This window comes from Heliomicrobium undosum (assembly GCF_009877425.1).
GTDB lineage: Bacteria > Bacillota > Desulfitobacteriia > Heliobacteriales > Heliobacteriaceae > Heliomicrobium > Heliomicrobium undosum.
Window position 1 is genome coordinate 173015 of sequence record NZ_WXEY01000002.1, and the last position, 57120, is coordinate 230134.

The following is a 57120-nucleotide window of genomic DNA, read 5'->3' on the forward strand; positions in this document are numbered from 1 at the left end:
ATACGGGTGACTATCTGCGGGGGTTACGGATGAAAAAAGGGTTCACCTTGGCCGCGTTAAGCGATAAGGTTGGCGTGTCCATAAACTTCCTGTCAGAACTGGAACGTGGCTTGAAGGCTCCTGGCGATCAATTAGTCGAAGACCTGGCGAAACTCTATGGAATCGACAGTAGTGAAATCTACAGACGACTCGGCAGGATTCCTGAAACAGCGACGACTGAACTTGAGAAAAGCCCGCAATTTCAAAAGCTGCTCATCGAACTCAATCAAAACAAAAAGTTAACCAAAAAAGAAAAAAAGGGAATTTATGACGAGGTATACAACTCATTTCGTTCACTAATTAAAGAAATGGAAGCAGAAAAAAGGCGTTAAGGGAGGGCAAACCGTGGAATCTTCTTGTAACAGACTCACGCTATCCAGGCTCTTATCGGGATTATTGTCCATGTTTGTCTCCGGTGCGATTACGAGCTTGTTGTTCGGGGCTTGGTTCTTTCTGCAAGTACGCGTTTCACGGGATTTGAAGAAACTTGTCGCCATGGCGAAGGTGGAATACGAAGGAAGAGAATATTTATTGGTGAATCCATCCAGCATCGGTGAAGTATTTGACGTCATCGCAGAATACTACATGAGAAAACTCCATCCAACCGAACAAATCATGAAGAACGAATCACGTGTACAACTCATCATGGGTTTCGTATCGGCAATACTCCTCCTTTCCACTATCTACGGCCTGTGGACTGCGATAAAAGGGGCTAAGACGCTGTCACGGGGACGCCCAAGTTCAACGTCTCTGAGTGATTGACAAGCGTGAAGCAATACGTCCCGAGGCAGTTCGTTCACGTCTTTGGCGTATTCCGGAATTTCCATCACTCGCAGAGATAGATAACCCCCGAGTTGTCGGATGATACTGTCCGCCAGCCGTCTTCCCGGCAGGTCGTTGTCTGTGGCGATTACCACCTCCTTCACGGGGGATTGAATGATAAGATCCCTTTGCCGCGCTGAAAGATGGGCTCCCCCGAGAGCCACTGCGCCATATCCGGCCTCCCAGAGGGTAATGGCGTCAATCTCGCTTTCGACGATGAACATCAGTTCTTTCTGAAGACGGATGACATGGTTCAATCCATAGATGTGATTGCGGATCGGCTGGCCGCCGGTTTGATACCAAAAGATTTTGTCCCGGACACTTCGATACTTGATGTTGACCAGGTGGCCGGATCGGTCTTGCCAGGGAAAGGTGATCGCTTTACGCTTCCGGTCGTAGCCGATATTGAAGAACCGCTGAATCTGTTCAGATAGACCTCGCTGTTTTTCCAGATAGGGATGCCGATAGCGATAAGGAACCAATATATCGGGATGCAAGGGCGTCCAGCTTTCCGTCTCCATCGAAAGCGGGCGCATTTTTAGTTGAAGGGAATCCACGTCGGTTGTGTGAACGCCGTATTGGGTCAGCAGATAATCAACGGTTTCCTCATAGGTCTCATTTCGCAGCCACGATAACAGCCGAGGAAGATTTCCCTTCTTCCACTCTGGATCGTCCCCGCCGGAATCGATCCAGACACCAGTGTCCAGTCGGATCGCGAAAGATGGATGTCGTTCGGGCCGAAAGGGCGAGCAAGCCAACAACTTGGTATCTGTCCACCGGGGCCGGTTCCAGTCGTACCGTCGAAGTTCTGAGGCGATATCAACCTCGATCTCCTGCCCGTGCAGCGTAATCATGCCGCGTTCTGAATGACCGTTTCCATAATCGCCACCGCTTCCGGCAGCAAGCCGGCCTCTTGGACCAGCGTGATTTTATTGACCTTCCTCCCATGCTGCTGCTTGAACGCTTCGAGAGCATCAAAGCCTGTCGCTTTTGCCAACATCGCGTACATACGACCATAATGAACGGCCGGTTTTGCACTCCACGAGGCCATCTGGTGAACATAGCTTCTGAGTTTATGGTTGGGCGTTGTCTCACGAAGTTCTTTGATGCGGGCAGCCAGGTTGTGGTCATCAATGGAGGGTGATGTTTGAGCCGGTTTGATCGCGTTGGTTAGAACGGGCTCTAACGTTTTGATCAATTGATGGATGGCGTTCATCGCGGTATTGGTGGTGTCCATGGTTGCCGTCATCATATCGGCAGAGTTTTTAATGGAGAGCGATACAATTTCCGTAATGCTACCCATTGCTTGCGTTATCGTTTCCGCCAGCTTATCGATTTTCTCATTTGAAGGAGTACCCTCACTAATGGCGTACTGCCCCGTCTTTCGGATACTCGGAATTACCTCGTGAGTCACCCATCTTCTAAATAATCTCGCTTGGGGTTTGCGGCTACCAATAATCAGTGAGTACAAACCGGGTTCATTTACCAGAGTTAACTGGGTTATCATTGGCTCCTTACTTATCGTAAGGAGGGTTTCCCTCTCCATCAGAGTCATTTTTTCATCTTCATCGAGTCTATAAAGTGCCTTTGTTGGATTACCTATCTCAAGTACATCACACACATCTTTTGCAACCCACCAGATTGTTTCTTCTATGAGTGCGGTTCGTACAGAATGGCCTTCAAAGTCGAAAACATGAACGTTTTGAGATTGCACAGATAGCATCCTTTCATTATTTGATGTTTCAGTCTCACTATTATCGAGATTCGATTGGTGCAGATGAGAAGCTACTTGTCGGATAATCCTCTTTTTGATTTGCTTTGCATTTGGCTTGCGGCACGTTAAAAAAAGTTGATATAGTCCGGATTCGTTAATCATCAACATATTCTGTGTGCCCCCAGAAGTCTCTACGGGATGGAGCTTCCTGTCATTCCTTTCGAGTCTCATCAGATTAGCCGAAGGATTGCCGATACCAATGGCGGCACAGATATCTTTCGCGACAAACCATAATGTGTTATCTATGACTGCAGTGCGGATCTCGGTGCCTTCAAAGTCAATGATTTGAGGAAGACGCGTTGGGTTAGCAACAGTTCCTTTCTCCGGATTAATGTTAGCTATTGTGTTGAGTACCGGACGTTCGTACTTTTCGATAACCTGCGATGTTTTCAATGGTGTAGCCTCCTCAGTTTTTTTGTCGGACTGTTTTGTCCATACATCTTCTTAATGCGAAAATTGACTCTCGATTGTGACACGAAACAAACTGGAATTTTCTCTCATTCAAAAAAGGTCGGTCACATCGCTCTCCCGAATCACGCCCAGATTGAAGTCGCAGACCAATTCGATCACTGTTCCCACATTGGGTTCCCGGGCTTTCTCAATGCTGATTTTGCCGATACCGTCACCCGCGTCAAAGGTGAGCGCCGTTGCCGCGTCCTGGATGACGGCCACTGTTTCCGAGTAATCGGTCAGCTTCGGTGGCTTTACGACATGGACGCCCTCATCATCTGTTTTTCGCTTCTCCTTTTCAGCCGCCCCTGGCGTTTGGTGTACGACCAGCCCGGCTACTGCGTACCGCCCAAACAATTGTCTTAACCGGCGCGAAGTGTAGGACATGGAATCCCTCATCTTGCCCCGGCCATGGTTCATGAGGTTAAAGCCGTCGATGATGACCATTTTTACGTTGGGGTTCATCTGCAGGTCCGCTTCAATCGCTTCTAATGACAGACCATCCGGTAAGTCTTCCATGGTTTTGATCAAATATGGAGCCGTTGCCGTCTCCGCCGAAAAAGCTTTCAGGTAGGAAAAATACTGCGATTCGTTCTCCAACAGCCCCCGGCGGAGTTTCACGTTGTCAAACTTCCCCATCAAGGTATCCAACCGAAGCGCCTGTTGGCGTTTGGACAATTCGGGCGAGTAATGAAGCACCCCAAAGCGGTTCTCCCACGCCGTCAATCCGATATGCGACGCCAACCAGGACTTTCCCCGGTTGGTGAAGGCCATGAGCAGGATATAGTCGCCCACTTCAAATCCGCTGCCTAGGGCTTGGGTAAGGCCGGGGTATGGCGTGGGGATATAGTTGCGGGTGCGCTGCTCCTTAGCCTGGTCATACCACGACAGTCGTTCTTCCCCATTGGTGGCAAAGTTAGTGCCAAGGTCGAAACGGATCTGCGTGGTCGATTCAATGCGAAGGGTTTCTTCCTTTAACCACTGGATAAACCGATCACCGGGCAGTTCGCTAAACTTCTTGGCCGCCTGGTGCTGCAACAGTTCAAATGCCCGTCGCTTGGCCGTTTGGGCCTTGAGCCGGGAGCAGAGATATTTGAAGGAATCCTGCACGTCAGGGATATACTCAAAGTTCTCAAACTGGGCGACGACCGTCCGATAATCCGGTGAACGACCGTTCTCCCGCACATATTCACGTATAAACAGATACACCTCGCCCAAGGTAGGAAAGTCGCCGAGATCCACGTTGAAGCGGTTCAATACAGGCAAGGCGTTTTCGTCGATCACTTTGGACAGCAACTGCGATTCCTGCATCCGCTTCCTCCCCCTGTGTTCAAATCAAGATAATCTGAAACTGACTCACGCCGCCCTTTTACTAGCGGAAAGGACTCTGCGAACCAATTCCACGCCTTTCGGGGATACCAAGGTCCGGCTGCGGCTCATCAACTGTCCATAGGGATTTTTGAAGGTGATCTCCTTGACGGCAAAGTGGCCGCTGTCGACGTACTTTTGAATCGGCAGGTTTTTGTCCATGCCGTTCTTAATCAAAATGCCGTTCTCCCGAAGCGTCGCATAAGTGTTGTTGCGGCCGTCATCCATCGCCTTGGCCACTTCCGACATGGTTTGCCACCCGTGAGAATCAATGAAGGTATCAAAGGCCGCCACTTTCGGCGCGTCAGCCTCGACCTTGGCGACAAGCACCAGTCGCATTTTCTCTGTCTGGACGAGCGCATCCAAAGCCTCCATATAGTTCGTGGGAAGGATCCTCCCCTCGAAGTCGGGCCGCTTCTCTTTATGGATGGTGTAGGAACCGGTCTGGCGGATGCTGGGCAACACCTCATGCACGACCCAGCGTTTGAACGCTTTGGCCTCGGGCTTGCGGCTAGCAAGGATTAAACTATATAACCCGGGTTCATTGACAACGTTCGTATCTCCCTGACGACCTAAGTTGAACTTAGCCCGTTCATCATCATCTAGTCGTTGAATAACAGCACTTGGGTTTTTGAGTTCCAGAACAATACACACGTCTTTTGCCACAAACCAAGGTTGACCGTCGATTACAACTGTCCGTACCTGCGCGCCCTCATAGTGGAATACCTTTTGCATGTTCATCATTAATTTTGTCCTCCTAAGTTTTTTTGAGATTTTGTTTTGTTGAGCGGTAACATCATCATCCAAGCATCGCCCGGTTTCGCTGGTCTTCCCCTTCAAAGGAAACGGGAATGGTCATACCCCCTATGCGACTGGCGATACGGGGGTCCAGTAACCGAGCGATCGGTTCCAACGGTTCATTCGAGGTAAGGATGGTGGCTTTCTGATTGGCGCACCGATGGTCGATGACCTCGTAGAACTCATTTCGATATGCCTCTGTCGCCTCTCGTACGCCCACGTCATCGAGAACGAGCAGTTCTGCTTGCGCCATATCGATCTTGCACTCGTAAAAGGCGACAGCGGCCTTTTCTTGCATCTCACGGGGTCCGCGGAACTGGGCGTTGAACCGGTTCTGGAACGTTGATGCGTTGACGAATAACGCGGGTAGCTGGAAAATCGGTTTCGTCCGCTTCACGTGTTGAATCGTTCGGGCCACCAAATACGCATGAAGGATCGCGACGGCAGCCGTGGTTTTGCCGGTTCCGGTTCCTTTTGGATTGACGCTGTTGGGGACGGAGTACAGATACAGCCCCACCCCTTCCGTTACCCGTTGCAGTACGTTCTGGCAGTAGGCAAAAACCAGTTGGTGCGCCTCTGGGTTGTCGGATTTGAAGGGCAGGCGGTTCGCCGTTACCTTTGCATAGGCCACAGGAATGCCTGTGTGCCCCAACAAGCCGCCCTTGCCGCTTGCCCCGTGTAGTTTTAGGTAGGCGTAGCAATGGGCATGGCACAGGGCAACGTCGCCAGCCTTCTTGCATTGTGATGAGAGCAGACAATGGATGACGATCACTCCTCCTCGCTTCCCCGTTGCAGCCTTGCCAGGATTTCATCGACGTTTCGACCGCCGTGTTTTTTCACATTACAGCGCGGTTGCCTTTCCTGTGCGACAGCCAGCACCTGCGGGGCCAGCCAGCAGAGCGAGCCAATGGCCGGGCGCGGGTAGGCTTTGGATCGCCAACGCTGGTCGTATTCTTCAAAGTAGGTGTCGACGAGTTGCTGTATCTGATCGGTGGAATAGGTCGCCAGCAGATCGGTCTTCACCCGCTTTACGTCCCGGCCCCATACAGGGTTGAAATCGACATGATACTTGTCCCGATAACGGTCACAGAAAGATTGGATGACGTCTCTGGGCTTGGTCAGGTCGTATATAAGAGTTCCTACGGTTCCTTGGCCTGACTCTGCATGGTTTATTGTCTTGTTATAGTGGTTCTGGTTTAACTGGTTCTTGTTAGTGGGTAAACAGTTACCCATAGATCCGTCCTCGTTTTTACCCATAGGTGGCTCAGTTTTACCCATGGCTTTCCCCGTATTACCCGTAGAGGGGGTATGGGCACTACCACCTAGAGGTACATAATTACCCATAGCTGTATTGTTGCTGTCAAAGATCGCAACCTGGGACATTGGCAGCACCGTGTAGACGGAGTAGACGTTAGGAGACACTTTGGGATTTCTTCGTTTATCCCGTAGCACCAACGGGCGATCCTCGTAGCGAAACTTCAGCAGAGACTGAATGTGTTTGGCAACTGTTTTTCGCGTCATGCCCAACCGCTCTGCCAATTGCTCTTGCGTGGGATAGCACTCGCCCTTTTCGTTCATAAACGATGCTATCGCCAGCAGCGTAATGGTGCGTTCCGGCCCTAACTCTGCCACGAGGCCGCTGGCAAACATACTGACGTAGAGTTTCAAATAGATGTGATTGTCCCACGTCTGCTCCAGCACATTGAACGATTGGTTGACCTCGACGCGAAACATCTGATTCTCCACTGTAGTCCCCCCCTTTCTGGCCCATAAACGAGAAACAGTCCCACTGACCGCAATGAGCAGCCAGTGGGTTGAAGCGATTATTCTGTTTTGATGTGCAGTGTTTTGCTTACATCGAAAAGCCCGTTTGCCGACAGCCCGACGATAACGCCGTTGAGGATGCCCGCTTGCAGCGTGTCTGCTGGGATGTAGATGACCCCGGCGCAAACACCCAAGACCAGCGTCACCAGCGGAATATACTTGCTGTCAATGTACAGCTTGGCAAACTGGCCGATCGCGATGAGGACCGCAACGACAACAGCCGGTTCGAACATGACCCATCACCTCCCTTCCCCCGCAACGCCTACACTGACTAATGCGAGAAATGGGGGTCGATTGTGACACGATAGGGGCTGGCAATCATTTCTGGTTACGATGCGATCAATTTCAGTCGGTCCAGAATGACAACCAAACGATAGAACGTAGCGTCTCCGGCGGGCTCCGTCAGGACATCTTTATCCATCAGCTTTTTTACGCTCTCCCGCGCCCAGTCCGGTACAACCGCCAGCTTCTCTGCCTGGATACGTTCCTGTTGCCGCTTAGCAATGGAGGCGATAAAGGCGTCCCACCGGGGCAGGATGAGGTGCGGACAGAGCTTGCCGGTCCAATGCTTGTGGGGAACCACGTTACTGAGCGGGATGGCGTGTTCTTTCATCAAATCAATAATCAGGTCGATTGCATTGGTCTCCGCCTGCGCCAAATTGCCGTCGCTGTTCTCGCAAATCTCCACGCCGATGCTGGTCCGGTTGCCGGGGCCGTTCAACCCGTCGCCAGCGTGCCAGGCGTTCTCGTTGGTGGGGATGTGTTGAATGATCTGCAGATCGTCGACGGTAAAATGCCAACTGGTCGAACCGGCTCCGGGCGATTTGATGAAGGCTGCGTGACCGGCAGCGTTGGCCCCCTTGGTGCTGTTGCCGGTGTTGTGGACGGTGATGAACTTGGGCGTCAGTGCGTTGCCGGGCCGGTTTTTCGCGCCCACCGGGACCAGGTCCTGAATGATGTTTGCCATTACGCTTTTCCCCTTTCTCGAATATCGATTTTGATCTCTTGCACGTCGCAGGATAGCTTCTCGTACTGCTTTGCCAGGACCTCAAACTGCCGGGAAACGTCCTTGAGAAAATCGGTCAGCTTGTCCTCCCGGACCTTGGCCTCGGATTGCAGTCGGCGGCTGTCGTTCAGTTGGTACAGGTACAAAGACACGAACAAGGCAGCCCATAGACCCTGTTCCAATGCGACGGAAATCAGCTTATCCATCCCTTCCCCCCTCTGGAAAATCAAAAAACCCCTGCTGTGGGGTTTCGGTTATCGCCGGATTTCTTTTATTAGCTCCAAAATCAGGTTGAGTTTATCGTCCATATCCTCCAGGGTAAGTTTTGTGCCCTTCGCTCGCTTTTCCGAAAGAACGGCCAACCGTTGTTCACGCAATTCCTTTGTTTGTTGGCTCTGCGGTTTGGGGATCCGAATCGTAGGTCTTGCCATTACGACACCTCCACCTCAAAGGACATCGGCTCCGAAACGGTGTTTTGGGCCTGTACGAATACCCGATACTTCCCCGCTGCCTCCGCCACAAAGTCAAATTCGGCCTTGCCGTTGACCATATCGAGGTTTAAGACGACGGGGTTCTCCCCTTCCAGATCGACTTGAACGGTTAGAACCGCAGCATCTGACAATGGGGTGTTCTTCCAACTCCGGAGTTCAACCGTTACGGGCATAGCCTCCCCTGCACGGACGCCTGATTTTAGGCTGGTCACATGGAGCTGGATTTCCGGGCAAAAAAAGGACTTGCTTAGGAGACAGCCCCCTTCCCGTTCGACTTTGTAGACGGAGCCATTTTCAACGACGTATTCCGTAATCATCGGCGTCCCCCTTAGACTCGGGTATAGAAGATGCCCCATTTTAGGGAGGGGCTTTGGTAACTGCTTGACGTATTGGAGAAGGTCAGGCGGATGCGCGATTCCGAGTAAAAGAGCGGTGGAAATGTAAAGATGGCAGTGCCTGAAAATGAAGTGTAGGTGTACGTAGAGTTAGGCGAGTAGAATGATTGCGTGTACGTATCCGGCAGGAAAAAGGCGAGAGATTTGTGGCTTGTGCCAAAATAATCGCCCGTGGAAGGCCGCCAAATCCATACCCCGGTAGAAGGGTGGTTTAGCGTGCTCCCGTAAACACCGTTCATAATAAAAGAACCATCCACTTCCAGCTTGTAGGATAAGTTGGAGGCTCCCGACATGAACTCGATGTACCCGCCGAGAACATGCAGAGGCCCAGTGATATTAAAAACCTCTACGTCGTTTTGGCTAGGATATGTTGTGGCGTTGAAGCCGCTCGCAATATAAACCTTTTTTCCGGCAGCCCAGGGCGTTCGGGCCAAGGCCGATGCAATAGCCGTGTGCTCACTGGTGTTATTGGCTTTCAGGTCCCCAACCTTGGCGTGTAAACTCCCGGCGGCATTGTTGGCGTCCGTTCGTAATCCAATCTGCCGTCGGAAGAATGACAGCATAGCCTCGCTTAGTCCAAACATCAGCCAGTTCCCCCTCGTTTCAGATACTCGCCGACCCATGCATAGGACACTGTGTCGCGAATCCCTCCGGCATGGCCGTCAATTGGTGGAAGATACCGATAGACCCTGCTGACCATTTCCCCTGCGTATTCCAGCGTGGTATAACCGGTCCCGTACACGCCGTGCTTCAATTCGCCCGACTCACCAGCAAACATTTTGAAGTGAACGGCGCTCTCTTCCTCCCAAGCACCTGGGTTGAGCCGACGATAGCTGGGGTAGGCCGCATCTAACCCTGTTTCTCCATGCAGGTGAAAGTGATCCACAGCGTTGCCTCCGCGAAGGATCACCAACCAGTAGATGGCGCCTGCTGTAAGCCCAGTCAGGTCAACAGGGATGCTGAAATACCCTCGGGCTTCCGGCAAGAATTCCTTTGGCAGAATGCTTCGCTTGAGCGTTGTCCCGTCGGAGTTGCCGTTCGCGGCCAGGCCCGAGCGAATCTCAATGATGACATCGGCCCCACTACCATGCCGGGCCAGTTCCAGTTCAACCCGAGCAACCTCCGTGGTATTAGCCGCCGTAAACCGGATGGCGTGGTCGTAGCTGGCACAGTCAAATTCCGCGATGCCGGAGCCGGTTTTTCCATCTTTCTGTACCCCGTCGTAAATCAGCGAGAACGGCTGCAATGTGAGCAGGCTGTTCATCGTGGCCTCGTCGAGAACGCTCACTCCGGCCTTAAACGCGTTGATCGGTATATTCGTCCCTCCTTACTCGCCTTTTACCGTAATCCTCGCCTCAACAGTTAAGACCGTGTTGGCGCTTTTCGACCAGGGTTGCACCAGCAGGTTCAGCATCGTGCCCGTTCCTGCAACATCAGTGGCTCCCACGAAGATGGATACTTTGCGGTGATCCCCGTTCGCCTCCCCCGGCAGAAGCTGTGTGCGAAACCTCACCTGATTGCCCGATTGGCTTACCGATGATACGGGCTTTCGCAGCAGTTCTGCGATGGTCTCGCCGGGCGCTGTGTCGTCGCCGATGACCAGGTAAGGGCTGGGCAGTAGGCCGATGTTCTGGGCGATCAACCCGAAACCGGCCTGGGTGATGAAGTTGTTCAGCGGGCCTTTTATCGTGCCATCGGAATACTCGAAGAACCACTCGCCTTTTACGTTAACTTTCAAATAGCCACCCCGTTGCAAATGGTCATGGTCTCATCAAAGGGGCGTTTCCAGACGCGCCCCTGTACTCGTCCTGATAGAGCCCGAAAGCGAACATAACCGGGGTTCTGCAGGTCAATCGTTTGATGTAGCGGAACAGATCGCCAAGGAGAAAAAGCGATTCCGTCCAAACTGGTCGCCATCTCAACCTGGGGCCACGTGTTGGAATCAACGGTCCACAATGACAAAAACCCGGCCTCCGCAAACAGCGTCTGGACCGGGTTTAAGGGGGTTGCTTCGAACTCGAGACTTTGCTCAACCACAAAGGGCAGCTGGGCCGCTTTGGTTACAAGACTGTCGCCAACCTGTAAGCCTTCGGTGCCATAGATGAACTTGTTCAGCCGGGCCGTTTCGTTCAAGCCTGCGTTTTTTTGGCTGCTGACCAGCGCCTGTAAGACATCCGGGATGCCGAGCAGCCGGCCGCCGTACTCCACATGATAGGTCCATTGATCCGGCGTCAGCGGCGAAAGGGTTACAGACTGGACGAGGTACGTTCCAGAGACGCCGATGTCTGGTAAGTCCACGGCGATCAATTGTCCCGGTGTCCACTCGCCTGTTTCGGTATCGAAGCTGCCTTTCACCCGGGGATTGGCGTGGCTCCGTAAATCCGCCTGCCCTGCCGCCTCCGCCGCCTCAATGGAGGTTAGCTTGGGATCGACGATGACATGTTCGTACACCCCGTCGCCGCCCTGCACCGCCGCAACAGCCTGCTGGGAGCGGATATCGTCGATCATGGTGATTACGTCGATGTCGTAGCGGTATGTGAAAGAGAGCGTTGATCCGCCAGGTGTCGTTGCGGTCTGAGGGCTGGCTTTGACGTACTTTTCCTGGTAGTTCAGGAGGTAAGCGTACTCGGCCTCGTCATGGACGTTTTCAATCCCCACCGACACCGGCACCCCAGCAATCTGAAAGCTCAACTCATGGGGTTTATGGGGAAGCATCCAAATCCGGGCCAACCCGTCTGCCTTGGTTTCGTAATAAAAGGGATCCGACAGCATCACACCGCCCCGGACGTACACCCGGTTGCGGAGCCCTTGGATTTGGATGTCGTGCTTGATGTTGCGGAGGGGAAACGTCTGGTCGATGGGTACGGGCGAGGACCGGGTCGTATCAGCAGGATCGAAGAACCAAACGTCCCGGAAATAGTCCACATACCAGTCCCACCCGCAATACTCGGCCAGCTTCTTGAAACACTCAGAGGGCTGCTGGTAGTCGAAGATGATAAAGGCCACATTCGGCGCACCGGTCTGGACGTGGTTTGCCGCAAAGTCGGGGGCGTACTTAAGACAGATGTCCCGCACAATCCAATCGGCTGTGCGGTTTTCGTACGTCTCCACCACCAACCGCCGATCCAACTGGTAGGTATAGTCCTGGCACTCCACCTGCCAGATCCGCAAGGCCCCCACCCGGCGGGACAGTTTGACTGTATCGACGATCCCCGCAAATAGCCGCTTGCCGTTGACTTCCACGATCACTTCGTCACCTTCGGTGGGCTTTACGTTCTTGATGCAAAAAGAACAGGTGTCCACCATTTGGGTGAGCACCTGTTCAATCGAAATATCCTCCAGCAGGATTGCAGAAATCCGTTCGATACCGGCGATGCGAAAGGACTCGGCCATTACCACTTCACCCCTCGCCGGGCCAGTTGCCGTTCTAGCTGCTCCCAAATCTCCGAGGCGTTGCTGCCTTGGATCGTAATGTGAAAGGTGTTGCCGCCGCCTGCCGGTGAGAGTTCCGGCGTAGAGAAGGGTCGCGGGGCGTAGGCCGTTGAAGCGACTTCATGAGTGGCCCTGTTCGCCATCGTCCGACCGGCGTCGCCCACCGCGTCCCCCTGGCGATCCATACCCGCGATGAAGCCGAGGGCCGTGAATTCCCCGATTTCGCGCATAACCCGGGAGGGTGAGTGGATTTTCAGGGCGCTTTTGGCCGAATCGATAGCTCCCTGAAACAGGCCGGCTGCGGCGTTACGGAGCCAGCCGCCGAGGTTCATCATGCCGTCCACAAAACCGCGGACCACGTTCATGCCCATGGTAAACGCTTCTTGCTTGATTTCCTCCCATTTCTGCCGGAGGACCGTCTTGATGACCGTCATGGCCGCCATCAGCTTCCCCGGAGCCTCGGCAAAGCAGGCCAGCACCAATCGCCACATCTCTTCGGTTAGCCGCCGGAAGGTTTTTGTGGCTTCATCCCAAGTGGATTTGAGCGACAGGGCGGCGGCGATTACAGTCTCCAGAACAGAGGCGAGAATGGTCCGGGTGCTCCCGTCCACGGCGGTTAAGGTATTATTCCAAACCCGGCCAATAAACTCCCAGGCCGAACCGATCTTCTGGCTTACCGCATTCATCGCTCGGGCGATCTCATCTTTTACCGAATTCATGCTGTCGGTGGTGGCTCGACGGATCGTATCAAAGGCGCTGGTCCAGATTCGTTTGAGGCTTTCCCAAAGCGTGGCGACGATATCACCCAGCCGGGCTTTCGCCGCCTCGAAGGTTTCGACGATGCGATCCCAGTTGCCAGCGACGAGGTCGATCAAAATCAGGAAGCCTGCGGCAAAGACGATTTTCAGACCGTTCCAAATGGCCTGGGCAATTGCCGCTAAGGTTTGGGTATGGGCCGAAAACAGGGCTGAAATTGCCGTCCATGCGTTCGCCACGATCGCCACGACCGTGTTGCCGGCTCCTTGAAAGATAGCGGCAATGCCGTTCCAGGCTCCCGCAGCTATACTTTGAATCGACGTAAACGCCGCACTGGCCGCCGTGCCGATTGCGGACCATACGCTACTCAGATAAGCGGAGTAGGCATCCCAAACTGCTGCAGCCGTTTCAAGGAGCCCGTCCCAGATAACCTGGAAGAAAACGCCGATACCGGTCCAAATCGAGACTGCAGTTTGCTCGATAGTTGACCAGCAAGTAGCCAGTTTTTTCGTGATTTCGTCCCAGTGGGTGTACAAATAAATCCCGGCGATTGCCAGCGTCCCGATTACGGCTGCGGCAATCCCGACCGGCGTGGCCAACGCTGCCGCCGCTGCGCCGTAGGCTGCCATGACGCTGATGGCTGCGGAAAGGATCCCATTGATGGCTGCAAACGCTGTAAATCCAGAGGCAATGCCGAGCAGGATGGGGCTGATGATACCCCAGTTGTCTTGCAGAATTGAGAACAGCGTTGATACGCCAGTGATGATGCCGTTTAATACCGTTGCTACTCCTGGCGAGAAGGCGCCTTCTATGGCCCCCTTTAATCCGTCGGCCTTAAACCCGGACGATAGCTTGTCCACAAAAGCGATGGCCAGCGGCATGAAAGCTTTTAACCGCTCCGATACCGGCTGCAACACCTGGCCGATCAGCATGTTCGTGTTGTCTTTCAAGGTACTAAGCATCCCGGTAAAGGTCTGGCTCTGCTTCTGCATGGCCCCGGAGAACTTGGTGCCCATTGCTTCAATCAGCGCCGGGACGGCCTCGTCAGCCATGACCTTCCCCTGGGCAGATAGCGCCATGAGTTGTTGCTTGCTCATGCCCAGTTTGTCGGCCATCAGGTCCCAGGCAGGGATGCCCCGTTCGGCCAACTGGTTCATTTCCTCCGCCGACACCTTGCCCTTGGTGGCCATCTGGCCGAGAGCCATGGTGATGCCATTGAGGACTTCCTCTCCCCCGCCGATCGCGGATACAGCATCGCCGATGGACCGGAGGTTGGGCATGACGCTCTCGGCGCTAAAACCCATCGCCAGCATCAACTTGGCCGACTTTTGCAGGCCGGGGAACTCGAAGGGCGTCTCGGCTCCGAATCGCTGCAGTTGGCCGATCATGTCCCGCGCCTTTTCAGCGGATCCAAGCAGGGTTTCAAAAGAGATGGCCGCCTGCTCCATGTCGGCGTTAAACGACAATCCTTTGCCGATGCTCAGGCCGCCGAGGGCCGTGGTGATTGCGCCGATGGCAGGCAGGGCGACGCTCTTTAAACTAGAAAAGGCCCCACCCATTGTGGAGCCCGTCTGTTGCATCTGTCCACCGGCGTATTTCACCTGTCCCATAGCCGTCTGGATTTTCGATTGCAGGCCGGAGATATCGGCGGTGAAGCTGACAAGAACGCTGGAGAGTGAGGCCAACCGCTTCCCTCCTTATCGGCCCTACGATTTGAACTTCTGTTTTAACTCCGACAGAGCTTGAAGCTGCTCGTTACGTTGAACCCGCTTCACATCAGCCGTTTTGCCGAGCAGTTTATCGGGCGTTACCGGCCGCTTCAGGTTCCCGCTGGCGTTCATGATGTGGCAGGCCAGCCAGGCTGTCCGGTAATCCTCGGCTTCCTGGCGCTGACGCTCGGCCTCAAACCGGCTGTCGATGAGGTCCAGCAGTTCGGCCAGCGTGATCGCCCAAAACTGATCCGGGGAAAAACCAAGCGAGCCGAAGGCGACCTTTTTGAGTTGGTCCCAGTCGGCTCGCGTTAATCGTTTTTTCGGGTCGCCGTTTCAAAGGCTTCCGCAATCTTGGTCTGGACGTAGGCCATGTTCTCAAAATCCACCCAATCGCCCACGGCTTTCTCCGTCAGTTCCGGGGCTTCATGGATGAGCCCGGCCCACAGGAACGTGCGGATCGCCTTGAGGCCAAGGTTTGCCTCGCCCAGTTCTGTTACCGTCAGCCCCAGCTTATCTTCAATTTCGGCCAGGGCGTTGAGGGTGTAGCGGAGCCGCCGAGGCTTGTCCAGGTCAATATCCACGAATCCACGCTGTTTGTTTGCCATCCGTTACCTCCTTTAGCTTCCTGTCGATACCGCCAACGCCCCGGTGCCGGTCAAAGTCAGTTTGTAGGTCGCCGCGTCATCCTGGGGGAACTCGTAGGGAAAGTCAGTGATGATGCAGGTTCCGGTGTATCGCTTGCCGGAAGGCAGCCGGATTTCCGCTTTCAATGTGGATCGGCTGTTAAACACTTCGTCCAGGTGGTCCAAGGCGGTGTCGCTCTCCAACATGAATCCGTCGCAATCGATGCTCCAGGAGAGCACCCCGGCCACATTCTCAGCCCAGCCGTAGGCGTCCTTGGAAGTGGTTTCGATCAGGTTGGCCGAACGGTTCAGGGTGGCTCCACTCTGGCCGCCAACCACCGTGTATACGGGCTGGCTGGTGACGGAATCCGAACCCGTTTGGACGTACAGCAGCACGTCTACGCCTGCGATTTTTGCCAAATAATCAAGCCTCCTCAGTGATCAAGGTGAAATTCAGCGAGTAGACAGAACGATTGTTTTCATCGAGGCCCAGAAACAGAGGTCCAGACTGTGCGGCTGCACAAAAAATGACGTGGGTTGTTCCCACGTCGAAGTTGCGTTTGCCGTGAAGGGCCTGATGAAGGTCAGTGGCTTTTTTCTCTGCCACAGCCGGATCGCTGGCCCGGATCAATATCTGTAAGGCGGGGCGGCTGATGTTTGCTTTCAGACTTGCTTCTCCCCCGCCTGTCAGCTGGACAGCCGCACAATCACCAGCCAGCGGTGGGAACGTATTGGCGAAGTACGTGAAGGGGGCGGTTTGCTTGAGGACCGCGATGAGTTCGGTGATACTCACCTCATTAAGCCCCCTTAATCACGGATTGCAGTTCCCGTTCGATGTGCTGTTTGTACGCCGGAGTTTCGCCTTCCAGCGGTCGGGTCAAAAACTTAGTTCCAACGGGGTAGTGCTTGCCGCTCATGCCCACGCCGCCGGGTTTCGCAAGGGAGCCAGAGCCGAGCCGATATCGGCATTCATGCATCCACAGGGCGTAGTTGAACGGGCCTTCCTTGACGCAGTAATCCACCTTGGCAGCTACTTTGCTTCTGACAGCGGTCACTTCCTTGGCATAGGACTTTTCCAACACGCCCTTATCGTGAGGGGCCGTTTCCGAGGACGTGCGGACCAAATCGTCGGCACAGTCGTGGACGGCGCGGGACAACTGTTTCTGAATTTCCTTCTGTACCCGCCGGAGAATACGGTCATCGATCTTGAAGCGAGCTTTCATCAGACCACCACTTTCGTGAACAGGGGTTTGCCGCTGAAATCCCGCAGAACATCAATGCGAACAGGGTTTTTTCGGGTGGTGCGGCCCAATTCATCGGTCCATTCCAGTTGATCGCCGTATTCCACCGGAGCCAACCCTTTGAGCAGGATTTCAGCCGTCAGGACGATTTCCTGCCCATTGGCGTTGGTCATCCGCTTCGAACTTGAATCCAGCCGACATAGGTAGGCAACGGGCTCGCTGAGGGCCGGGTTTCCCCAAATGTCCAGTTCCCCGGAGCGCCGAATGAGGACGGTCTGCTTCATCGGAATCAGTCAGCATACCTCCCCACCCGGCGGCCCAGAATGGCGATCACTTCAGGGGAAATGCGGGGGACCGTGTTCATAGAGATGCCAAGGCCGCTGACAGAAACGGAGGTCACGCCCTGCTGGGACTTGCGAACCGTTTCGTCCATTCGCAAGAGCCACAGGGCTTGCTCGAACACCGCTTCATCGGGAAGAGGCCGGGTGTCCCGTCGATAACTTCGGAACACCCGGTAAAGCTGAGTTTCAGCCGTGTTCAAGGCGCGATGGCGAGTGACGTCGTCGGCTGCCGTCCATTCCTCGTTATGAAGAACTTGCGTGACAAAGTAGGTGTTGGCTAGATTTAGATCCGCCATCTCGCCTCACCTACTTCGCAACGGTCTTCGGCTTCTTTTCTTCCGCCGGTTCCTCGCCGATAACTTCAGCGGTATATCCGTAATCGTTTGTCAGAAGGTTTTTCAGTCGTTCATCTTCCACGATGGCCTCACCGTTTTGAAAAAGTACGCCCTCCGTTACACCGTTATAGATCGCGTTGGGCGTCTTAATCCGATACTTCGCCAATCTTTTCCCTCCCTACGAAAAATGAAGGCGTGGCAGATCGCTCCACCACGCCGTTCATCGATTAGGATTTTTTGATGTACCGCAGCCGTGCGGCTGCCCGAGGATGGAACACCGCCATCCCGCAGTAGAACTCAATCCGGGTGCGGAATACGGGCTTGCTGTCGATCTCGCCAAGGTCTCGAACAGATACGCCGCCGTTACGCAGGCCCGAGACATACTGCTCGGTCCCGAATTTAATAGCGTAGATGGAGCCTGTGTTGGACTCCGTACCGGCCTTGTTCAGTTCGTTAAAACCAAGGATTTCTTGTCCGGCTCCGTCGGTTTCGATGATGCGGATGGGGATCCCAGCGTAGGTGCTGACTTGTCGACCAAAGGAATCCTCGCCACTCTCGATATAGTGGGTGGAGGTCTTCAACGACTTCTTGATTTCACGACGCATCGCTTTGGAGCAAAGAAGGATGTCCGGTTCACCTTCTACCGCGTCAATCAGTTCGTCCAGCTTGTCCGAATCGAAGAATCCATCGTTATTATCAATAATTTGAGAACCAGTGAGCCGTTTTTGCAGCCCGTCGAACTGCCCCGGCAAAGCAGCGTCGCCCTTGAAAAAAGCTCGGGTAAACTCCAAAGCGAGGGCCTTGGCTTTCAGGTCCGTGTGGATGGACCGGATGTCGTTGACATTCCCACGGGTCTGGACGAGGAACTTGTCAATGTCAACGTCCCCGCCGAGGATATACAGTCCCTCGGAGAGTTGATTGACGACGCCTGCGGATTCGACGTAACCTTCATTGACGGAACGGAACGCGATGCCGGGCAAAGTTTGCTCCTGATTGTACTTGTACGAGTTGCCCGAAATCTCCATGAACGGCAAGAGTTCCAGGATGGGAGACGAACGGGCAAAGGTTTGGATGACGCCTTTCTGCAGAATATCAGTCGATAGCTTCGCGGCTTCCGTCATCGTTAATGCCAAAGAATGTATTCCTCCCTAATCGTTTTTGGGCATAAAAAAAGCGCAATCCGCGAGGATTACGCTCGTTGGGCATAGCCCATTTTAAGAAGCTGGATGGAACTGAGTTGGTTGAGGTCCGTGGTCTGCGCTTGCGCCGGGTTGGTCGCCTGGCCGACTGGCTGTTCCTGTTTGCCGGTGCCGAACAGCCCTTTCTGCTCCGCCATCGCCAGCCATTCCAGCTTGGCTTCCGGGGTGAGGTTTCCGGGGACCAGGTCATGAAAGTCCTTCGGGATGCCCTCCAACTTGGCTTCCAAGAGGCCGTTGATGACCGATTCTAACTGCTCAACCCGAGAACTTGCGGTCTTGTAGCCGTCCTTCGTCTTGGTCAGTTCGTCGGCTGCGGTCTTGTACAGTTCCTCGAACTTGCCTTGCTGTTCTTTGGTCTTCTTGGCCTGGGTATCTCGTTCGGCCAGCAATTGGTCTAACTTTCCTTGGACGTCCTTGTACTTGGTGTTGACCTCGTCAAACCGGGATTTGGGAATCAGGTGTTCCTGAGGTTTTCCTTCCGGCTCTTTGGTAGCGGGAGCTTCGGGAGCCGTTGTCTGCTGCTCTTGAACCTGCGTTTCCTCTGCCAAAAAACATCCTCCTTGCCCTTCGCTTGTTGTCGCGGTCGCGTCCGCGTGGGGGTTAATTGGAATATGAAAAAAGGCACCCGCGTTAGTTGCGAAGTGCCTTCTGCGCTTCTATTGCTTTTTCACGGTGCTTTTCCCGTAACCGCTCCGGCAGTAAGCCCATATCCCGCACCGGGCTGACGTGGTGCTGGCAGTTGGGGTGAAAGATTTTGCCGGTGGATCGAAGTTGGTCATAGGTGAGATAGCCCGGCGTCAAGCCATGTAGGGAGATCACCAGCCCTTCAAAGGTCCGACATGCGTCTTTTGCTCCATGCGACGAAACCACCGCCAGGTCGACGCCCCGTTCTAACGTCTCTACACGTGTTCCCTCGATGTGGGCCTGGGTCAGCTTTGTTCGAACCACCATCTCCGCATAGGTGGAGAGGTTCCATCGGCGACCAGCCCGGTCAACGATGCCCACCCAGGCTTCGCTATTTAGCTTGGCCGACAGCCCTTTTTGCGTGAGGTCATCGACGATTGTCTTCTTCATGCTCTGACGGCCCATCTGTTCCAAGGCTTTTTGGCGTAATGTCTCGCTGACGGCGGTTCGCACAAGCTGCTTTACTTTTCGCTCGGTGTTTTGCGTGGCCATCAAGAGGTCCGTATAGGTGTCGCTGATAAGGGCGTCAACCCGTTCTCTCGCCAGCATGGAAAAAGAAATGGACGATGCCGCCTCCGATATCGAGGTTGCATCGCCCAATGTGAGGATGGTCTGCGCCTGGGCCTCTGTGAAGGATTCTTTGATTACCGCTTCGCACCAGGATTTCGTGGCGCCATCTAGGTCTCGTAGGATCACCATGATTTGACTGAGCAACGATTCGGCGTAGGCTTTTTCCAACCCGCCCGATGCTGAAATGACCTTTAGCCGTTCGACGATCTCTGCGAACGCCTTCTTGTAATAGCTCATCAGCCGTTTGACGTCCCGTTCATATACGGGTTTTGGAATCATCCGTCATCACCGGGCTGCTGAAAGATGGCCGGATCGGCCACCGCTTCCTCGTCATTCATCCGCTTCAGTTCCGCTTCGGCCTGTTCTTCCGTCAAATCGTCAAGCCACATGAGGGCTGATTTTTGAGAGATCGTCGCCTTGCCGCCAGTACGGATGGACATGATGTTCGCCATTTCCGTCTCATCGTCGGGCAGGCCGTCCTTGAATTTAACCTTGGGGATGGTCACTTCGTAATCCTGCGGCCCTTTGCAGGCGACTTCGAGAAGCTGGGCGATCAAAAGGACTCGCTTCAAGGTCTTGTTGTAATACTGGCGCTTACGGTTGATCTTCGCCAGGATGGAGTTTAACCGCCATTTGATCGCCAGGCCCGAGGCACCGCTGGTTCCTGCATCGCCGGAGCCCAAAGCGATTTCGGGGATTTCAGCGTTGATGAGCAGCAGCTTCACCAGCTTGTCCAGTTCGGTAAAGGCCGCCTGGAGTTGGCCGTCCCAGGTGATGTACTGCGGGACCACTTCGTCTTTGCTCATGACCTCAAAGACTTTATCTACACCCACCCGAAAGATGGGATTGCCCAGTTCGTCCTCGCCGAGGGTACCCGCCGGAACCGCCATGGCCGGATCTGCATGTTTATCTAGGATAGAGGCGATCTGCGAGAGCCGGTGGTTGATTTCATCGAATAGCGGTTTGTTCTCGCTGAGGTCGTCGATACCTTCCCAGCAATCGTCCGTGGCGTAGTTGGGCACGTGAACGACCAACGGATAGGGGACGCCCGTAAGCACTTCCCGCCGTTCGCCAGGAAGCTCCGCGTAAATCTTCCATTCGTTGATTTCATTATCGACCGTGACAACAATCGGCTCCATCTTGTACTTGGCGTAGACGATCCGTCCAGGATAATGGCTTTCGACATTCAGGACCCAATCCTCGCTGTCGCCGCATTTCACCAGCACCGGGTAGGCGATGTGAACGGCGATCATCCGGTTGGCGTCTCCCGGTGCCGTTTCGGGGAAGACAAACTCCGGATTCTGGGCTTCAATGATCACCCGGAAGGGATCCACATCCTTGCCCACCGCCCCGCCGTACTCTTGGCCGTAGCGAATTTTGTAAAAGGAATCTCCCCGATAGGCGTTGGACAGCGCGCTCTCATAGTTGAGGATGTGGAGGTCATTGGTGTCGAGAAGCCGTTCGATTGCCGTCTGCTCTGCGGAGTTGTCGCTCTTTCCGGCGGAGAAGGTCGGTTGCTCGCCAAATAAAAAATCGGCTGATTTCTTGCAAATCACACCGGGGAGGTTCGTGGAAATATAGAGCAGTTCGTTTTGCCTGCGCGAAAGTTTGTTTTGAACCCGCTGGAATACGTCGAAGTGCTTGCCGAGAAACAGCTTTTTGTTCTCCCGATATCGCCGAATCCGCTCCCGATGCTCTGGTGCCGGGTAGTAAGCGCCAATGGAGAAGATGGACAATTGCTGACCTCCCTTCCACTTTTTTCACCCACCATGTAGGGCCGTGGCGGGATTTTACAATCCAACTGGTTTTTGATGGAACGTCCGCCGCCGTCCACCGCCGCAGAGTTCAACGGCCATCTGCAAGGCGTCGGGCAGATCGTCGTGGTCATGGTTCGGGAACTGCTCCAACTGCTCCAGCAGGATACGCTGGTGCTTCATGAACCGGAGAATCCCCTGTTCGATAATGGGCTCCAGCGACTCGATCCGTTCTTCCTTCTTGGTCTTGCTGGTGACCGCTTTGAGCTTAGTCGAGTAAATGCCTTCCTTAGCCATTCGCTCTCGGGCCTGACGGAACAGGTCGAACTGGGCTTGGACGGTCTCGATGGCGAAAATCCGGGGCCGATACTTACCGATTTTGTTGATGACCTCAAGAAGCGCCTCATGGGCCGGGCACTTCCTCGCCCAGGTCTCCACGACATACAGGATGCCGGTCCGCCGGTCCCGCCCGATGACAACGATGGCGTTGTAATCTGAACGGTTATTCTTGCCCATCGCGATGTCCCAGGCTCCGAAGTAGTCCAGGGGAACAGGCCGGCCCATTTTGTCACGCAGTTCCGGGTAGTCGAAGAAGGTAAACATGGACGGTTTGAAGATTTGGGTCTCTTCGTCGATGGGGTTGTTGAGGTACTCGGAACCGAAGGCCCGGGAGCCGATATTGACCTTCTCGATCATCAGCCGCGAATAAGAAAAGCGTCCCGGCCATAAGACCTCGACGCCCTGATCCATTTCTTCTTGATTTGTCTGGTAGAACGCGATGGCAACATCCAGCCGGGTTTCGTTCTCTGGATTGCGGCAGGTCGATTCGAACTGCTCCCACAGGTCGCCCCGTTCCGGCGGAGATACGATGGCGGAGTAGGTGCGCGATTCAAAGTCCGACCGCTGCAAGACCGTGGGGAGTAAGCCCCGCGCATGAACGATGGTGCCCATGTAGATGAAGGCTGTCTTGGCCGGGTCGCCAATCGGCATAACGACGGAGTTGAACCAGTGCAAGTTTTTATCCCGTAACTCTGGCGTGTTGGTGTTCTTCGCCGATTCCAAATCATCGAGGATGACCAAGTCCGGCCGGTATGAGCCGTTCCGCTTACCTCGTAGCTGCTTCCCCATTGATGCCGCCTCGACGAGGATGCCGGTACGGGTAAGGAACGCCTCCTGATTGTCCCGTTCGTTCATGGCCTTACGGTCTGAAAGTAACTCGCCGAAATCGTCCCGTAGCTTCTGATTGAATTTGAGCTGCAGCGAGATCCATTCGATGAACTTCTTGGCCATCGAATCCGTTTCCGAGATGATGAGGATGTACTTTCGCTTATTGAAGACGATTTCATGAACGGGAAAGCCGTTGGAGAGGTAGGCCGACTTGGCGTGGCCCCGTGGGGCGGCCCAGGCGATCCGGGCCGTGGGGTTGTCGATAGAGACCACGCGAAGGAGATCGCAGAGTTCCCGGTGGAATCGAGGGGCGTCGTCGATAGTGGTGCCTACCGGAATGAGGTTCTGCTCGTTTGCTGGGTTTTTGTCGTCAGAAAAATACTCGTACATGAAGAACAGGACATCAAACTCCGACCGGTCGATCCGCCGGAGCCGGTACAGCTCTTTGAGATCGGCGATATACTCGGTCTGCATGGTGGGGCTCAATTCTTGCTTGGCTCGAACCTCGTCAAATAGCTGGACGCGCTGTTCTAACAGTTCCATTCGTTGCTGGCGTTCCATGCGATCGAGGATGTTTATGGGTTAGTTCACCTCCGAGGATTTTTGAGGAAAACAAAAAAAAGACGCTCCAGATTCAATCTGAAGCGCCTAAGTTCGACAGCGTTTTTCCTGTTAAAAGCCATTTTTGTGCAGTTATTCACTATATCCACAGAAAAACACTATATTCCTGTTGATAAAGCGAAAAATTTTGCAAAAAGATGTCGAGGGCACGCGTCGGTATATCGTCATATCGACATATTGTTGCTATCATGGAAAAAAAACCACAAAGCTAGGAGGTTGATTCTGATGAAATTAGGTCCTTGGGAGATAAATTTTTCTCCTCATCTTGAAGAATTGGGCAACGTTCTGGTGACAGATGACGGAAACCAGCTAAAGGTATACTGGCAAGATACCTTAATTGCCCACCTGGTCATCGTCGAAGATATCCTTTCTTATCAAGGCGTTTGCCGGATGAATCTTCTTCCCGGACAAACTTTCATCCAGCTATGTTTGGATGACATCGAAAAGGTTATTGCCGAACTTAATTAAGTTCCAGGCTTCCCGACAAACCGCCGCCGTACATGAAAAAGACAAGCCCTCACAGACTAATCGTCAGGAGGGCGATGGCATGAGTCGTTTGAAGAGTTCTCCGAGGCGACGTATCTTGCCCACAATCTCTGCTGGCCGGTTGAAGCCGCCGGTTAGAAACCGCACACCTGTCACGATTGTTCGCAAAGCAACTGAGCCAAGCGTTAGGTCTGAAATCCCGACTGCGCTCAAGTATGCGGCGGTTATGGTCGTGACTTTCATCGCCATGGCGGCTATGGTCTCGCTCGTCGGCAATATCCTGTTGCGGTTGTACTTTTCCCTTACGTCTGGCAGTGGTTCACCGTCCCCCATGTAGCTTATTTGGCGGCGTGGTGAGGTTGGCTCAAACGGTCTCTGGCAGAGAGTAATGGTGTTTCAGCCATTGCCCAGTCGCGATATCCCTGCCGGATGATATCGAAGTAACTGTTCGACGGGGCTTGGTAGTGAAAGCCCTTGTTCATCCGATAGACGAAGGCGTTTACTGGCCCTTCTTTGGTGCTGACGGAAATGAGTTGGCGCTGATACAGAAACGGATATCCCTCGTAGCGATCAAGGGCGATCAAATCATCCCAACTGACTTTATACAAGGCCCCTTCTACCCGGCGTCCTTTGGTAGGTTGGATATCTGCGACGCCGTTGCCCCGATAATTCCCCCGAAAGGTCAAGGAAAAGTCGTGAGCCGTTGCCCTCGCAACCGGTTGGCTGTCTGGGCAGCGGTTTTTCATTTGCTCTTGGTGAAGGTTGGAGCCATAAGCGAAGTAAAGGATGGGAACGAAGCGGGGTACATTGTGTTTTATCGTCATTTTCCCCTTGCTGATTAATGAATGGGTATCCAGTCGATGGCGGTGACCAGGCAGAGCCGCTGCAGTTCTCGAAGGAAGGATTCACAGTCGCTGAAGGAAATCTCCCGGCCCGTTTGAAGGATGACCCGCTGCTGGACGGCGGCCATGAAATCCTCGACGGTGGAGGAATTGTCCCAAGAATCGGTCCAAAGGTTGCGAACCACATCGTCGAATGTATTGCCTTCGATGACCAGCCCATCCCGAAGTTGTACTCGAATCGTCGATTGGAGCATATTGTGCCCTCCTCGTGTTATTGGGGGTTGGGAGCCGGGTTATGCCACCCGGCTCTGAAAATGTTGGCGTCGCTCCGTTTGAAATACGAAGGCTTGGCCGTATTCGTTATCCAGGCATCCGGCCTTGTAGTCGCCGAATATCATCCGGCGAAAGCGCCGTTCCTGCTTGTCCAGATCAACCGCATCCCGGTCATGGGTGACTCGGATTTTCTGTTCCATCGCCCGTTCCACCATGGCCTGGGTGAAGGTGACCCATTGGATTCCCTTATTCGGTTCCAGGGTGCCGCCGTGCTGCCGGAACTCGATGGTGCCGTGGACCCAGAAGGATTGGAAGTTCAACTTGATGTATCGCGATTGGAAGATCCCGCCGAGTTGATTCATCGTCGTGGCTGCTGCCATCTGGTCGATCTGTGTTTGCTCGATGGATTTGCAGTAGCGGTTGAAGTTACCGCGGCGGCTCGGCGGAACCAGCATGTCGATCCATTTTTCGAACTTGTAATACATGGCGAAAAGATTTTTGAATCCGTCAAGGTTCAGGTCGTTGGCTCCGTGGTGTACATGGAATCCGCAGGTCTTGTCCACCTTCGCCCCGATTGCCGTCAGGATGGCAAGCACCCGGCCTAACTCCGCCAAGCCCTCTTTGCCCTTGAGGATCGGTGATACCAGTTCGTGGCCACCTTCTGAGTTCCCCGTTCCGGTCTTATTAACGCTGCTATCATAAACCAGTTTCCAATGCCGCCGGGTCGTATGATTGTAAGATTCGTGCTTCACATCGATGCCTTCGGCGGTGAGCGCCTCGATGACCCGGTCGTAGCGAACCCCGAAAAACTCGATTTCTACGCCGAAGGTCCGATTGGGATTGAGCGTGCTGCGTTGCATGGTGCGTTCCTCCTCGTGATTTGGCGGTATCGGCTTGCAGTGACACTATATCTCTGAATCGCCGACCGGTAAACTTGTTTTTACCGTTTTTACCGTTATTTTCTTGAGGAGTTTACTGCCAGCTATGCCGCTTCTTCGGCCCTCCAATCGGGGTTCTCCCAAATCAAATAAACCTTCTCCCGAGGTACGGCCTCTTTTATCATCTCGGCGATATCCTGGAGGGTAAAATCCTTCGCTGTTTTTACCGTCTGTTTTTTAGCGCCGCCTCGAACGCATCCCACCCTCCCCTGCTGCACCCGGCGGAAGATTTCGGCGGCCACCATCTGATAGGTGCGCTCGTCAAGCCCGGCCAACTTTTCCTGGTTATATCGCCAGCTCGACGCCCTCTGCATATCCCAGCCCAACAGAATGAGTTGGTTGCGGACGCCCTTGAACCGGTCTTTTGGCTGGTACGGCACCGGGATGAGCCCGGCTTTTTCATTGAAGGGGTTGAAGCGGCCCATGACGGTCAACGCTTCGACGTATCGCTTGCCCGTCATCGGCATGGTGTCGCGGATAAGCTTTGCCCCCAGGCCGACACCGCGGTATTTCGGATGGATGACAACCCGGCTGATCGTCGTTACCTCGTCGTTAAGCCGCCGGGCGATCTCCGAACTGGCTGCTTTGTACCGGGGCGTGTAGGCGTTGCGGCCGGCCAAAGATAGCGCCGGGTATACGTAGACGATCACGCCGACCACTTCATCGCCGTTCACCAGCTTGAAGATGTGCTGTACGGCGCGCACTGTTTTTTGCCGGTAATGAAATCGGGACAGCACATGGTAGTCGGCCAATGAGCCAGGTTCGATTTGCATGTTTGAAATGAGCGAACAGGCTGGGGCGTTGGGGACGGATCGGTATTCCACGCGGACATCCTGCTCCAGCCCTTTTTTGACGAGGATGGATGGATGCAGGTCGGCGATCAGATCGGTGTGAGACGTAGCGACGATCAGCGTCTTCCCCAGTTTCCGGCAGATTTTCTGCATATTAAAAGAGACCACCTTCGCAGTCTCCCGATCCAGTAGCGCGCAGAATTCATCCATAAGATAGGCGTCGGCACCCGATTCGAGTAGCTTAGCCAACATGAAACGATACTTTTGCCCCTCGCTCAATTCGTGGAATTTGCGAAGGAGAATGAAGGCGTCGTTTAAGCCCACCAAGGATAGCAGGTACATCGCCTGCTCAAGGTCTTGCCCAACGCCGTCAATGATGGGTACGTCATCGGGGATTTCGATATCGTCCGTGGAAATGGCCTTCGGCAGCCGGGACTGAAGCTCACGCAACAGCAAAGACTTTCCGCTGCCCGAATCGCCGGTGATGTACATGATGTCGCCTGAACCGATTTGAATATCAAACCGGTTGAAGACGGTGTAGGTCTGGTCCTCATCCAGCGATAGGCCGAATGCTTCTGAGATGGCGAGGGTCCGTGGCGTTACTGCGGACTGCATGGAAAACTGCTTGGAAATAACGGCTGTTGCGATTGCTTCCTACTCCTTTCTGGCGCCATCATGGGATTCCCCCACATAGCCTGCACGTTGGCACACGTTCAAACAGAATATCTTCCTGGGGCAATGACCCCAGATGAATATTCTCTCGCGACACGTCGCAACGTCCAGGCTCACGTGGGCAATCGTATGTTTATAAGGGAGCCTGCGTTAATTTGGTGATATGGTGGTCGATTTAAATTCGACTACCGTCATACCCAGCTCAACTCCTCAACGGCTCTCGCCAAATCTTCCTCGCCAGGCATCGTGTACCGGCTGGTCATGGCGAGGTTGGGAGAGCCGTCTTTTTTCATGTGCCCCATGAGCCGGGCGATTACGTCGAGCGGGACTTTCAGCACCGCAAGTTGATGGCCAAAGCTGTGGCGCAAGGCGTGGCATGTGAGGTGGTCGATACCAGTGAGGTTTGCGTACTTGGCGATGAGGAACGACACTCCCCTGGGGCTCATCTTGTCGCTGCGCTGCGAGTAGAATAGGTATTCGCTGCTGCTCTTTCGGGATTCGATGAACCGCAGCAGGATCCGCCGGCAATCCACGTTGAGCGGGACCTCACGGTACTTCCCGTGTTTGCCGTAGCGGATCACCAGCAGGCCCTTGCGGTCGGTGAGGGTGACGTCCCTCATCTGGATATCGCAGAGTTCCTGGACCCGGACGCCGGTGTGCAGCATCAGCGTGACCATCGTCAATTCCCGCAGGCTCCCATGCTGCCGCACCGTTCGCACCAGGGCATTCTGTTCGCCCCGTGTCAGCCATTTGGGAGCCGATTGGGGTACAGATACCCGGTCCACATGTTCGGCCGGGTTGTCGGGCGTGAGGCCCCTCTGTGCGAGCCACCGGAATATGACGTTGAGGTGGATCATCGTGAGGGCCACGGTGTTGGGCTTGAAGTTACTGGAGGCGAAACGTTTGAAATTTGCTATGTCCAGTTGAGTGGCCATCTGCGGCCCTGCATCCCCCCCGGTGGGGGTGGGGTGGGGGTTGGTCTGTTCGTACCACCGTGAGAAGCGGCCCCAACTGTCCATGTACGAGCGCAGGGTGGTCGGGCTCTTTCCTTGCTGCCGGAGTTCTTCAATGAGTGCGTCGATCATGATGTCCTCTCCTTGCATAGACGCTGGTTAGATTGCCGGATATCCCGACGAAGACTGGGCCTTCGTGGGACACAGCTTATCTCTAACCAGCGACTAATGCAACGAAAGAGGATGATTTCGAAGGCTCCTCGCTTAAAGCTAGAAGCCTTTGCTTACATCTCGGCCAGCAACTTCTTGAGGTTGTCGATCTCGGCCTCAATCGCATCGTTAGAGCGGCTGTCCTCCACCTTGGCCTCAATCTTCTGGACTTCGGTAAGGCGGCCCTGGTTCTTGAGAACGAGTTCGATGGCCTTGAGCCTGTTTTTCTCGCTGCCACTGGCACGGACAATATCTTTCAGGTTGTTGTACGCCTCGGCCAGGAAATCTTTCATGGTCAATTCGGCCACTTCGTTCTGGTAGGCGATGAAGTCGGGGTCTTGCTTCCAACGGTACAGCGTGCGATCACTCACGCCAGCCTCCTGGGCGATCTGGGCCAGTGTCATTTTGTGGACGTCGTTGGTGGCGAGTATTTCGGCAGCGAGCCTCTGCGATCCGTTCAGCGCGTATTTCTTCGATTGATCTGACAATGTCTCAGTCACTCCTTTTTGATTGAAAATTAGTACCTACTTCTAATTTAACGACAAGTACAGCAATCTACAGAGAATTGTCGCAGCGCCATCAGGATTTTCAGCGCGGCCCGCTGCTCAGAACGCCCGCCCCTCAATCTTTCACAGTGCCCTCCGCCACCACATTCAACCATTCCAATCGTGGGGTTTCCTTTATAATGGCGTGGGGCCACAGGTCTTCATCGACCGCAAGCGCCACCAACGCCCCCGCTCCAAAAAACGGCCAACAAAAATAGCCCAGGCCAATTACGACCTAGGCTAAGTATGACGATAAATAGCAGCAACTGTGACAGGTGATTTACAGGGCTTTCCACCAGTAACCCCATATAGCAACTTCACGGCCAGGTTGGTATCATAGCTGTGCAGGTTGGGGCGTAGGCTGCAAGACTGTTGGCGGCTGGGCAATCTGACCTGCGCTGCTCTTTGACAAGTTCATCGTGTTCAAGAGTCAGAGCAAAGGACTGTATTGACGTTATAATAGTTAGTTACAGTTAATCTAATCTATTCACCGTTATAGATACACGTTGGTTCTTGTTAGTGGGTAAACAGTTACCCATAGGTATGAGTAAATATTACCCATAGGTATGTGTAAAAGTTACTCATAGGTCTGGACCGTTAAGTCCTCAATCCATACCATGGACCGTTGGGTTATTTCATTTAACTAGTCTGGCCAGCACCTCCGCCACGCTCGCCCCGCCCGGCTGCCGCACGGCTGGGTTGGCAAGGTGGCCGGCTATGCGCCAACGTGTGCCTCGCTGTTAGTATCTGTATCAACGATATTAGCGGCCGGTTCTGTGGGCACACGTGGCCAAACAGCATGAACTGTGGCGATGCGTGATTACTCGCGGACGTCAACGATATCGGAAAAACGGATTTCGCGCTCTCCCCTATCTGTGTCGACGAACAACTTCCCCGACTTAGCCTTAACCGGCACCGCTGATATCCACTGCTTGGTCCGTAGCCGAATCTGGATTTCCCGGCTGTCACGTAGAGCCGCTCCGATCATACGCTCCATTTCCTCCAAGTGGAGTTCTGTGGGTTCCGGTAGCGGTTCTTCGTTTGACAGCGCGGCCCGAGTGTTGTCGCGGGTTACGATGCGATGTTCAGGCAATAGAAACGGTCGCCACAGACGGTTGTTCTGGAAAAATGCTTTCGTCCTTTCGTCCATAAAAAGACACCTCCCAGAAAAGATTAGCACATATGTTCGCATTATGGAACATACGTTCTACTCCTATCCGGGAGGTAAATCGTGGATCCACGTGAGATACGAAATTAAGCCGCCTCTGCCAACCGGCCGTTGGCCGCATCGATGTACTGCTGCTCCACATCAAACGCAATGAACCGGCGGCCAAGCTTTTTGGCTGCCACACAGTCTCCCCCGCTGCCGCAGAAAGGGACCAGTACGATATCAACGGGCTCCGACGATTTCTCGATAATCATCTCGGCCAGCTTTACCGGCTTTTGCGTGGGATGAACGTAGGTGGCGCCAGGATCGCGGGGAACTTGCCACACATCGGAGATTCGCTTTCCTTTTAATATGTGGCGGCCCTTCACGGCGTAGATGAGGAATTCGTGAGCGGGACTGTAGGCTCCACGGAGATCGCCCATTCCCCCGCCGTTCTTGTGCCAGATGATGCAGTTCTTTATGGTGAAGTGCTGGGAGATGCGGTTGTACCATTCGGCATAGACGTCCCAGCGGGTGTAGCAGTACAGGGCACCTCCGTCCTTCAGAACGCGGTGAGCGTCGGTAAGCCAGTCGGCCATGATGGTGTCGTCGTTTCGGATTGTGGTGAACTTTCGCTTGCGACTGCCGCTTCGGTAATTGATGCCGTATGGTGGGTCGGCGATGATGAGGTCGATGCTGCTTTCTGGTAAATCCTTGAGGCCGTCGTTGACGTCCATCTGGTGGATAGTGTCTAGCGTTAGTTCGCCGATAGTTGCTGTCATTGGCCCACCGTCCTCAGAAAAAATAAAGCAGTCCAACCGCGATGGCTGAACTGCCTGTCTATTCAATAGGTTGGCTGTGGGCAGAGGGTACAAGGGAAATTAGTTTATTTGCGCAGCAGCGCCAGTAACTCACTAATTTCCCTGCCTTTTTGCTCAATAATATCTAATAGTTCTTCCGGCGTACGGCTATCTCCCCCTGTTTTTGCATTCGGGTTAACAGCTTTCAAATCAAAGTTTTTCTTTTCAATCTCTTCTCGGCTAACCGACCAACTGTATTCACTATCAGCTCGTTCTGGCATGAGCTTAAAGAACTCGTCAAAATATTCCTTTACGAATGGGTTCTTCTTGGTAACTTTGATATGAGAAAGGTCATAGTACCAAATCTTCTCTGTGGTCTTTTCTTCTTTATTGAAGAATAGTAGGTTGGTTTTAACGCCAGCGCCGGCAGTCGTAAAAACTCCTCCGGGGAGGCTGATAATACACCACAGGTTGAACTCTTCGATCAGTTTACGTTTTGTTTGAACGAACGCCTGCTCGTTCGTTCGAAATAAGACACCCTCGTCAACGACAATGCCACAGCGTCCGCCGGGCTTTAAGCTATCCAGCACATGTTGTAAAAAGAGAACCTGGGTAGCGCTTGTCTTATAGTTAAAATTGGTTTGAGCATCGGCACCCTCTTTACCGCCAAAGGGAGGGTTGGTCAGAATAACGTTGAACTGACCGGGGGCGTTTTCATAAAGGCCTCCGTACTGTTCTGAGCCGGTCAACGTGTTCCCATGCCAAAGGTGAGGATGATCGATCCCGTGTAAAACAAGGTTGGCCAAGGCGATAGGATAGATAAGATTCTCTTTTTCTCGGCCAAAAAACGTATGTTGCTTCAAGGCTTCCAGTTGGTCTGGGGTTAAATCATCCGCAACGCTGCTTCTCATATACTCGTAAGCTTGGGCTAAGAAGCCCCCCGTACCACAACAAGGGTCGTATACGGTTTCTCCGATTTTCGGGTTGACTATTTTTACAAGTGTACGGATAATCTCTCGGGGTGTAAAAAATTGACCACCATCATTACCCTTCTCACCCATCTTCAACAGCAATCCTTCGTATATCTGGGAGAGGGCAAAGATATGGGTGTCATCAATAGCGTTAACAGTGATTTCGTTGACGCGATCCAGAACTTCGAGCATGTTTCGTTCTGTATCGATGCGAACACGGTCGACGCCGGACAAGACTTCGCTAATAACCTTCTGACGCGGCGTGGCGTTGGGTAAGTCTTTCAACTTTTTAAGATAAGGTAATAGCTCTCCGTGGATGAAACCAAAGAAAGCACCCAATGCGCCTTCTTGAAGCTCCTTGCGCTTTTCTCCTTCAGGGGCGGCCCAGTCTTGCCATCGAAACGGCTTTGAAAGTGAGGTTATGAAGTCGATGCCAACGGCCTCTGCTTCCTCTGCCTCAATATGCTCTCTCTCATCTAAAATACGAAGAAAGAGAATCCATGTAAGCTCGGGGACATATTGGAGAGCGCCAGCACAGTTAGATCTGCGCATAATGTCACATATGTTTTTTACGTACTGGTTCATCCCTTGTTGTGTCGTTAGGGTTTTTCCATTATCATTTCCGTTTGTTTTTTTCTGGCGCGCCATAGTTCCTCCTAGATTTTTCCTGAAAATGCTTGATGGATTAATCTGTGCGGTAAACTATTTAATTCGTTATGCAACTTTATCATTTCAATGTTAAGCCGTTCTACTACTTTCGCCTTCTCATTAATCTCAGCTACAATTTTCTTTTGTATATTAATCGGAGGACAACGAATATCTAAATTAACTAATTGCCGATCGTAAATTGCACAAACACTTGTAGTGTTACTCTTAAAGGCATCTATCTGCTTTTTAATCCCTTTACTTAGAAACATCCAGTTAATAAAGTCTGAACAAATTTTCTCATGGAAGCGAACTCTCATTATGTTATTATTATATACCCAACCATCTTCATCTAAGTTAAAGACCGCTGTTTTACCCACAAGTTCAAAACTATTACGGGTATTAAATAAGAAGTCACCCTTTGTAAGTTGATATTTTTTATACTCTTGTTCTGTTGCATCTACCGCTACAATAGAATCTAATTGTAAAGAGCCTCTAGTCGTTATATTGTTCATTTTTAGGTAACGATATTGACCAAATATACTTTGTTCTTTTGAAGAACGGACTAAACCAATTAGCCGTTCCGAAGTAATCTCTCCAAACTTTCGGATTGGCCAAACTTCACCGTTATTATCGGGATTAAAATAGAATTCCAGGTATGCATCCAGTAAACAGCTTGCCGCTTCCATCTGTTCTTCAGCAGCAGCCTGAGCTTTTTCAATGGTAGCTATCTGTTCATTGAGTATGTTAACAATGCGTCTTTGTTCCAAAATTGGTGGTAGAGGTATCTTCACGTCTTCAAATTGTCCTTTTGTTATATGTTTCATAGTTGCCCCATGGACTTTATCTTTAATATCATCCATTACAAATTTCAGAATATAATAAAGAAAGTGCCGATCAATTATATCAGTTTTTTCATGCACCTTAAAAATATGTTGGTTAAGGATGGCGGGACCTCTTGACCAAATGTATGCGTCCAAAGAAGCAGACCATGAAACAAGTAGATCACCATTATCTATTAAATATTTTTTATCAACTTCATCATCAAAATAGTTAAATGGCGCACCTAAATCATTAAGATTTTGTATACGGATAATTGGTAGACCTTCTTCTTTCCAATCTTCAGGCTTGAATGCTCTACCATTTATATATTCTGCAACATCTCCGAGTCTTGATGTTTTCCATTTGGTTTGCATCTTATGCTACGAACATCCTCTCTTTTGTCTGACGCAGTAAATCACCAGGCTTACCAACGAGTTTCAACGATTCAAGCCCACCAGCTTTCATTACCTCTGGTGTTCTGAATATCTGTTGGCTCTCTAACCCGTCGGTTCCAGCCTTGGCAAATTGATTAGCCAAAGCTTTGATTGTATTCGCCGCTCTTTCCGGTAATCCCTTTAGCCAGCCTTCATGCTTGTAAACAAATGATTCGACCCGTTCTATACGTGTTTTTGGAGCTACACCGTATCCAAGTTCCGCTAACACATCATACAGGTCAAAATCATCCATTTCCTCTAACATCCGAACAAGCAAGGCAGAGTGGCCTGCGTCAGGTAGATGAGATAATAACGTCCTTCTCTCATTTGGATTAACCCATCGACTACGAAAATCTTCCACAGTTGGGGCTTCCTGAATAAGCTTCTGTGATAATCTTTCTTTGTACTCTTCGACGGTTACAGGCATGGCCTTGCCATCTACCATGGTCAAGATGTACTTTCCGGCATCCGTTATCTTTACTTCAAAACCTTGTGCTATGATAGTTCTCTCGGGAGGGGGAGGTGGAGGCCCATTAATACCGTCATCATTTCCTTCACCTCCGCCCCTCGGCTTTTCGCTCTTCTTCGTAAACTTGGTTAGGAACTCTTCACCAAACAACCGAGTTGCATCCGTGTAATCATATAACCGAAACATTAACTTACCTGTCGGTGTATCAATTCGAGTTCCCCGACCGACCATCTGATAGAAAAGAATCGGTGATTGGACATAACGAAAGAATACCACATTTCGTAGTGGCGTGATATCGACACCTGTAGATAATAAGTCAACTGTAGTCGCAATCATATAACGCTGCATACTTCCTCTGAAGTCAGCCAAATAATCTCCGCCAGAGTTGGATGCTGTACACTTAAATGCATAATCTTGGACGCCTTTTTTCCCATTTGTGCTACACCAAATCGCATACAAGTTACCCATTTCTGCGGCAACTTTGTCCGCGTGATCATCACTAGCACAGAAAATGATCGTCTTTTGCTCAGGACCACCTGTTGCAAGCAAATGACTAAAGAAATCACTGCACATAGAAGATACTCGTTCAGGAAGTATCAGCTTTGACTCGAGACTGGCCGCCCGATATGTTTTTCTTGCCTCTTCCGGGGATAGTACTTCCCCTGTATAAGCATCAGCCAACAGCTTGCGTCGCTTTAAGTCCTCCTTGGTGACTCCGTATTCTCTTTCTTTCTTTCCATCTAGCAAAACATCACGTCGTTCAATCTCACAAGCGGCTAAATAACCGTCTTCTATACCTTGGCTCATGTCATATTCATAAACAGGCTCACCAAAATGTTTATGGTTGTCTGCAGTTATCTTCGCATCCTGCAAAGCTTCTTTATTCTTTTCCGTAACTTCAATCTGTCTAGGCGTAGCTGTCAAACCGATTTGAATCGCATCTGGGTTATGCGTAAAAACTTGCGACCATTTCCCCCAGGCCGAACGATGACACTCATCAATGATAATATGGCTGAAGTAATTTTCCGGATAATGATTTGTAAGGAAGTTTGCGCCGCCATCTTCGGTATCGATATCCAGTGTTTGATACGTTGCTATAAGCACACGAGCATTTTTCTCCGGTTTTCCGTTAGACACAGCCATCGCATTTGAACCAAATACCTTTTGAAATGCGATTGTTCCCTGAGATCTCAATTCATCACGATCACAAATAAACAATGCCTTGCGAAGTTGACCAGCATCGGCAATACGCTTTAATAGTTGGACGGCGATGAAGGTCTTTCCGGCCCCAGTAGCTAAGGATAGCATGGCTCGTTTCTTGCCTTGAGCAATTGCCTCAAACACTGCACGAATCGCAGCATCTTGGTAATATCGTCGGTTACCTTCCCCACCAGAATACCGGGTAAGTAGTGGTAATGCAGATGGTTCGGTTAATTTGAATCCCATTCCCTGTTCATATCGTGCCTGCAATTCGACAGGATTCGGAAACTGATTCATGGGCTTCGGTTGGGAGGTTAGACCAGTAATACGATCATACTCAACAAATAAATGTCCGTTGCTTGAAAAAACGAAAGGAACATTCAGCCGCTTACTATTCGCGTAAAGCTTTCCTTGTTCCAAGCCATGATTTGGCGGCAAATGTTCTGCCTTTGCCTCAATCAATGCAACAGCAACTGGTTGCGTATCCGGGTTTAACTTGATACGTAATAGATAATCTACACGACCTTGAGCACGTCGACGTGCCTGTCCTCTGATAATTTCAATCGCACCCGCTGAAACTTCCCTTTTAATATGCTCTTCTGTCCAACCACATTTATGTAACGCGGGGTCTATCAATTTTGCTCTAGTATCCGCTTCAGTAGCCTTCGGAACCATTGCATTTCCCCCTTGGAACGTAATAACCAGTCTATATAAATAATGCCACAAAATCTGTCGATTGGAAACCTAGAACTTTTCATCTATTGTATCCTAAGCAGATGACTTCCCGACCACCTACCCCTCCCCACCCTACAAACATCCCTTGCTATACCCCGAAAAACTCATCTGCTATGTAAAAAGGAAAAGCGACCTCGCTGGTGGGTGGCGAAATCGCTGCGGAGATTACCTAATCCTTAATAAGAGCGTACATCGGACTTATATTCTCCATCAAGGTTCCAATACCCAATAAGTTCGGATACTCTGCCCTCGGCCCAGCCGTTCGTCTGCCGCCCATCAAACCATGATGGAGGATTTTCGTACAGCTTCTCGTGTACGAAGCAAGCATACAGGTGAGCTTCCTTGTAATCTTCAGCATAACTACGCAGTTTATTTCTATCCTCAATAAAGGGATCCTCCACGTGAGCTACCTTATACTTGAACTCGATTATTGCCAATACATCTTCAACACACTCCGATAAGTGTCTGCCTTTTCTATTCGACTTATGTTCAACCCGAACGATGGCCAAGTCAGCTTTCCTTCTTTTTGACAAATGATATTCAGGATAGACTCGAATTCTATGTCGTATTAACCAACCGTCACCTAATTTCAGCCGTAGGTAATAGTAGAAAGCGCATTTCAAGGAATCTTCTTTTAGTAGGAAATGATCATTATAATCTTTAGATACTTCTTTTACCCAAAGGTCTGCTATAATAGCTTGAATGTAATCAGTAATTCTATCCATATGCATTCCACCCTACAATTTTAAACGCAGTTTTTACCGATAATTATCATTTTCTTAATTGAGGAGCTAAGCTAGATAGCCTACTTTTATATATGTTTCTAATCCAGCCAACTTAACTTTTCTATTCCATTCTGCAAGCTTCATTTTGAATATTAACGAATTTATTTCCGACAGCAATTGGATCTTTGTTTTCCTATCAAGTATTAACCACAAGCAAAACATTTTTGGGGTAAGTGTTTGTCCCTCATAGTTAATTGTGCCGCCTAATTCTACTAAAGTTTTTAATGATACAAGTGACTGATCTATTACGTAACCAAGTGTTTTAGGTTTTCCTATCTTAACAAAGTACCAGGTTTCATCCTTATACAAATCTAACTTTTCGACACGATACCTTTCTAATAACGTTATTTCCCTATCTAAATTTATATAACCGTTTCTTTCTTGCATAAGGTTAAAATAATTTTCTTGGTAAGTATATTTTGTTCCTTCAGCCTGTAACTTTTCTTTATAATCTGTAAACTCTTTTTTTGAAAAATTGTTTAAATCACTAAAATCTGTTTTGATTTTATTTACGTAATCGTTTAAAAAGACTAAGTAGTTTTGGTTAAACTTATGCCATACCCCATCTAATAAAAAGCAACGGTCATGCACAAAATCTATGTAAAACTTAAGTGGTTTACTGTAAGAACCGGTACTACTTTCTACGTAAACTTTTAATTCGTTAATTACTTCATTATTTAGACTTAATTTGTTCTCAGACAAAAAGGAGTTTAATGCACTTATTGTTAAATCGCCTTTGACCTTTTTGGATAAACCCCTGTATATGATAGTAAAAATATCCGTATGAGAAAAAACAAAATCAACGCCTGAAAGGTTAGTATCAGATGATGTAACCTGAACATCGTAATTTATTATCGCACTTACAAGTTTCTCATCTAATTCTTTGATTTTCTTTTTATCTTTGATTAACATCGACCTAGGAATCGTGTTTATTGACTTACTTCTTAGTGAACTTTCAATTCTTTTTATTAAGGAAGTTAAGTTATTAGGAGCGAAATCTAAACTAAACTGAACGGAATGGCCGCAACTAATGTTTTTTCCCCACTGACTTTCGTCGATAGTTTTGCCCCGTAAAAAGAAAATGGCTTCTCCACTTTCAAACTCAATTTCCGTAGCGTCTTGATATGAATTTAACGTTTTTGTTTTTTTACTTCCAAATAACCTGGAATTTTTAGTTGAGATATTGTCATTTCTTAATATTCTTTCTGCCAAATCAATGCCAAAGTCTAAATCACAATAGTCTCTTAAGTAAAAATGTGTCTTTCCAAGGCTAACAGCATAACAAGTGTCATTGTTATAAATTAGTAGGCAAGCATAGTAACTTAAATTTGTTAACTGGTTAATTTTTTCTTTTGTAAGAAAAGATTTGTAAATCGTTCCCCACCATACGATTTTTTTCCCCGGATCTTCGGAAAGATAAAAATCCATAGTAAATTCGTCTACTTGTTTAGAAGATACTTTTATTAGCTTTACATCTTCAAACTTTTTTAATAAGTCGCCAAGGCTTGATTTGTTAATTCTGTAAATATTGTATTTAGGCATAGCTTTAACCTTCCTTTTAATTTTTGTGATGTACTTCGACATTTAGCCTATATTTCCTGGAAGTTTTTATCGACAAATTACGTCATGATTCGTGTAATTGTACCTTTGATATCCGTACTACCCGATTGTAGTTAAAAAGCTACTTACCATCCCATGCAGAATTTCAAACGAACGTGGCCCACTACTGTGGTCTCACGTTCAAACTGGTGGTTTTTAGCCGGTTGTCAAACCCGACAGCAGAAGAAAACCGCCCTTTCCCCAGGCGGCTCTCCCTTGCTGTGATATTGGTGATGTCGGCCCTACCCCCTAACTTCTTCCAACGCATCCCTGTGAATCTGCCGCCTATCCAGCTCCATCGCCTCCGCTATGTCCAACGCTGTTCCTATTGAATACTCGGCGGCCATTACTTCATCAGGGAAATCTTTGAGATTGTTTTTCTGCCGAATTAGGTCGGCAACCATTTCGGTGATCACTCGCTGCAAATGCTTGTTCATTGATGACTTACGTCCTTTCAGCGTCTATGTTCTCGGGTCGTTGTAACTATATCTCTAGGTGGATCTACTAGCAACTGGAAGTTTGGTCCGTGTGGAGTGAAAAGAAAAACAGCCCGTCGTGGGACGGACTTACTGATCGCAGCCCACATCTCCCCCACCCGCCAACAACCGAGGCCGTAGGTCGCCACGTGTCGCCTCAAACGCATCGACCCATACCCTTCATACCAGACCAGCCCTCAAATCGAACGTGGCCCATTACAGCCGCACACGTTGAACAGGGGGTTTTTACCGGATCTTAACGTCAATATCTACCCGACAGCAGAAAAAAACCGCCCTATCGCAGGCGGCTCTCCTTGCTGTGATATTGGCGATATCGGTGTTACCCCCTAACCTCTTCCAACGCATCCCTGTGAATCTGCCGCCTATCCAGTTCCATCGCCTCCGCTATGTCCAAGGCTGTTCCTATCGAATACTCGGCTGCCATTACTTCATCAGGGAAATCTTTGAGATTGTTTTTCTGCCGGATTAGGTCGGCAACCATTTCTGTGATTACTCGCTGGAGATGCTTGTTCATCGATGTCTTACGTCCTTTCAGCGTCTATGTTCTCGGGTCGTTGTAACTATATCTCCAGGTGAATCTACTAGCAACTGGAAGATTGGTCCGTGTGAGGGCAAAGAAAAACAGCCCGTCGTGGGACGAACTGTTAGAATCATCTTCTCTTTTTCCCCGCGACTAACTCATTAGGCCATGAGTACTATACAATTATGAATCGCTCTGGATATAACTAACCCTACCTTAAACCTTTTTCTATATATTTGGCTCTTACGGCAGGAACTGTTATATTATAGCGTGCCACCGATTCATAACTAAAAGACCCTGTAATTTCTCCCCAGAGAGTTATTTTGTCATTTTCATATACATCTATTTTGCCTTCGTACAATACTGCAACGTTATCAGTCCATATATCATAACCGTTATTTGTTGTTTCCAATAATATGAATGTGCTATTCCCACTTTCCTGAATTTGCATTATCTTACCACGGGTTTTAATTCTATTTCCCTTAAGTGCATCAGGGTTTTTATTTAGTACACGATATTCGTAAGTCTGGCAACTGTTTATGAAATCAGCTTTCTCTTGCTTTCTTTTTTCTTCAAGGTATTGTTTTTCTTTTGCTTCGACTTGTGATAATAGATCAGATGCTTCATTGTTAGCAGAATTATAATTTAGTGAATTTTTTAGGTCGTTTTTAGCTCCTGAATAATCGTTATTGTTTAATTTAGTCTTAGCCGAGCTTAAAAGTTTTGATGATTGAATTGTATTTAACATACCTTTTGCATTAAGATAATTAGGATCAGTAGCAATAACTTTGTTTAGATATAATGATGCTGTGTCATAATCTTTAGCCTGAAACGCATCATTACCTTTTTGGAAACTTTCTGCTGATTCTTTAGAATTATCAACCTTTTGTGGGGGCGGGGAGTTAACGCTATAGTTGGTGCCTTTAGGTGACTCCTTATCTGATGAAAATGATCCTATAATTGCTAAACCGATAAATATGTAACCAAAAACTGCAATTGCTTTTTTCCATGTTTTATTACTTCTAAAACCAGGCAGCTTCCTTACCCACGACTGTTTTTCGTCAACAGAATGACCAATAGAAACCCCGTAAGTTTTTTGGAGATTACTCTGCTCTTGCAGATCTTCTTGTTTGGTGTCAGGATAATTTGGTTCTGACATATGAAAGCCTCCTTGCAACATTTTTCACCAAAATTATTCTACTCGCGTCATAAATTTCCTTCTGGGTTAATCGTATTACTTTTCGACAAAATTTTGTATTTTTCTCACTTAAATTACCCCTGTAGTTCCCCTTCCACTACAAACGAAAATCGCCAAGCCACGCTGCTTTTCCTGTCAATGTTATCGTCGGGCCTTCGGCCCGCTGTTCCCCCACTGCTACCCTCGCATCACCGCAACACAAAATAAAAAGCCCAGGACTTCCATCCTGGACCTACACGTCTTCATCTGATCTTAACCGGTAGCCGTCACGCCAGGCGTCAAACCCCCACCGCAACACTCCCATACATCCAAACAACCCAATAAAATCAATGGTCGGGGCGACAGGATTCGAACCTGCGGCCTCTTGGTCCCGAACCAAGCGCGCTACCAAGCTGCGCCACGCCCCGACTGAACAAAAATCATTCTACTATAAAACGTTTGCAGAAGTCAAGCGAAAGAGTCCCACTTGTTAGCGTGGTCGGTGCTGACCTGTCTACCTCCTATTCGAATCGACCCCCTTTTCCATCTATAATAAGGACGACGTAACGCGTAGAACAGGGAAAACGTCGTCAACAAGGAAAAGGACCATACTTTTCCTCCGTCTCCTTGATTTTCTCCGTAAAATCAGAAAAAAACTTGTTGACTTTAGTCTCTGAATTTGATACAGTATATTTCGTCACCGGCGAACGCTGGCTGACAGCGGGCGATTAGCTCAGTCGGTTAGAGCGCATGCCTCACATGCATGAGGTCGGGGGTTCGATTCCCTCATCGCCCACCATCTGCTTTGCCGAAGTGGCGGAATTGGCAGACGCGCTGGTCTCAAAAACCAGTGAGGTCACCCCTCGTGCCGGTTCGACCCCGGCCTTCGGCACCATTATGTTGCGGGAATAGCTCAGCGGTAGAGCATCGCCTTGCCAAGGCGAGGGTCGCGAGTTCGAATCTCGTTTCCCGCTCCATCTTGTTTATTCCCGGTTGCGGGTGTAGTTCAATGGTAGAACACCAGCTTCCCAAGCTGGATACGTGGGTTCGATTCCCATCACCCGCTCCATTTCAATGTATTACAGGGGAGTAGCTCAATGGTAGAGCGGCGGTCTCCAAAACCGTAGGCTGCGGGTTCGAGTCCTGTCTCCCCTGCCATCTTCCTTAATAGTACATGCCGCTGTAGCTCAGTAGGTAGAGCGTATCCTTGGTAAGGATAAGGTCACCGGTTCAATCCCGGTCAGTGGCTCCATGTGAATGCGAGAGTGGCGGAACTGGCAGACGCGCACGTTTGAGGGGCGTGTGGGCAACCGTGGGGGTTCAAATCCCCCCTCTCGCACCAACATAGCAAAAAACTCAGGTTTACCTGAGTTTTTTTGTTTCCCTTTTTTACTCTACGTTATGACAGATATGATGCCCTCTTATAAAAGGTCCAGGCAAAAAACAAAACTCAGGACTGTCGTCCGGAGTTTTTCTGTGCAAAGAACAAGGAAGTAAATGCCAGAGCAGCAGCGGGCAACGATAATTCAATGGTGTGGTTATAACGTATGAATGCAATAGTATTATCAACTCACTGCTTTTTCCACGGAAGGTCCGATAAAGGATTCCCAGAGGGCCAGCGCCGCCTGCTCTTCTGTTTCGCCGTCCACGATCTGGCAGGGATAGGGTGATCGACTCTCCACTCCCCGCAGAAAGTGCTCAAACTGGTCAGGCGGAAAGTCTTTAGCCTGGCGAACCGCTTGGCGTTCCCCGTACTTAAAAATCAGCAGACAGTCAATCATGCCAGTTTCTTTTATCTTTGAATAAAAATGAATGCCTTTCAAGCCATCGGGTGAACTGTCACCGGCGGAGGTCAGGATCCGGTGTGGTTTTTCCCCGGGCTGCAAAACCCATTCTTCCATTTTGGCTCCCCTTTCCCGACCGTGTTGTATCAAAGTACCTCTTCGACACTGTTCTCGATAATCCTCCCCATTTCCCACCCATTCCCATCGTCTCATGAAATATTGGGGCGAATTTCCGGATTTATTCATTAAAAAACTATTGACGCAATTGTCATTCTGTCCTATAATATCTCTTGTCTTCGGTTTCGGCGGTGTAGCTCAGTTGGTCTAGAGCATACGGTTCATACCCGTAGTGTCGTAGGTTCAAATCCTACCACCGCTACCAAAAGGGGCGATTAGCTCAGATGGTTAGAGCGCTTGCTTGACATGCAAGAGGTCAGCGGTTCGATTCCGTTATCGCCCACCATATTTGATTACTTAAGGCTTTGAACGTATCGTTCGAAGCCTTTTTGTTTAGACCAAGGTTATATTTGCGTCTTTTTTATTTGCTAATATCTTTTACTGTCTTTCTTGGCCAGTTATTACAACGCTGCTGGCCCACGATTAAAAGTGGTCAGCCACCGAAGCCTGTCCTCTCACTTCCCTGTCACATCTTATGCCTTATATCTTGTGCGCATGAAAAAAACACACATTTTTCTGCCCCGTATTTTCTTTGTGTCCTCCTCGATTGTATACTTTTCATTAGATCAGAAGGAGGGATATTCGTGGCCGATTCAAAGCAACCCTCTATCTGGCGGCGTCTTCTCATGGCCTTCGCCATTGCCCTCCTGACGGTTTCGCTCGGCCTGGGTGCTGCAGCCGGGTATCTGGCTTACCGCTTTTTTACAGAAGTGCCCCCCTTTTCGGTAGATGATTTTGCGGCGCCACAAACATCCTTCCTGCTGGACGTAAACGGCCTCCTGATTGCCGAATTGCATGGCCCTCAGCACCGGATTCCGGTCCCGCTCGAACAGATTCCCCTGCGTCTGCGGCAGGCAGTCCTGGCCACAGAGGATGTGCGTTTTTATGACCATCCCGGCGTTGATCTCCAAGGAATTCTACGGGCGGTAAAAGCGAATTATAACGCCGGTTCCATCCAGGAAGGCGGTTCGACGATCACCCAGCAGTTGATCAAGAACGTCTACCTGAGCCCGGAAAAGACGCTGGAGCGGAAACTGAAAGAGGTTCATCTCGCCTATCACCTCGAACGGCAGGTCGGCAAAGACCGAGTCCTGGAACTGTATTTGAACCGGATTTATTTCGGCGAGGGCGCTTACGGCGTAGAGGCAGCAGCGAGGACCTATTTCGGCAAGACGTTAAAAGAACTGACCTTGTCTGAGTCCGCTCTGCTCGCCGGTCTCCCGAAAAACCCAGGCGCCTACTCCCCTACTGTTTCGCTGGAAGCGTCCCAGGAGCGACGGAACACCGTCATCAATCAGATGGCCCGCCACGGTTTGATCACACCGGAGCAGGCCCAGCGGGCCCGGCTCGAACCTATCCGTCTCATTCCGCAACCGACCACACGGGATGTGCATTATCCCTATCCCTTTTTTGTGGACGAGGTGCTCCGGGAAGCTGTCCAGGTTCACGGCATCTCGGAAGACCGGCTGTTTGGCGGAGGCCTTCGTATCCAGACGACCCTTGACCCCCGGGTGCAACAACTGGCGGAGGACCTCTTCACCAACGCTGATTTTTTCCCGGCTGGCAACGATGACCGGCTCATTGAAGGTGCCTTGGCGAGTGTCGACCCCCTTTCCGGACATGTGAAGGCGCTCATGGGCGGACGGACCTACGCGGCCAGGCGGGGTTTTAACCGGGCCACGATGATGCAACGTTCGCCGGGATCGGCCATCAAGCCGCTAGGTGTCTACGCGCCGGCGCTGGAGCAGGGGTGGACGCCCGATTCCCTGTTGCCAGACGAGGACATGGGTTTCAATGGGTACCGACCGGCGAACTATGATGGCGCTTTCCGTGGCCGGGTGACGATGCGCCAGGCGGTCGCTCAATCGATCAACGTGCCCGCCGTCTGGCTGCTCAACCAAATCGGGACGCGCCGTTCCATCGAGACGTTGCGCGCCCTCGGTCTCCCCGTCTCGGAGAACGATGCCCACCTGTCCCTCGCTCTTGGCGGGATGGAACGGGGCGTCTCCCCCTTGGATATGGCCCGCGCCTACAGCGCCCTGGCCAACAACGGCGTCTTTGTTCCGAGCCGGACGATCATACAGATCTATGATGCGCAGGGCAATCCTCTCGTCAAACCGGCGGCTCAGAGGGTGGTCTTTCAACCGTCTACTGCGAGAGCGATGACAAATCTGCTCCAGGATGCAATCCGTTACGGCACGGGTCAGGAAGCGCGTTTAAGCCGCCCTGTGGCCGGCAAGACGGGCACGGCGGAACTCCCGCCTGTTCATGCCTTTGAGGGCGTCAAGGGCAACCGGGACGCCTGGTTTGTTGGCTATTCGCCGGAGCTGGTGACGGCTGTCTGGATGGGCTATGACATAACCGACCGCGAGCATTACATGAACCGGATTTATGGCGGAAGCTACCCTGCTCGCTTGTTTCGAGCTTTTATGGAAGGAGCGCTGGAGGGCGCGCCGCCAAGAGAATCGGAACTCTTTTCTCCAGAGCCGACCGCGTTGAGAAACCGGACGCCAGAACCTACGCCAGACCTAGCGCCAGAGTCTGCGCCGCAGCCAACACCAGAGCCGGCACTGGAGCCAACGCCACAGCCATCTCCTGAACTGGCGCCAGAGCAAGGGCAGTCGGCGCCTGGACCTAACCTGGATCGGAATCCTGTAGTCGAATCGGCGCTTCCCTCCCCGGGATCGGAGACAAAAGAACCAATGCCGGCGCAAGACGATGGGACAACGGGTTTGAAGCCGGCGGCGACGGACCCGAATTAAAGAACAGGCTTACTATCCGAAACGAATGAAAAAACCGGCCGGGCTTTTATCGAAGCTCAGGCCGGTTTTTTCATACATTCATGACATCCCAGGAATCTTTACGCCCCTTCATCATGGGAGTAACCTTTGAGAATCCGTGAGGCGGCCTCCTTGCTCGAAATGCGGTGGTTCATCGCATAGCGCTGAAGGATGCGATGGGCCTCATCCTCGTTGACGTGCAACTTTTCCATGAGCCGCCGTTTGGCTTGGTTGATCAGTTTCCGTTTTTCCAAGGCTTCCTTGAGTTCATGGACTTCTCTCGTGAGGCGCGCTTCCCGCATATAATGGGTATGGGCGGTGACAACGGCCGCCAGCAGCGCTTCTTCGCGGATGGGGCGGATCAGCGGCTCAAATAGCCAGGTCTCGAGCGCTCTTTGCACAGTTCCTAACTGGTTGTAGGGGGTGAGCAAGACGACGGCGCCCAACTGCTCCTCCTGGCACAACTTGGCCAGTTCCAATCCGTCCAGTGCGGGCAGTTGCATTTCAATAATGACAAGATCAGGCAACAACTTGTGCAGCGACCGCAAAGCCGTCATCCCATCGACGGCCTCGCCGATGATGACGTATCCATGCCGGCTAAGGGAATCCTTTACCTTATCGCGAAGAGGACCGGCCGGCATCGCCAAAAAAATGCGTAACCCGTTCAACGGCGTTCCCTCCCCGGCAAAAATAAAAAGACGTATCGACCGAATGCGTTAATTGTCATTCGGAGGAAACGCCGTCGTCTCAAAAGGACACCATTGTCCCTACAGTAGGAGTATAACTTGCGATAGTTTTTTCGGCAAGATCTTTCTTTTGTTGGCGATTACCGACTGGATGGCTTTAAAGTCATTTGATATAACTTGGCATGCTGGATATTATTAGAAGTTTACGTGCTTTCGCGTTGATACCGCAACAATCCTGCGCAGGACAGCACCTCCATGCCTTGTTGTTCCAAACCATCCAGCAAAAGGTTCATGCCCAGAGAGTCGCAGGCCATGTGTCCGGCGATGACGACGCGCAGTTTGGCCTCTGCCGCCTTTTTGCGCTGCGGCTCAGGCAAGTGCATGCAAACCATTGTCCCGACGCCCGCCTTAACCAGTGCCTCAATAGACTGTTCAGGACCTGATGTTCCGCCGTTCATCTTGATAAAAATCTTTCCTGCCCGGTCATCGCTCTTGCCGGCGATCACCTGCGGCGTTACGCCGTGACCGGCGGCCAGTTGAAATTCCGGGAGGTCGAGGAGGGCATCGACAATATCCCGGACAGTCCGCGTCTTTTCCGGTCCGATCCGTTCCGCTGTCAGGTACTGGCTGAGGTATCTTTGCACCTTGTTGTCAGCCGGCGAATGGACACAGAGAAAAGGAACATCGAGGAGACGGGCCAAGTCGACCACCTTCTGATGGTTCGACGGTAAAAGCGATCGGCGCACCTCTTCGATCCGCTCTGTCATGAGGGCTTCCGCCACGTTGATCGGGATGCCTGCGGCGGCCAGGAGGTCTTCCTGAACCTTCATGACCTGATGCAGTTGGACAAGGGCGCGTCCTGCCGGATGGTGAGCGATGACTAGATCGACGGGCTTGCCCTGTTCTCGCCAGCGGTCAGCTAAAAGCAATTCCGCTCCGTCGATGTCGATGCCGGCGAGAACCCTGCGCACTTCCCTATCCGCCTCGCCGTAGAGGATACGTGTGTCGCCATAGGGGTTATCCCATTGACCGTCATCGGCAAGGCGGACGGCCTTCTCCTTGCTGCCAGTGACGGCTTTTTTCCGGGCCGCCAGCAGTGCTTCCACCTCCTCGCGGGAACGGGGATCGGCGGCAACACCCTCTTCCACGAGCCAATGATAGAGTTCTCCCAGACGCACAGCCATCGTTCCTTTCATGCAACTATCCTTTGCGCAACAATGCCAGCATGTCCTCCATCTCCGCCACCTTGCGCCGCTCCTCGGCGACAATGTCGGCGATGCAGGCCTCGACCTGTTTCAACTGACGCTCATCGAACATGGCGATCAACTGTTCGAGACGGATCTTTTTATCGTTGATGCGCAGGAGATTGACCTTTTCGTCATTGGAGAGCGAAGCCGTGTTCGCCTCATCGGTGTCGATATGCAGTTCCGTGTGGGTGTGTTCCCGGGCAACCCGGACAACGACATGGTCGAAGACGAGGCTGCGCGGTCCGGGAACGATCACCATGGCATAGTCCTTGTGACTGAAACCGAGTTCATCGGCGTCCTTTTCAGTCATGTGGATGTGGCGCATGGCGACGATCAAGCCCTCGGGCAATTCAACCTGGCCCTTCGGTCCGGTGATGGTGACAGGGGCGCTTCCTTCCAGGTCGCCGGAGAGGCGGATCGGAGGGGTTGCGCCGAGGGTGACGGCGTCTGTACGCGTTACCTCTACCTGTGTTCGGGCGCGGGTCGGTCCGATGATGGCCACGTTGTGGATGACCCCGCGGGCTCCCCGGATGCTGACCCGCTCTTCACAGACATACTGCGTCGGTATGGACAAGCGGCGTTTCGGGGTCAGGTGGTAGCCCTGGCCAAAGAGGATCTCCAGGTGTTCATCGCTGAGGTGAAGGTGCCTGGCGGAAACACCGACGGCAATGTGCATGGGGAACCTCCTCCCGCTGGTTTTCCATTACATCCTTTATACCATACGTTCCAGGGGAGGGTAAATGACCCAATAGAAAGGAACTGCAGGCAGAGGATGGTCTGCCTGCATCAGCGAAGACACGCGAATTTTTTACTGGTCCCCTTTTGTTAGGAGGGTTGGGATGGAAGACGGTTTAGAAGACGAAAGTGCCCGCGTTCGTCTCGATCACCCGGAAGATCCGCTCTTCCCGGCCTGTCTGGGTGTTGATATAAACGAGATAGGTCATGTTATCCCGGGCGGCCTTGAACTCCCAGCAGAGGATCTCCTGATAATTGTCCTTGGCCAGCAACACCAGTTTGTCGCCTGTGACGGCCACATCGGAAGCGACGCGCTTGCGGGCGTCTTCTCGGCTGATCTTGGCTGCCGGCAGGTTGCGGTTGGTATGGAAGGTCAGATAGGCAGTGGCGTCATAGCCAAGGACCTCTTTGTCATCCATGGCGACGCGGACCTTGATCTTGTCCGGGTAGAGGCTGACATTGCCGTCTCTCGGAACCAGGGTGACCACGGCGAGGCTCTGGTACTCTTCGACCGCTGTCGCCTCAAAGTTGTTTAGGCCGCGGCGGCTCAGGTAGTCACGGGCGACGGCGGCGGCTTCGTCGCGGCTGATCACCGGTGTGCCGACAGGGCGTTCTTTCAGCATCCAGATCACATGGCCGCCTGTTTTGGAGATCTCCATGGCGATTTTGTTTTCATTGGGGGCGTCGTTGGGATAGACGCCGATCCCATAGGCAGGAATGGCGGCCTTTCCTTCCCCGGTTACCCGCACCTGGTGACCGGCGAGGGGTCCTTGACCGACCCAGGACTGGGCGATGGAGATGGCCTGCTCCTGCGTGATCTGACCCGACCCGAGCCCGCGCGGGGTAACCTGGATCTGCTCGGAATGTCTGCCGTCGTACTCGACAGGCGAATACTTTTGTAGTTCATTTTCGACGAACTGGAAGTTGGCCAGGATGGGTGGCGCCTGTGTCTCAGGCCCCTGACCGGCCACGGCGAAGACGACACGCTGCCAGAACTGCCCCAAGGCCGTCTGTTGTTTTGAACCCTGTTGCTCCTGCTGCCGCGCCTGTTTCTCCAGGGCGACCCAGGTGACCTGGCGCGCGTTCAATTGTTCGCCCATCTTGCCCAACTCATCGCGCAAGAAGGTGGTCTGGCGATGCAGATCGCCGAGGGTTTTCTTTTCAGCAGCGGTGAGGGCTACGTTTCCATCGACTTTGCGTTCGGCCAGGGTGGTGGAAAAATCGTCGACCGTGTTGACGAAGCGGTTGGTCCGGCTCAACAGGAGTGTCGCCAGGGGGAGTTGCCCCATGTTGGCCGACGCCTCACTGGCTTGGCGTGACACCTGCTGGAGCCCCATAACGGCCTGATTGGGCGAGTTGCTGGCCATCAGGCGAGACATCTCCAACTCCATGTTCTCCACGTTGCTTGACAGGTCGGCAAAGGCGCGCTGGTACCGGTTTTCTACGGCCATCTGATACGCCTGGTTCTGCACGTACTGTTGATAGCCAAGGTAGCCGAAGAGCGCTGTTGTGACCCCCAGCAGGCCGGCGACGACACTGAGCGTGTTTTTGACCTTGCGCAGGTGGCTCGTCTCTTCGACGAGACGGTGATCATCGACAAGGGTTTCATCGCGATCCCGGATTTCGCTCACAGGCGCACATCCTTTCTAGTAACGTCGTAGGGACATCGTTTTAACGGATCACTTGGCGAAGTAGTGTTTGCCGATCTGCTTGACGACGGGACGGCTCCAGATCCACCGGCTCGTCGCGGTCGCCGGGTTCCAGTAGTAGATGCATCCGCCGGTGGGATCCCAGCCGGCCAGGGCGTCGCGCGCCGCCTTGTTGGCCGAATCGGTCGGATTTAAGGGCGTCCAGATCTGACCGTCATCGACAGCCGTAAAGGCGCCCGGTTGAAAGATGACGCCGTGGACCGAATTGGGGAAGGATGCGTGCTTGGCTCGGTTGATAATGACGGCGCCGACGGCGACCTGACCTTCATAAGGTTCGCCCCGGGCTTCGCCGTGGATTGCCCGAGCCAGCATCGTCTCATCTCCCCGTTTTGGATACCCCCGTCCTGTTTCCGCTTCAGCGGCAGGCAGATTCCAGACTGCTTTGGCGTCACCGCCTGCTTTCCAGGCAGAGAAGCCGCATGGGGCGCCCGACAGCGGGTGGTTCACGCCCTGCCAGCCGGCGAGCGCGAAAGCTGCCGTTAGCAGGATGGCGAAAAAAGCATTGCAATAGCGCACTGTTCTCCCCTCCTATTACACCTGTCTGCCCTATTTTTTGGCTCACCGGAGTTCCCTATGCACGAAACGCAAAAAACCCCGAACCAGAAGGTTCAGGGTATCTATAATCTGGGCCGTTCGCTCTGCACAGTGACCGACATTGTGGCGGCGATGATCGAGGATCACTCTTCGATATGGTACTTGGCCAACTTCTGGTAGAGACCGGCCCGGGAAATCCCGAGCAAATGGGCCGCCTGCACCTTGTTGCCGTTGGCGGCCTGCATGGCCTGCAGGATCGCCGTTTTTTCCGTCTGTTCCAGGAGGGCTTGCAGGCTCTGCGACTGGGGCGCTGTCTTGTCTGTATGGTTGTATTTCTGCAGGTGCATGGGCAGGTGGCCTACATCGATCGTGTCGCCTTTGACCAGGTCGTAGGTCCGCTCGATCATCGAGTGCAGTTCCCTCACATTCCCTGGCCAGTGGTATTTGATCAGGACCTGCATAGCTTCCCGTGTCACGTTCTGGACGGAAAAGCCGAATTGGCGGTTGAAATTCTGGATAAAGACGGAGACAAGTTCAGGGATGTCCTCCTTGCGATCACGCAACGGCGGGATGAAGAGGCTGATCACGTTCAACCGGTTGTAGAGATCCTCCCGGAAGAGGTCTTTGCGGACCATCTCCTCAAGATGGCGGTTCGTTGAGACAATCAGCCGGACATCGGCGGTCACCGGGCCGTCGGGGCTGTCAACGAGGGGCAATTGCCCTTGCAGCAGCCGGATCAGCCGGGTTTGCGCAGGCAGGGGCATGTCGCCGATATCGGTGATGTGCAGCGTCCCCCGGTGGGCGAGGGCAAACTTGCCTGACGATGATGTCCCCGGCGCGTCGACAGCGCCGCCGAATAGTTCGATCTCGAGGGCTTCCGGTCCGATGCCGCTGCAACTGATCTGGATGAAGGGGCCCTCTTTTCGTTCCGACTCGATGTGGATGGCATGGGCCAGCAGTTGTTTGCCTGTGCCGCTCTCTCCCCGGAGCAGGACGATCGAATCGGTGCGGGCCACCCGCCGGGCCGTATCCTTGATCATCCGGATGGCGTAGCTGGCGCCGGCGACGGCGTCAAAGCTGTAGCGGGCGCCCCGGTACTTTTGCAGTTCCACCTTGTAGTAATGGAGTTCCTTTTGCAGGGAATTGATCTTCGAAGCCAGCGCATTCAGTTCGTTTACGTTTTTGAACATGATCTTGCCGACAGCCCCGACGACCTGGCCGTCTTTGACAATGGGGATGCGCATGGCGATGTAGTCATGGCCGCCGGTGCGCTGTAAATCCCCTACTTCGGCTTGTCCTGTCTGCAAAACGATATGCATGCGCGTCCCCTCGACCATGTCGGCCACATGGCGGCCCAGCAGATCGGACTCGCGAAAACCGAGGAAGTTGCAGTAGGCTTGATTGACCATGGTGATGATGCCCTCGGCGTTGACGACGATGATCCCGTCATAGGCGGCCTCCAGGATCGTCTCCAAGGTGCCCTTCAATTCCTTGACCCGGTTGAGTTCCTCCACAACGGACTCCAACTCGGTCACATCCTGAAAGATCGCCACGGCGCCGACGAGGCGCTGTTTGCGCAGGATGGGGGTCAGGTTGACGAAAAAGATCCGGTCCTGGTAATTAAGGCGCAGGCCAGTCAGGGGTTGGCCCGTTTGAATCGTCTCCCGGAGACGGCACTTGGGGACGACAGCCTCGAAGGGCATTCCGATGACGTCGCGGGCCTCTTTGCCAAAGGCGCGGGAGGCGGCCTTGTTGAAGACGCGCACCAGCCCCTCATGGTCAGTGGCGATGATGGGGTTGTGGGAAGCGTTGATGATGGCCACCCAATTGAATAGTTGGGTGACAATCTCATCCCGTTGTTGCACAAGGCACACCTCCTTTTCGCATTTTTCTGACATTTCTACATATTGGACGGTTTTCCTGCTCAAATGCCATATTCTTTGGACAGATCGTCAACATGGCTCTTACAGAGGCGTCGTACCTGGCAAACTGTCCAGGCCCTGCCGCTTCAGGAAAAATGATCGTCATGACAGTGCCTGTCCAGGCCGGTATAATTGCGGAGAACCAAAAAATAAAACGCCGAATCCCCAACCGGGGTACGGAGGAACCGCGGCCCTCACCGGGTCGTTCCGCAGCCGATTTCCGGCTGCGAGGGGTGAATCTTCTTCGGAAGAAGGCCAACCTTTCTGGCCTAACCCGTCAGCTAACTCCGAAGGCGCATGGAAAGGATGATCGTTTTCATGGTCTTCCGTCGTTCTTGGCTGCGCGCCGGGATGCTGTCGGCAGCTTTTACCCTCCTGCTCTGGGGAGGCGCCGCTGTAACACCGGCCCATGCCTGGCAGTACACGACCCAACCGGGGGACACCTTTTATTCACTGGGCCAGCGCTTCGGTCTTCCCTGGACGCTGATCCAGGGCGCCAACAAGGTGGAACCCAGCAACCTCTCGACCGGCAAAGTGCTGAACATTCCCGATGTCTTCACCTACACCGTCAAATCAGGCGACAGCCTTTTTCTCATCGCCAACCGCTTCAGTTCCGCCGATTGGGCGATTAAGGAACTGAACGGGATGACCGCCAACGATATTTATCCCGGTCAGGTCCTCAAGGTGCCTACGGGGATCGGCCGGCAAACGCAGACGGCAAGCAGCGGCGTCAGCCAGTCTGACGTGGACCTGTTGGCGCGGTTGATCGAGGCGGAGGCCTCCGGCGAGCCTTACGAAGGCAAAGTGGCCGTCGGCGCTGTGGTGCTCAACCGGACAAAAAGCGGAAAGTTCCCTTCCTCCATCTCCGGCGTTATCTATGATCCCTTGCAGTTCACGCCGGTGAGAAACGGCATGATCAACCGCCCTGCGAGCGCCCTCTCCCAAAAGGCGGCGCAGGACGCCCTGACTGGTTGGGATCCCTCCAAAGGCGCCCTCTTCTTCTTCAACCCCGGCAAGTCCTCTGATGGCTGGATGCGCCAGCGGGTGATCACCACTCAAATTGGCGGCCACCTCTTCGCCATGTAACCTCTTTTGCTTCGTCAAAGGGCATCAATCAAAACAATACGAAGGCCGTCCCGGAAGATTTTGCTCAACCGGGACGGCTTTTTCCATTCAGCACCGGATCAAGCAGTGGGAGTCGAGCCACTCGACGGGCGCTTCCAAGAGCGTTTCAATCAGAGAGGAACCGTATTTTAAAAGATAAGGGAAGATGTTGTAGACCCGTTCCTGTGGGGCGGTCGGCCAGAGGTGTAGTTCCAATTTGCGGAAGTGATTTCGCGTGTCCTGGCAGCGCTGGCGGTGCCGGTGTTCAACCTTCTGGCGCAAAAAGCGCGCTTGGGCGATGACGCGATCCAAATTCTCTTCGGCGAGTTTTTCCGTCTGCCGATCCCAACGGGCGATCCGTTCAACTGCCGGCAGGTAGGCCGACCGTACCCGCGATTCAAGTTCCTCGAAGAGCGCTTCGATGCCCAGTTCGTCCTGGGCTGCCAATTCTTCCTTCAACCGCCCTTCGAGTTCCGCCGGCACGTCGGCGAAGGAAAGGGCGTAGCGCTCAAGCAGTTTGTCGACAAAGCCCTCGATGATTGTAGCGCTAAGCCGGGGAACGATGGGCGGCATCTCCATGCCCATGGCGCTATAGACATCCCGGTAGGCGGCAAAGTAGGCGATCTCGCCGGGACCGGCCACATAGGCCGCCGTAGGCAGGAGGCGATCCTGGAGGAGCGGGCGCGTGACCACATTGGCTGAAAACAAGTCGGGCCGACGCCGCGCCAGATCGAGCAGTTCGTCGCGGCTGAAGGCGATTTCGGCGCCCCGGAGGCGGTAACCTCCGCCGTCATGAACGATGGCCAGCCGGCGGCCTTGATGAAAGTAAAAAAGGTTCGTCTCTTCCGGTCCCTTTTCGACCTGGGGCGTGTAGCCCAGTTCCCGGATCTGTTCGACGCCCCGGGATAGTCCTTCCCGTAGTGCCACTTCGTTTTCGAGAACACTGGCAAAGAAGGATGCGCATCCCGGCAGTTGCTTCAGGCCTGGGAGGAGCGGATCGAGGATGACGAGGCCGTAAGGACCCAACAGCCTGTGCAACAGGGCGGCGAAGTGCTCATGGGGCCCTGCGGGACTGGTCAGCAAACGATGCCAGGTTTCCTCCCATGGCGGCCTATGTTCGCTTTGGGGCAAAAGGGATAAAAAACCTTCGAGGGTTGCCGCCAGGTCCTCCGGCAGGGTGCGGTGGCCCACGGCAAAGCGGTCCTCTTCTGGGCGGCTGGTCACGGTGACAGGGACGGCTTTTTCCCCCTGAAGAAGTTCGATATGAGAGATCTCCTCAAAATCATGGTCCTCTGAGGCGACCCAGAAGACTGGGACAACAGGCCGACCGGTTTTTTCCTCCAACCGCTTGGCTAGGTTGATACAGGTGACGGCTTTGTAGACCGTGTACAGGGGACCAGTAAATAAGCCCGCCTGCTGACCTGTCACCACAGCAAGGCTATCCGCTTCGGCCAGGCGGCGCGCCTGGTCGGCGGCCCGGTTGAAGGCTCCCTCCAATCCCGCCAGTTCTGCCAACCGGCGTTGATACGCTTCCAGAAGAGCCGATAGTTCCGAGCGGGGATAGGGGTTTGTTGTGGACGGGTCTGTTACGGCAATTCGGCTGGCCCGGAGCGCCAGAGCCTCTTCATCGGGGAAGGCATAGGGAAAAAGGGAGACCACATGGGCCTCCCTTTGGATATAGGCGCCTGCGAGCCCGGAAAAGATGGAACCGGTTCGTTCGAAAGACAAGGCTGACCCTTCTTTCCTATTCCGACAGAACAGTGATTGTGCCCGGCGCGTCGCCGGAGACGCTGCCGATGTTACGGGCGCCGGTCACACCGGCTTGATGAAGCGCCGCGATCGCCGCTTCCACCTCTTTTTCCGGCAGGGAGACGAGCAGGCCTCCGGAGGTGATGGCATCTGCCAGCAGGATACCCGTTTCTGGCGGCAAATCCGCCGCCAGACGAAGCTGCGGCGAAACAGTGGACAGGTTGCATTTGGAACCGCCGGGGACGTATCCGGCGATGGCGTAGTCGCGGGCTTCGGGGATGATGGGAACCTCGCCGGCGCGGATCAGGAGGCTGCATCGAGACGCCCGGGCCATCTCCAGGCCGTGGCCGAGGAGACCGAAGCCGGTGATATCGGTGCATCCGCCGACGGAAAAGTCGGAAAGAACCTCCGCCGCCGTTTTATTGAGGGTAGTCATCGCTTCGGTGGCCGCCGTTACGGCCTCCGGGGAGGCTTTGCCGTTTTTGATGGCCGTTGAGATGATGCCGATCCCCAGCGGCTTGGTCAGGATCAACCCGTCACCGGGCCGGGCGCCGCCGTTGGTCCAGACCCGGTCGGGATGGACGACGCCAGTGACGGCGAGACCGTACTTGGGCTCCTTGTCCTCAATGGAGTGGCCGCCGAGCAAGACGGCGCCGGCTTCGCGCACCTTGTCGGCGCCGCCGCGCAGGATCTCGCCGAGGACCTTCATGGGCAGCGATTTAGTGGGAAAGGCGACAAGATTGAGGGCCGTCACCGGCCGTCCGCCCATAGCGTACACGTCGGAGAGGGCGTTGGCGGCGGCGATTTGCCCGAAGAGATAGGGATCGTCGACGATCGGCGTAAAAAAGTCAACGGTCTGCACGAGCGCCAAATCCGGCGACAGCCGGTATACGCCGGCGTCATCGCTGTATTCCAAGCCGACGAGCAGGTTGGGGTCGTCTGGTTTTGGAGGTAAGTAGCCCAAGACCTGGGCTAGGTCCGCAGGACCGATTTTGGCTGCTCACCCAGCCTTGCTGGACATCGCCGTCAGGCGAATCGGATCCAAGGTCACGGCTATCCCTCCCTTCCTTCGTACTTTGCGAAAAGATACACCGTACATGATAAAAAAACAGCCGCCCTATTTTTAGAAAACAGCCGACACAAGACGGGGCAGCACGGTTGCCTGCGCCGCAGTGACCGTCCGCAGATCCAGCCAGAGTTCTTCCGACTGCACCCGCCCGAGGACGGGGATCTCGCCGCAGCGCAGGTCCTCCGCCAACTGTCGGGCGCTGGCTCGCGGCGAAACGACAACGGCCCAACTGGGGATCTGCAGCTCAGGCAAGGCGCCTCCGCCCACCTGGGCATAGCTTTTTTCCACGCGAACCAGGCTGTCTCCTGCCGGCATTCTCCCTTTTCGGTTGATCGCTTTCCCATTCGGTTGCACCATTGCCTGCGCAATGAACGAGACAGCCGTGGGGGTCGGAACGGGAGTCGCTGCGGGGGTTGTTGCCGGATCGGGTGCGAAGGCGGCTTCCAGGGCCGAGCGCAGCGATGCGGCAAGCATTTCCGCCTCTTCACGGATTTCCGCTTCATCACGATGCAGCGCCCGGAGGACGGGAATCTGTTCTCGGGCCGCTTCTGGTCGCAGGTAGAGATGAAGGGTCGCTTCCAGCGCGGCCAGGGTCAATTTGTCGACACGCAGCGCCCGTGTGAGCGGATGCTTGGCGATCCGGTCGATCCAGCAGCGCTTGCCGGCGATGATTCCCCCTTGAGGTCCGCCGAGGAGCTTGTCACCGCTGAA

Annotated in this window: 58 protein-coding genes, 10 tRNA genes, 1 pseudogene and 1 riboswitch (2 of these 70 only partly in view); of the genes and pseudogenes, 13 read left to right on the forward strand and 56 right to left on the reverse strand. The window is 52.7% G+C overall.

Annotated elements, in window-relative coordinates:
* Positions 1 to 371, forward strand: the 3' portion of a protein-coding gene (locus tag GTO91_RS02905) for a helix-turn-helix domain-containing protein (RefSeq protein WP_161254588.1). It extends 55 nt beyond the left edge of the window; only the last 371 of its 426 coding nucleotides appear in the window; the start codon falls outside the window, past its left edge; its stop codon occupies positions 369 to 371.
* Positions 372 to 722: 351 nt separating this feature from the next.
* On the opposite strand, the gene GTO91_RS02910 is transcribed toward GTO91_RS02905, so the two are convergent.
* The 29 genes and pseudogenes from GTO91_RS02910 to terL form a co-directional block, all read right to left on the reverse strand.
* Positions 723 to 1715, reverse strand: a complete 993-nt coding sequence (locus GTO91_RS02910) for a toprim domain-containing protein (RefSeq protein WP_161254591.1) — start codon at positions 1713 to 1715, stop codon at positions 723 to 725.
* Positions 1712 to 3028, reverse strand: coding sequence for a BRO-N domain-containing protein (locus GTO91_RS02915; protein ID WP_161254594.1), 1317 nt, complete (start codon positions 3026 to 3028; stop codon positions 1712 to 1714). The genes GTO91_RS02910 and GTO91_RS02915 overlap by 4 nt, the downstream gene beginning before the upstream one ends.
* A gap of 108 nt (positions 3029 to 3136) precedes the next feature.
* Positions 3137 to 4396, reverse strand: coding sequence for a DnaB-like helicase C-terminal domain-containing protein (locus GTO91_RS02920; RefSeq protein WP_161254597.1), 1260 nt, complete (start codon positions 4394 to 4396; stop codon positions 3137 to 3139).
* Between the two features lie 45 nt (positions 4397 to 4441).
* Complete coding sequence (locus tag GTO91_RS02925; RefSeq protein ID WP_161254600.1) at positions 4442 to 5197, reverse strand: BRO family protein; 756 nt, start codon at positions 5195 to 5197, stop codon at positions 4442 to 4444.
* 55 nt (positions 5198 to 5252) lie between these two features.
* A complete protein-coding gene (locus tag GTO91_RS02930; protein ID WP_161254603.1) occupies positions 5253 to 6023 on the reverse strand; it encodes an ATP-binding protein in 771 nt (256 codons plus the stop codon).
* Positions 6020 to 6997 (reverse strand): helix-turn-helix domain-containing protein, encoded by a 978-nt coding sequence (locus GTO91_RS02935; RefSeq protein WP_161254606.1) that lies wholly within the window; start codon positions 6995 to 6997, stop codon positions 6020 to 6022. The genes GTO91_RS02930 and GTO91_RS02935 overlap by 4 nt, the downstream gene beginning before the upstream one ends.
* A gap of 77 nt (positions 6998 to 7074) precedes the next feature.
* Positions 7075 to 7308: a phage holin family protein gene (locus GTO91_RS02940; RefSeq protein ID WP_161254609.1), complete on the reverse strand. Its 234-nt coding sequence runs from the start codon at positions 7306 to 7308 to the stop codon at positions 7075 to 7077.
* A 95-nt stretch (positions 7309 to 7403) separates the two neighbouring features.
* Positions 7404 to 8042 (reverse strand): peptidoglycan recognition protein family protein, encoded by a 639-nt coding sequence (locus GTO91_RS02945; protein WP_161254612.1) that lies wholly within the window; start codon positions 8040 to 8042, stop codon positions 7404 to 7406.
* Positions 8042 to 8287 (reverse strand): BhlA/UviB family holin-like peptide, encoded by a 246-nt coding sequence (locus GTO91_RS02950; RefSeq protein WP_161254615.1) that lies wholly within the window; start codon positions 8285 to 8287, stop codon positions 8042 to 8044. Before GTO91_RS02950 ends, GTO91_RS02945 begins: the two co-directional genes overlap by 1 nt.
* A 48-nt stretch (positions 8288 to 8335) precedes the next feature.
* Complete coding sequence (locus tag GTO91_RS02955; RefSeq protein WP_161254617.1) at positions 8336 to 8512, reverse strand: hypothetical protein; 177 nt, start codon at positions 8510 to 8512, stop codon at positions 8336 to 8338.
* Positions 8512 to 8889, reverse strand: a complete 378-nt coding sequence (locus GTO91_RS02960) for a hypothetical protein (RefSeq protein ID WP_161254620.1) — start codon at positions 8887 to 8889, stop codon at positions 8512 to 8514. Before GTO91_RS02960 ends, GTO91_RS02955 begins: the two co-directional genes overlap by 1 nt.
* Before the next feature lie 11 nt (positions 8890 to 8900).
* A complete protein-coding gene (locus tag GTO91_RS02965) occupies positions 8901 to 9551 on the reverse strand; it encodes a hypothetical protein (protein ID WP_161254623.1) in 651 nt (216 codons plus the stop codon).
* Positions 9551 to 10231, reverse strand: coding sequence for a hypothetical protein (locus GTO91_RS02970; protein ID WP_161254626.1), 681 nt, complete (start codon positions 10229 to 10231; stop codon positions 9551 to 9553). The genes GTO91_RS02965 and GTO91_RS02970 overlap by 1 nt, the downstream gene beginning before the upstream one ends.
* A gap of 63 nt (positions 10232 to 10294) precedes the next feature.
* Positions 10295 to 10705, reverse strand: coding sequence for a hypothetical protein (locus GTO91_RS02975; protein ID WP_161254631.1), 411 nt, complete (start codon positions 10703 to 10705; stop codon positions 10295 to 10297).
* Complete coding sequence (locus tag GTO91_RS02980; protein ID WP_161254634.1) at positions 10702 to 12360, reverse strand: hypothetical protein; 1659 nt, start codon at positions 12358 to 12360, stop codon at positions 10702 to 10704. Before GTO91_RS02980 ends, GTO91_RS02975 begins: the two co-directional genes overlap by 4 nt.
* Positions 12360 to 14840, reverse strand: coding sequence for a tape measure protein (locus GTO91_RS02985; protein WP_161254637.1), 2481 nt, complete (start codon positions 14838 to 14840; stop codon positions 12360 to 12362). The genes GTO91_RS02980 and GTO91_RS02985 overlap by 1 nt, the downstream gene beginning before the upstream one ends.
* Before the next feature lie 21 nt (positions 14841 to 14861).
* Positions 14862 to 15122, reverse strand: a pseudogene (locus GTO91_RS18760) (hypothetical protein); the annotation flags it as partial.
* Positions 15123 to 15175: 53 nt separating this feature from the next.
* Positions 15176 to 15472 carry a gene transfer agent family protein gene (locus tag GTO91_RS02995; protein WP_161254640.1) on the reverse strand — a complete coding sequence of 99 codons (297 nt, stop codon included), beginning with the start codon at positions 15470 to 15472 and terminating at the stop codon, positions 15176 to 15178.
* A gap of 12 nt (positions 15473 to 15484) precedes the next feature.
* The gene (locus GTO91_RS03000; protein WP_161254643.1) at positions 15485 to 15910 is read right to left on the reverse strand and encodes a phage tail tube protein; all 426 of its coding nucleotides are present in this window, start codon (positions 15908 to 15910) and stop codon (positions 15485 to 15487) included.
* 4 nt (positions 15911 to 15914) lie between these two features.
* Positions 15915 to 16283, reverse strand: coding sequence for a minor capsid protein (locus GTO91_RS03005; RefSeq protein WP_161254645.1), 369 nt, complete (start codon positions 16281 to 16283; stop codon positions 15915 to 15917).
* 4 nt (positions 16284 to 16287) lie between these two features.
* Positions 16288 to 16713 carry a hypothetical protein gene (locus GTO91_RS03010; protein WP_161254648.1) on the reverse strand — a complete coding sequence of 142 codons (426 nt, stop codon included), beginning with the start codon at positions 16711 to 16713 and terminating at the stop codon, positions 16288 to 16290.
* The gene (locus GTO91_RS03015) at positions 16713 to 17015 is read right to left on the reverse strand and encodes a hypothetical protein (protein ID WP_161254651.1); all 303 of its coding nucleotides are present in this window, start codon (positions 17013 to 17015) and stop codon (positions 16713 to 16715) included. Before GTO91_RS03015 ends, GTO91_RS03010 begins: the two co-directional genes overlap by 1 nt.
* A 5-nt stretch (positions 17016 to 17020) precedes the next feature.
* Positions 17021 to 17368: a hypothetical protein gene (locus GTO91_RS03020; protein ID WP_161254654.1), complete on the reverse strand. Its 348-nt coding sequence runs from the start codon at positions 17366 to 17368 to the stop codon at positions 17021 to 17023.
* 10 nt (positions 17369 to 17378) lie between these two features.
* Positions 17379 to 17573: a hypothetical protein gene (locus GTO91_RS03025; protein WP_161254657.1), complete on the reverse strand. Its 195-nt coding sequence runs from the start codon at positions 17571 to 17573 to the stop codon at positions 17379 to 17381.
* 61 nt (positions 17574 to 17634) lie between these two features.
* On the reverse strand, positions 17635 to 18540 hold the full coding sequence (locus GTO91_RS03030) for a major capsid protein (RefSeq protein ID WP_161254660.1): 906 nt from the start codon (positions 18538 to 18540) through the stop codon (positions 17635 to 17637).
* Positions 18541 to 18596: 56 nt separating this feature from the next.
* Complete coding sequence (locus GTO91_RS03035) at positions 18597 to 19154, reverse strand: hypothetical protein (RefSeq protein WP_161254663.1); 558 nt, start codon at positions 19152 to 19154, stop codon at positions 18597 to 18599.
* An 82-nt stretch (positions 19155 to 19236) separates the two neighbouring features.
* The gene (locus GTO91_RS03040; protein ID WP_235918959.1) at positions 19237 to 20097 is read right to left on the reverse strand and encodes a phage minor capsid protein; all 861 of its coding nucleotides are present in this window, start codon (positions 20095 to 20097) and stop codon (positions 19237 to 19239) included.
* A 38-nt stretch (positions 20098 to 20135) separates the two neighbouring features.
* Positions 20136 to 21596, reverse strand: coding sequence for a phage portal protein (locus tag GTO91_RS03045; protein ID WP_170294072.1), 1461 nt, complete (start codon positions 21594 to 21596; stop codon positions 20136 to 20138).
* Between the two features lie 54 nt (positions 21597 to 21650).
* Positions 21651 to 23324, reverse strand: a complete 1674-nt coding sequence (gene terL / locus GTO91_RS03050; RefSeq protein WP_235918961.1) for a phage terminase large subunit — start codon at positions 23322 to 23324, stop codon at positions 21651 to 21653.
* A gap of 303 nt (positions 23325 to 23627) precedes the next feature.
* Between terL and GTO91_RS03055 the strand changes: the two genes are divergently transcribed.
* Positions 23628 to 23870 (forward strand): hypothetical protein, encoded by a 243-nt coding sequence (locus GTO91_RS03055; RefSeq protein WP_161254669.1) that lies wholly within the window; start codon positions 23628 to 23630, stop codon positions 23868 to 23870.
* 356 nt (positions 23871 to 24226) lie between these two features.
* Here GTO91_RS03055 and GTO91_RS03060 read toward each other — a convergent pair whose 3' ends face one another.
* The 17 genes from GTO91_RS03060 to GTO91_RS03140 all read right to left on the reverse strand — a co-directional run bounded on the left by GTO91_RS03060 (position 24227) and on the right by GTO91_RS03140 (position 41341).
* Positions 24227 to 24712, reverse strand: a complete 486-nt coding sequence (locus GTO91_RS03060) for a gamma-glutamylcyclotransferase family protein (RefSeq protein ID WP_161254672.1) — start codon at positions 24710 to 24712, stop codon at positions 24227 to 24229.
* Between the two features lie 14 nt (positions 24713 to 24726).
* Positions 24727 to 24984 carry a hypothetical protein gene (locus GTO91_RS03065; protein WP_161254675.1) on the reverse strand — a complete coding sequence of 86 codons (258 nt, stop codon included), beginning with the start codon at positions 24982 to 24984 and terminating at the stop codon, positions 24727 to 24729.
* A gap of 39 nt (positions 24985 to 25023) precedes the next feature.
* Positions 25024 to 25863 carry an amidoligase family protein gene (locus tag GTO91_RS03070; protein WP_161254678.1) on the reverse strand — a complete coding sequence of 280 codons (840 nt, stop codon included), beginning with the start codon at positions 25861 to 25863 and terminating at the stop codon, positions 25024 to 25026.
* Between the two features lie 122 nt (positions 25864 to 25985).
* Positions 25986 to 27347, reverse strand: coding sequence for an ABC transporter ATP-binding protein (locus GTO91_RS03075; protein WP_161254681.1), 1362 nt, complete (start codon positions 27345 to 27347; stop codon positions 25986 to 25988).
* A 248-nt stretch (positions 27348 to 27595) separates the two neighbouring features.
* Positions 27596 to 28489 carry a tyrosine-type recombinase/integrase gene (locus GTO91_RS03080; RefSeq protein WP_161254684.1) on the reverse strand — a complete coding sequence of 298 codons (894 nt, stop codon included), beginning with the start codon at positions 28487 to 28489 and terminating at the stop codon, positions 27596 to 27598.
* Between the two features lie 152 nt (positions 28490 to 28641).
* A complete protein-coding gene (locus GTO91_RS03085) occupies positions 28642 to 29055 on the reverse strand; it encodes a phBC6A51 family helix-turn-helix protein (protein WP_161254687.1) in 414 nt (137 codons plus the stop codon).
* A gap of 877 nt (positions 29056 to 29932) precedes the next feature.
* A complete protein-coding gene (locus GTO91_RS03090) occupies positions 29933 to 30262 on the reverse strand; it encodes a hypothetical protein (RefSeq protein ID WP_161254690.1) in 330 nt (109 codons plus the stop codon).
* Between the two features lie 104 nt (positions 30263 to 30366).
* Positions 30367 to 31041 carry a DNA-methyltransferase gene (locus tag GTO91_RS03095; protein WP_161254693.1) on the reverse strand — a complete coding sequence of 225 codons (675 nt, stop codon included), beginning with the start codon at positions 31039 to 31041 and terminating at the stop codon, positions 30367 to 30369.
* A gap of 104 nt (positions 31042 to 31145) precedes the next feature.
* Complete coding sequence (locus tag GTO91_RS03100; RefSeq protein ID WP_161254697.1) at positions 31146 to 32678, reverse strand: class I SAM-dependent DNA methyltransferase; 1533 nt, start codon at positions 32676 to 32678, stop codon at positions 31146 to 31148.
* A gap of 8 nt (positions 32679 to 32686) precedes the next feature.
* The gene (locus GTO91_RS03105) at positions 32687 to 33871 is read right to left on the reverse strand and encodes a restriction endonuclease subunit S (RefSeq protein ID WP_161254701.1); all 1185 of its coding nucleotides are present in this window, start codon (positions 33869 to 33871) and stop codon (positions 32687 to 32689) included.
* 1 nt (position 33872) lies between these two features.
* Positions 33873 to 36275: a DEAD/DEAH box helicase family protein gene (locus GTO91_RS03110; protein ID WP_161254704.1), complete on the reverse strand. Its 2403-nt coding sequence runs from the start codon at positions 36273 to 36275 to the stop codon at positions 33873 to 33875.
* Between the two features lie 236 nt (positions 36276 to 36511).
* Complete coding sequence (locus GTO91_RS03115; RefSeq protein ID WP_161254707.1) at positions 36512 to 37060, reverse strand: hypothetical protein; 549 nt, start codon at positions 37058 to 37060, stop codon at positions 36512 to 36514.
* Between the two features lie 66 nt (positions 37061 to 37126).
* Complete coding sequence (locus GTO91_RS03120) at positions 37127 to 38704, reverse strand: DUF6119 family protein (protein ID WP_161254711.1); 1578 nt, start codon at positions 38702 to 38704, stop codon at positions 37127 to 37129.
* A gap of 257 nt (positions 38705 to 38961) precedes the next feature.
* Complete coding sequence (locus GTO91_RS03125; RefSeq protein WP_161254714.1) at positions 38962 to 39156, reverse strand: hypothetical protein; 195 nt, start codon at positions 39154 to 39156, stop codon at positions 38962 to 38964.
* 379 nt (positions 39157 to 39535) lie between these two features.
* Complete coding sequence (locus tag GTO91_RS03130) at positions 39536 to 39730, reverse strand: hypothetical protein (protein ID WP_161254714.1); 195 nt, start codon at positions 39728 to 39730, stop codon at positions 39536 to 39538.
* A 217-nt stretch (positions 39731 to 39947) separates the two neighbouring features.
* A complete protein-coding gene (locus GTO91_RS03135) occupies positions 39948 to 40895 on the reverse strand; it encodes a tetratricopeptide repeat protein (protein WP_161254718.1) in 948 nt (315 codons plus the stop codon).
* A gap of 369 nt (positions 40896 to 41264) precedes the next feature.
* A tRNA-Pro gene (locus GTO91_RS03140) sits at positions 41265 to 41341 on the reverse strand.
* Positions 41342 to 41635: 294 nt separating this feature from the next.
* Here GTO91_RS03140 and GTO91_RS03145 point away from each other — a divergent pair.
* The 7 genes from GTO91_RS03145 to GTO91_RS03175 all read left to right on the forward strand — a co-directional run bounded on the left by GTO91_RS03145 (position 41636) and on the right by GTO91_RS03175 (position 42255).
* Positions 41636 to 41712: transfer RNA gene (locus tag GTO91_RS03145), tRNA-Val, on the forward strand.
* An 8-nt stretch (positions 41713 to 41720) separates the two neighbouring features.
* Positions 41721 to 41808: transfer RNA gene (locus GTO91_RS03150), tRNA-Leu, on the forward strand.
* Positions 41809 to 41815: 7 nt separating this feature from the next.
* Positions 41816 to 41890, forward strand: a tRNA-Gly gene (locus GTO91_RS03155).
* 18 nt (positions 41891 to 41908) lie between these two features.
* A tRNA-Gly gene (locus tag GTO91_RS03160) sits at positions 41909 to 41982 on the forward strand.
* 14 nt (positions 41983 to 41996) lie between these two features.
* Positions 41997 to 42071, forward strand: a tRNA-Trp gene (locus GTO91_RS03165).
* An 18-nt stretch (positions 42072 to 42089) separates the two neighbouring features.
* A tRNA-Thr gene (locus GTO91_RS03170) sits at positions 42090 to 42165 on the forward strand.
* Between the two features lie 7 nt (positions 42166 to 42172).
* Positions 42173 to 42255 (forward strand) — tRNA-Leu (locus GTO91_RS03175).
* A 223-nt stretch (positions 42256 to 42478) separates the two neighbouring features.
* Here GTO91_RS03175 and GTO91_RS03180 read toward each other — a convergent pair.
* Entirely contained in the window at positions 42479 to 42814 is a 336-nt protein-coding gene (locus tag GTO91_RS03180; protein ID WP_161254721.1) for a hypothetical protein, read from the reverse strand.
* A 187-nt stretch (positions 42815 to 43001) separates the two neighbouring features.
* On the opposite strand from GTO91_RS03180, the gene GTO91_RS03185 reads away from it, so the two are divergent.
* The 3 genes from GTO91_RS03185 to GTO91_RS03195 all read left to right on the forward strand — a co-directional run bounded on the left by GTO91_RS03185 (position 43002) and on the right by GTO91_RS03195 (position 45636).
* A tRNA-Met gene (locus GTO91_RS03185) sits at positions 43002 to 43079 on the forward strand.
* A 4-nt stretch (positions 43080 to 43083) separates the two neighbouring features.
* Positions 43084 to 43160, forward strand: a tRNA-Val gene (locus tag GTO91_RS03190).
* A 298-nt stretch (positions 43161 to 43458) separates the two neighbouring features.
* Positions 43459 to 45636 (forward strand): PBP1A family penicillin-binding protein, encoded by a 2178-nt coding sequence (locus tag GTO91_RS03195; RefSeq protein WP_161254724.1) that lies wholly within the window; start codon positions 43459 to 43461, stop codon positions 45634 to 45636.
* A gap of 98 nt (positions 45637 to 45734) precedes the next feature.
* Here the strand turns inward: GTO91_RS03195 and GTO91_RS03200 are convergent, their stop codons facing one another.
* The 6 genes from GTO91_RS03200 to GTO91_RS03225 all read right to left on the reverse strand — a co-directional run bounded on the left by GTO91_RS03200 (position 45735) and on the right by GTO91_RS03225 (position 52430).
* Positions 45735 to 46322: an ANTAR domain-containing response regulator gene (locus GTO91_RS03200; RefSeq protein WP_161254727.1), complete on the reverse strand. Its 588-nt coding sequence runs from the start codon at positions 46320 to 46322 to the stop codon at positions 45735 to 45737.
* A gap of 221 nt (positions 46323 to 46543) precedes the next feature.
* Complete coding sequence (locus GTO91_RS03205; RefSeq protein ID WP_161254731.1) at positions 46544 to 47536, reverse strand: NGG1p interacting factor NIF3; 993 nt, start codon at positions 47534 to 47536, stop codon at positions 46544 to 46546.
* Positions 47537 to 47540: 4 nt separating this feature from the next.
* Positions 47541 to 48263, reverse strand: coding sequence for a phosphate propanoyltransferase (gene pduL / locus GTO91_RS03210; RefSeq protein WP_161254734.1), 723 nt, complete (start codon positions 48261 to 48263; stop codon positions 47541 to 47543).
* 175 nt (positions 48264 to 48438) lie between these two features.
* Positions 48439 to 49953, reverse strand: a complete 1515-nt coding sequence (gene ypeB / locus GTO91_RS03215; protein ID WP_161254739.1) for a germination protein YpeB — start codon at positions 49951 to 49953, stop codon at positions 48439 to 48441.
* A 48-nt stretch (positions 49954 to 50001) separates the two neighbouring features.
* Complete coding sequence (locus tag GTO91_RS03220; protein WP_328793716.1) at positions 50002 to 50547, reverse strand: cell wall hydrolase; 546 nt, start codon at positions 50545 to 50547, stop codon at positions 50002 to 50004.
* 161 nt (positions 50548 to 50708) lie between these two features.
* Positions 50709 to 52430 carry a sigma 54-interacting transcriptional regulator gene (locus GTO91_RS03225; protein WP_161254742.1) on the reverse strand — a complete coding sequence of 574 codons (1722 nt, stop codon included), beginning with the start codon at positions 52428 to 52430 and terminating at the stop codon, positions 50709 to 50711.
* Between the two features lie 202 nt (positions 52431 to 52632).
* Positions 52633 to 52797, forward strand: a riboswitch (cyclic di-AMP (ydaO/yuaA leader).
* On the opposite strand from GTO91_RS03225, the gene GTO91_RS03230 reads away from it, so the two are divergent.
* Positions 52794 to 53573 carry a cell wall hydrolase gene (locus tag GTO91_RS03230; protein ID WP_207708962.1) on the forward strand — a complete coding sequence of 260 codons (780 nt, stop codon included), beginning with the start codon at positions 52794 to 52796 and terminating at the stop codon, positions 53571 to 53573. (Overlaps the previous riboswitch by 4 nt.)
* Before the next feature lie 87 nt (positions 53574 to 53660).
* On the opposite strand, the gene bshC is transcribed toward GTO91_RS03230, so the two are convergent.
* The 3 genes from bshC to selA all read right to left on the reverse strand — a co-directional run.
* The gene (gene bshC, locus GTO91_RS03235) at positions 53661 to 55319 is read right to left on the reverse strand and encodes a bacillithiol biosynthesis cysteine-adding enzyme BshC (RefSeq protein ID WP_161254746.1); all 1659 of its coding nucleotides are present in this window, start codon (positions 55317 to 55319) and stop codon (positions 53661 to 53663) included.
* 16 nt (positions 55320 to 55335) lie between these two features.
* Positions 55336 to 56361, reverse strand: a complete 1026-nt coding sequence (selD, locus tag GTO91_RS03240) for a selenide, water dikinase SelD (RefSeq protein ID WP_407929514.1) — start codon at positions 56359 to 56361, stop codon at positions 55336 to 55338.
* A gap of 102 nt (positions 56362 to 56463) precedes the next feature.
* Positions 56464 to 57120, reverse strand: partial view of an L-seryl-tRNA(Sec) selenium transferase gene (gene selA, locus GTO91_RS03245; RefSeq protein WP_161254751.1) — the 3' end only. It continues 897 nt past the right edge of the window; 657 of the gene's 1554 nt are visible here — the last part of the coding sequence; the start codon falls outside the window, past its right edge — the gene reads right to left on this strand; the stop codon is at positions 56464 to 56466.

Excerpts from the sequence above, each read along its gene's own strand:
- GTO91_RS02910 (WP_161254591.1), bottom strand. The coding sequence starts at position 1,715 with ATGATTACGCTGCACGGGCAGGAGATCGAGGTTGATATCGCCTCAGAA.
- GTO91_RS02920 (WP_161254597.1), bottom strand. The coding sequence starts at position 4,396 with ATGCAGGAATCGCAGTTGCTGTCCAAAGTGATCGACGAAAACGCCTTG.
- GTO91_RS02925 (WP_161254600.1), bottom strand. The coding sequence starts at position 5,197 with ATGATGAACATGCAAAAGGTATTCCACTATGAGGGCGCGCAGGTACGG.
- GTO91_RS02940 (WP_161254609.1), bottom strand. The coding sequence starts at position 7,308 with ATGTTCGAACCGGCTGTTGTCGTTGCGGTCCTCATCGCGATCGGCCAG.
- GTO91_RS02945 (WP_161254612.1), bottom strand. The coding sequence starts at position 8,042 with ATGGCAAACATCATTCAGGACCTGGTCCCGGTGGGCGCGAAAAACCGG.
- GTO91_RS02950 (WP_161254615.1), bottom strand. The coding sequence starts at position 8,287 with ATGGATAAGCTGATTTCCGTCGCATTGGAACAGGGTCTATGGGCTGCC.
- GTO91_RS02955 (WP_161254617.1), bottom strand. The coding sequence starts at position 8,512 with ATGGCAAGACCTACGATTCGGATCCCCAAACCGCAGAGCCAACAAACA.
- GTO91_RS02960 (WP_161254620.1), bottom strand. The coding sequence starts at position 8,889 with ATGATTACGGAATACGTCGTTGAAAATGGCTCCGTCTACAAAGTCGAA.
- GTO91_RS02965 (WP_161254623.1), bottom strand. The coding sequence starts at position 9,551 with ATGTTTGGACTAAGCGAGGCTATGCTGTCATTCTTCCGACGGCAGATT.
- GTO91_RS02970 (WP_161254626.1), bottom strand. The coding sequence starts at position 10,231 with ATGAACAGCCTGCTCACATTGCAGCCGTTCTCGCTGATTTACGACGGG.
- GTO91_RS02980 (WP_161254634.1), bottom strand. The coding sequence starts at position 12,360 with ATGGCCGAGTCCTTTCGCATCGCCGGTATCGAACGGATTTCTGCAATC.
- GTO91_RS02995 (WP_161254640.1), bottom strand. The coding sequence starts at position 15,472 with ATGGCAAACAAACAGCGTGGATTCGTGGATATTGACCTGGACAAGCCT.
- GTO91_RS03010 (WP_161254648.1), bottom strand. The coding sequence starts at position 16,713 with ATGAAAGCTCGCTTCAAGATCGATGACCGTATTCTCCGGCGGGTACAG.
- GTO91_RS03015 (WP_161254651.1), bottom strand. The coding sequence starts at position 17,015 with ATGAAGCAGACCGTCCTCATTCGGCGCTCCGGGGAACTGGACATTTGG.
- GTO91_RS03020 (WP_161254654.1), bottom strand. The coding sequence starts at position 17,368 with ATGGCGGATCTAAATCTAGCCAACACCTACTTTGTCACGCAAGTTCTT.
- GTO91_RS03040 (WP_235918959.1), bottom strand. The coding sequence starts at position 20,097 with ATGAGCTATTACAAGAAGGCGTTCGCAGAGATCGTCGAACGGCTAAAG.
- terL (WP_235918961.1), bottom strand. The coding sequence starts at position 23,324 with ATGGAACTGTTAGAACAGCGCGTCCAGCTATTTGACGAGGTTCGAGCC.
- GTO91_RS03055 (WP_161254669.1), top strand. The coding sequence starts at position 23,628 with ATGAAATTAGGTCCTTGGGAGATAAATTTTTCTCCTCATCTTGAAGAA.
- GTO91_RS03060 (WP_161254672.1), bottom strand. The coding sequence starts at position 24,712 with ATGACGATAAAACACAATGTACCCCGCTTCGTTCCCATCCTTTACTTC.
- GTO91_RS03065 (WP_161254675.1), bottom strand. The coding sequence starts at position 24,984 with ATGCTCCAATCGACGATTCGAGTACAACTTCGGGATGGGCTGGTCATC.
- GTO91_RS03070 (WP_161254678.1), bottom strand. The coding sequence starts at position 25,863 with ATGCAACGCAGCACGCTCAATCCCAATCGGACCTTCGGCGTAGAAATC.
- GTO91_RS03075 (WP_161254681.1), bottom strand. The coding sequence starts at position 27,347 with ATGCAGTCCGCAGTAACGCCACGGACCCTCGCCATCTCAGAAGCATTC.
- GTO91_RS03080 (WP_161254684.1), bottom strand. The coding sequence starts at position 28,489 with ATGATCGACGCACTCATTGAAGAACTCCGGCAGCAAGGAAAGAGCCCG.
- GTO91_RS03090 (WP_161254690.1), bottom strand. The coding sequence starts at position 30,262 with ATGGACGAAAGGACGAAAGCATTTTTCCAGAACAACCGTCTGTGGCGA.
- GTO91_RS03095 (WP_161254693.1), bottom strand. The coding sequence starts at position 31,041 with ATGACAGCAACTATCGGCGAACTAACGCTAGACACTATCCACCAGATG.
- GTO91_RS03100 (WP_161254697.1), bottom strand. The coding sequence starts at position 32,678 with ATGGCGCGCCAGAAAAAAACAAACGGAAATGATAATGGAAAAACCCTA.
- GTO91_RS03105 (WP_161254701.1), bottom strand. The coding sequence starts at position 33,871 with ATGCAAACCAAATGGAAAACATCAAGACTCGGAGATGTTGCAGAATAT.
- GTO91_RS03110 (WP_161254704.1), bottom strand. The coding sequence starts at position 36,275 with ATGGTTCCGAAGGCTACTGAAGCGGATACTAGAGCAAAATTGATAGAC.
- GTO91_RS03115 (WP_161254707.1), bottom strand. The coding sequence starts at position 37,060 with ATGGATAGAATTACTGATTACATTCAAGCTATTATAGCAGACCTTTGG.
- GTO91_RS03120 (WP_161254711.1), bottom strand. The coding sequence starts at position 38,704 with ATGTCGAAGTACATCACAAAAATTAAAAGGAAGGTTAAAGCTATGCCT.
- GTO91_RS03125 (WP_161254714.1), bottom strand. The coding sequence starts at position 39,156 with ATGAACAAGCATTTGCAGCGAGTGATCACCGAAATGGTTGCCGACCTA.
- GTO91_RS03130 (WP_161254714.1), bottom strand. The coding sequence starts at position 39,730 with ATGAACAAGCATCTCCAGCGAGTAATCACAGAAATGGTTGCCGACCTA.
- GTO91_RS03135 (WP_161254718.1), bottom strand. The coding sequence starts at position 40,895 with ATGTCAGAACCAAATTATCCTGACACCAAACAAGAAGATCTGCAAGAG.
- GTO91_RS03180 (WP_161254721.1), bottom strand. The coding sequence starts at position 42,814 with ATGGAAGAATGGGTTTTGCAGCCCGGGGAAAAACCACACCGGATCCTG.
- GTO91_RS03205 (WP_161254731.1), bottom strand. The coding sequence starts at position 47,536 with ATGAAAGGAACGATGGCTGTGCGTCTGGGAGAACTCTATCATTGGCTC.
- pduL (WP_161254734.1), bottom strand. The coding sequence starts at position 48,263 with ATGCACATTGCCGTCGGTGTTTCCGCCAGGCACCTTCACCTCAGCGAT.
- GTO91_RS03230 (WP_207708962.1), top strand. The coding sequence starts at position 52,794 with ATGATCGTTTTCATGGTCTTCCGTCGTTCTTGGCTGCGCGCCGGGATG.